This window comes from uncultured Merdimonas sp., from assembly GCF_963929015.1.
Taxonomy (GTDB): Bacteria; Bacillota; Clostridia; order Lachnospirales; family Lachnospiraceae; genus Merdimonas.
The window spans coordinates 1-56,792 of the sequence record NZ_CAWVHE010000018.1 but is presented as its reverse complement, the minus strand read 5'-3'; the positions used below and the strand labels follow the sequence as shown (position 1 = coordinate 56,792).

The window sequence follows — 56,792 nt, the reverse complement described above, 5'->3', positions numbered from 1 at the left end:
AGTTGAACAATCTTTTCCCGCATTTCTATACAACATGACCAACGCCTGCCATGTGGTTCAGTCTTCTTTCTGCTGCAGCAGCGCCTGGTAGACTTCCCTCTTGCTGACTCCCCGGTCTTTTGCCACCTGTTTCATGGCTTCCTTCCGGTCCATTCCCTTTGTCAGATACTGTTCCATGTGTGCTTCCAGAGAGATTTCTTCCCAGCTCTGCTGCTGCTCCCGGCGGATTTCTTCCGCGTCTTTCCCCCGGATCACCAGAACACATTCTCCCCTTGGTTTTTCCTCCTTATAGTAAGACACAGCGCCGGACAGCGTAGCTTCATAGACGGTTTCGTGCTTTTTGGTCAGCTCTCTGCACACCCGTACCTGCCGGTCCCCCAGCGCGTCAAGCAGAAGCTCCAGTGTCTTTAAAAGCCTGTGGGGCGCCTCATAAAGAACAATGGTCCGGGTTTCCTTTTTTAACTCTTCCAGGATCAAAGCGCGCTCCTTTTTGTCAGTGGGGAGAAAGGCCTCAAAGGCAAATCTCCGGGTGGGGAGGCCTGAGATCGTAAGAGCAGTGATGCAGGCCGCGGCTCCCGGCACTGCCGTCACACAGATCCCTGCTTCCCGGCACATCCGCACCAACTCCTCTCCGGGATCCGAGATCCCGGGTGTACCGGCATCGGTGATCAGTGCAATGTCCAGACCCTCCTGTAATTTTTCCACCAGCTTTCGCCCTTTTTCGATCTTATTGTATTCATGATAACTGGTCATGGGGGTTCTGATCTCAAAATGGTTCAGAAGCCGGATACTGTTGCGGGTGTCCTCCGCCGCGATCAGATCTGCTTCTTTCAAAACGCGCACGCACCGGAACGTCATATCCTCCAGATTCCCGATGGGCGTCGCGCACAGATATAGGGTTCCTGCCATTTCCCACTTCCTCCTGCTCTTTAGCCCGGGCGCCTTCCAGACGCCCGCCAGTTTTCTTTTCTTTGGTCTATCTGTCTATCTGCCCGTCTGTCTTCCGTACAGAGCGTTCAGCTCATCCGTATAGCTTCCATCCTTCTCATACACGATAAGCGGCGGCTCCACCTTCATTCTTGGTTTCCCGCCTTTTCGCCCCTCGATCAGCACCAGGTTCGGCTCCTTGTCCACATAGGGGCAGACCAGGCGCATCCGCTTGGGCTCCAATCCATATCTGCACATCTTGGTCAGGAGCTCCGGCAGGCGAAACGGCCGGTGGACCATATAGAAGCGGCCCCGGGATTTTAAGATCACACTGCTCTCCCGCAATACGTCGTCGATGGTGCAAAGCGCCTCATGCCGGGCAACATACAGGGCCTCCCTGTCATTTTTCAGCCCGTGTCCGCCGATCATATAAGGGGGATTGACTGTGATGACCTCAAAAGAAGCCGCCCCGAAAATGGAAGCTGCTTCTTTGATGTCTCCTGTTATAATATGGATTTTTTCCTCCAGCCCGTTCAGTTTCACGCTGCGGCGGGCCATCTGCGCGCTCTCCTCCTGGATCTCCAGGCCTGCATAAAAGTCTCCGCTGTATTTTGCCTCCAGAAGAATGGGAAGAATCCCGGTGCCTGTGCCAAGGTCCAGGGCGCGCTCTTTTTTTCCCACGCGGGCAAATGCGCTTAAGAGCACCGCGTCCATGCCAAAGCAGAATCTGCCTGGGCTCTGGAGGATCTTCCGTCCCCGGATCTCCAGATCATCCACCCGTTCTCCCGGCCTTTTAAGCTCTTCCATGATTCTTTCTTCCTGCGCTGATTTATTCATCGTCTAATTTGGACGCTCCGTTCTTTTCTTCCAGATTTTTAAGCTCTGCCATCTCTTCTCTGGAAAGTTTCATGTCTTTCTTTCTGCGGCGCGGCTTAAAGCGAAGCTCGCCGGCTTTATACTCCCGGACTTCCTTTTCATCATTGTCCAGGGTAACTACCACTTTCACCAGCTGGCGCAGCACGTTCACCGCTTGCACATCTCCTTTAAGGCCTTCCGGCGTGGTCACATGGTCGCCGTTTGCAGGGAGATGACGGTTCAGTTCCTCATAAGTCTGTTCTTCATTGGTCAGACAGCACATCAGCCTGCCGCACACCCCGGAAATCTTGGTGGGATTCAGGGACAGATTCTGCTCCTTCGCCATCTTTATGGACACCGGCGCAAATTCAGACAGATAAGTGTGGCAGCACAGCTCCCGTCCGCAGATGCCGATACCTCCGCGGATCTTCGTCTCATCCCGCACGCCGATCTGCCGAAGCTCGATCCGGGTGCGGAACACGCTGGCAAGGTCTTTGACCAGCTCACGGAAATCGATCCGCCCGTCCGCAGTAAAATAAAACAGAACTTTATTATTGTCAAAGGTATATTCCGCGTCGATCAGCTTCATCTCCAGACCATGTCTGCGGATCTTCTCCAGGCAGATCTGAAACGCCTCTTTTTCCTTTTCCCGGTTCTTCTCCTCTCTCCGGATATCGTCCGCCGTAGCGATGCGGATCACCGGCTTCAGGGGCTGCTGGATCTTTTCATCCTCCACCTCCCGGACGCCGGAAACTACCGTGCCAAACTCTACGCCTCTTGCGGTTTCCACGATCACCTTGTCCCCGGTGCGGATCTCATATTTCCCGGGAGCAAAGAAGTAGATCTTTCCCGCTCTGCGGAATCTTACGCCTATTACTTTTGTCATACTGTTAATTCTCCTTTATAGTCAGGAACAAAAGCTCCATGACAAGATCAAAATTTACATTGGCCTTCAGCCTTGCCTTGGCAGTTTCGAGGGCCTTAAGGATCGTCTCGATCCCTTCATAAGAACTCTTTCTCGCCTGCTCTTTGATGAAGGAGATCTGTTCCTTAAAAATGACCTTGTCCACTTCTTTTGTTGCTTTATATAATAAGACATCCCGATACCAGATCATAATGATATCCAGATAATCTGTAATCTCTAATTTATATGTGGTGATCCGGCTCACAGCCTGAGCGAGCTCGCTAAGCTCCATCTCATGAATGTACTTCAAAAGCTGGATCGCTTCCTCCCGGATCTCATTGAAATGTTCGGAATTTGCCAGCATGATGGCTTTTCCAAGATTGCCCTGGGCGAATGCCGTACACATATCTGCCTTGTAATCCGGCACCTGCAGCACTTCCATCAGATATTTGCGAATCAGGGTGTTCCGGATGTTGCGGAGTTTGAGCATCACACACCTGGAAGTGATGGTGGGAAGCAAAGCTTCCGCATTTTCGGTAAGCAGCAGAAAGACCGCGTAGGCCGGAGGCTCCTCCAGCGTTTTCAGAAGGGCGTTCTGGGCCTGCTGGGTCATCAGCTCCGCATGGTCGATGATATAGACTTTATAGGGTCCCTGATAAGGCCGGATCATCACCGTACCGCTCACCTGCTGCCGGATATCGTCCACGCTGATGGTTCCCGGTTTTTCATGGGTGACCCAGCAGATATCCGGATGATTGCCGCTGCCTGCCTGCTTGCAGGAATGACACTCATTGCAGGGTTCCACCCCGCCTTTTTCACACAGAAGCGTCATGGCAAACAGACTGGCCAGCATCTTCTTGCCTGCGCCTCTTTCTCCGTTCAAGATGTAGGCGTGGCCTACCTGCCCGCTTTCTACCGCGCTCTGAATGTACTTAATAATATCCTTGTGTCCTACGACGTCTTTAAAACTTCCCATGTTGTATTTCCCCTATGATTTCTTCTAAACATTTTTCCTGGTTCTGGTTGCAGAAACGCTTCCGGATCCCCGCCCGCCGGATATTTTCCTCGGAAAAATCCCTGGTGTCTGCAAGGAACCTGCGGCACATCTCTTCGTATTTTGGCTCTTCCTGGGCCCTTTCTCTAAGGAGCGCCCGGGAAAGCCTCTCCCCGTCCTCCACCTGGATATACAGAGGGATCAGGCAGTCTGCCCCGTAGAAATCCCGCATCTTTTCATAAGACTCCAGCGTGCCGATCACCAGATAATCCGAGGCGGCCAGGTCGATCTGTCCGTCATCCACGGTGGCGTACCGCCACGGGCCGCAGGCCGTATGGTAAAGGCGCTGCTCCACCACCTTTCCCTGCCGCGCATAGGCGTCCAGCTCCTCATCGGTGACGAAAAAATATTCCACGCCGTTTCTTTCTCCCTCCCGGATCGGCCGGGTGGTGTAAAGCGTCAGGGTCTCAAGAAACGGAAGCGCCTCCCTGACCTTTTTAAACAGCGTGTCCTTCCCGGAAGCGCTTTTTCCCATCATGTAATAGATCTTACCCATGTCTTACTACCTCTATCCTGGAATCTTCCGCCGTCCCTTCGATGGAAAACCCCTGTGCCTGATACCATTGTAACATATCTGCAGCCTCTTGTGATATCTTTTCTCCGGGAACGACCAAAGGACAACCCGGCGGATAGAGATAGGCATACTCCAGAGCCGTCTCTCCCACGCATTTATCCCAGGGAAGACTGCAGACCTCCTCCTCTTTCCGGCTGCGGATCTCCTCTGCATGCGCCGGCGTCAGGATCTGTTCCTGCCTGGGGAAATATCCGGTCCGGATCTGTTCCTGTCTGCGGTCCATACCCTGATTTCCCCGGCCTCCTTTTTCTGCTGCTTTCTGATCAATGGCCTTCAGAGCCTGCACCAGCCGGTCCATTCCCTCTGGCGTGTCGCCTGGCGCAGTCATCAGGAGCACATAACTCCCTGCCCGCATCTCCGGCTGAAGGCGCCAGACCTCCAGAAGCTCCCGGTAAAGGGACAGGCTGGAGATCCCGGCGTCTGCCACAGAGATGACCAGCTTGGAGGGATCCATTGCAGGCACCTCTGCCAGCCGCAGCATGTGCAGCTCTCTTAACCGCCGTCTCGTTTCCTGCAAAAGTTTCACATAAGGGTCAAAGAGCTCCCCGGGATCCTCCAGCAGACGGATGCAGGCGTCCATTCCTCCCATCAGTACATAGGAGGGGCTGCTGGTCTGCAGCATGTGAAGGTATTTCCGTATCTTCCGCCGGTCGATCCTATCCCCGTTCAGATGAAGGAGCGCGGTCTGAGTCAGGGAAGGTAAGGTCTTATGAAGGCTGTGGATCACCAGATCCGCCCCCAGCCGGACGGACGTCTCAGGAAAACAGGGGTGAAAGCCAAAATGCGCCCCATGTGCCTCATCCACGATCAGGGGGATGCCGTGCATATGGACCGCTTCTGCGATCGACTCCACATCGGACACCACCCCGTCATAGGTGGGGGATACGATCACCGCAGCCCGCACCTTCGGGTGCCGCCTTAGGGCCTCTTTGACATCCTCTGTGGAAATCCCTGTATTTAACTGTGTGTCAGGATCAAAGCCCGGATATACATACACCGGCTCCAATCCGTTCAGTTCCACCGCATGATAGACCGACTTGTGGCAGTTTCTTGCCACCAGGATCTGATCTCCCCTCCTGGTGGAACCAAGGATGGCGCTTAGGATCCCAACTGTACTCCCGTTTATCAGGAAATGGGTCTCCTGTGCATGGTACACCCTGGCCGCCCGTTCCTGCGCTTCTTTTAAAATCCCTTCCGCATGGTGAAGATCGTCAAATCCGTCGATCTCTGTGATATCGATCTGATAGGGGGAAATTCCTGCCATCAGATCCAGCTTGCGTTTATGTCCCGGCATATGGAACCCGTAATAATCCGAGGCTCCATATGCCGTAAGTTTTTCCAGCAGTGTCATCATTACAGTCTCTTTAACAGCTCTTCTCTTTCTTTTTCATATCCCGGCTTGCCAAGAAGCGCGAACATATTTTTCTTGTAGCTTTCCACGCCCGGCTGGTTAAAGGGATTGACTCCCAGGATATAGCCGCTGACGCCGCATGCAAACTCAAAGAAGTAGAACAGTTCTCCCAGGGAGAACTCGTCCTGTCTTGGGATATGGACCATCAGGTTTGGCACATTGCCGTCAGTATGTGCCAGGATGGTTCCATTCATAGCGCTCTTATTGACAAAGTCTACGTTCTTTCCTGCCAGATAATTCAGGCCGTCCAGATCCACCGGCTCCTCCTGGATCACGATTTCTTCCTGAGACTCTTCTACATTCATCACTGTCTCATACATGATCCGGCTGCCATCCTGAATAAACTGTCCCATGGAATGAAGGTCTGTGGTCAGGTCTACAGACGCCGGGAAGATGCCTTTCTGATCCTTGCCCTCGCTCTCTCCGTAGAGCTGTTTCCACCACTCGGATACATAGTGAAGACTTGGCTCATAATTTGCCAAGATTTCCACAGATTTTCCTTTTCTTAATAAGATGTTGCGGACTGCCGCATACTGCAGGGCGTCATTTTCCTCAAAGGGAGCGTTAAGCGCCCGCTCTCTGCCGGCTGCGGCTCCTTCCATCAACTGTGCGATGTCCGCGCCGCTGACTGCAATGGGCAGAAGTCCTACTGCGGTCAGCACGGAAAACCGTCCGCCCACGTCATCCGGCACGACGAAGGACTCATAACCTTCTTCTGTGGCCAGGTTCTTAAGCGCTCCTCTTGCCTTGTCCGTAGTGGCGTAGATCCGTTTTGCCGCTTCTTCTTTTCCGTATTTCTTCTCCATCATTTCCTTAAAAATGCGGAATGCGATAGCCGGCTCTGTGGTGGTGCCGGACTTGGAAATGATATTCACCGAGAAATCCCGGTCTGCGATCACGTCGATCAGATGCTTCAGATATGTACTGCTGATGCTGTTTCCTACAAAGTAGATCTCCGGCGTCTTGCGGATCTCTTTGGAAACCATATTGTAAAAGTTATGGCGTAAGAATTCGATTGCCGCTCTTGCGCCAAGGTAGGAGCCGCCGATCCCGATCACAACCAGCACTTCGGAATCGCTCTGGATCTTTGCCGCAGCCTTCTGGATCCTTGCAAATTCCTCTTTGTCATAATCCACCGGAAGATCGATCCAGCCCAGGAAATCATTTCCTGCTCCCTCTCTTCCGAGAAGCTCGTCCTTTGCGGCCTCTGCGATCTTCTTCATCGATACCATCTCATGGTCTGCGATAAATGTTTTTGCCTTTTCATAGTCAAATGTTACCTTTCTCATGATCGTGACTCCTTCCATTCTTAATCCCAAGGATCGTTGTTTTGCCGCGGCGCTTTCCAAAGGTTCCGTCCGGATCCAGGCTTTTGCGGCCCCGGCATTATTATATTAGCAAATTAGGAATGGTTTCGCAAGCGCATCGGTGCGATACAAAGCGGCAGGCCGCAGTTTTTTTACGCCATATATTCCTCCAGGATCCGCCGGATCAGCACGTCTTTATCCAGAGGCCTGTCCTCACCGGCGGTTTTGTCCTCTTTTTTCTCCTGCTCTTCTTTTTCTTCCCTGCGGATCTTTTGCACGCCGGAACTCGCAGGCCGCGCTTCCGGCGCGTCTTGCCTGTCCGCGTCAATGCTTTCCTTCTCTTGATCCGGTTCTTCCTTCTTCTTGATCATCATCACCGGCAGGCTGCCGGCTTCTTCTGCCGGATGGGCTTCCGGCGTCATGACTTTGAGTTCCTTTTGCGCTGCCTTCTCATACTTGCGGCGGCAGACATTTTGCAGGTAATCCACCATATAGTTCCTGGCTGCCTGCAGGCGATACGATTCGTCCGTCGTCAGATGGAAAAGATACACCAGGATCGCAAGAACCGCTCCGCCGGCGCCTGTCCGAAGCGCCGCGTCCCCCATGCCTTCCAGCGCGTACCATCCGGCCATTCCAAGCGCCCCCAGGATCAGGCATCCTAAGGCGCAGATCTTTTCCATCCGCCTTAGCGTATGCAGCCTAAGCCCCAGCACCCGGTACTCATACAGATATTTTTCCACAAATACTCCCACATTTTCCACCGTATCGCTGACCATACAGGCATGTTCAAACTTTGCCTTTACCAGACGCATCAGCGGGTGGCTGCTCTTGTTCATATTTCCTGCCCCCCGAAGAAGACGTCCCAGCGATACATTGACCACAATCTTGCTCCATATCCCGGCCGCCGCCATGATCCCCATCAGCACATACAGTATGCGCCCCTCCATCATTACTTTTAACATAAAAAAGCCCTCCTTTTGATTTGCATTATACTGGAAAATCAAAAGGAGCGCTTCTGAAAACGTTCGTCAGATTCTGCATGGATCCCGGCAGTTCCTGACAGCCCCTGTCGCAAAAACGCGCCGGGCCTTTTACCATCTTCTGAGCATTTCTCTTACCAGCGCCACACTGTGGGCGATCGCCTTTTGTTCAAACACCGGATAGTCTTCTACGGCGCTATTGTCGGCTTTGTCCGAAATGGCCCGAATGATGACATACGAAAGATTGTTCAGGTATGCCGTATGGGCAATCGCCGCCCCCTCCATCTCTACGCACATAGCCTGAAATGTATCCCGGATCCAGTCTTTTTTCGCCTGGTCTCCCACAAACTGGTCGCCGCTTGCGATCCGGCCGGTAAACGTGTGGATCTGCGGATTTGCCGCCTGGTTGGCCGCCGCCGCTTTCCGGATCAGCGATTCCTCCGCCGGGAAGGAAAACGTCTCCATCTGGGGTACCTGCCCGGGCGCATACCCAAAGGTTCCAGCGTCCACATCATGATACACCGCGTCTGTGGAAATCACCATATCTCCGATGTCAATCCTGGCGTCCAGAGACCCGGCAATGCCGGTGTTGATCAAAACGTCCGCCTGAAAATGATCTGCCAGCGTCTGGGCGCAGACGGCAGCGTTTACCTTCCCCACGCCGCTTCGGACAACGATGACTCCCCGGCCCTCCAGCAGCCCCTCTGTAAACTCCATCCCTGCGATCCTTTCTGTTCCGGATCCTTCCATCGCTTCCTTTAAGGCTGCCACTTCGTCTTCCATGGCGCCGATGATCCCTATCTTCATCTTCTAAACCTCCCTATTCAGTCTGTCTCTTCTACAGACTCTAGCAGAATCTCTTGAGAACCGCAACATTTTCTGCTATAATCGGAGTGCCAAAAGGCAAAATCAAAATCTGAAGATCAGTTGTAAGGAGGGATCTTACCATGGAATATATCCCACACGGCGTCTGTTCCCGCCTGATCCATGTGGATCTGGAGGGCGACACCATCCAGAATGTGCAATTTGTAGGCGGATGCAGCGGCAACACGCAGGGCATCTCCCACCTGGTAAAGGGAATGAATGTCCACGATGCCATTGAAAGACTGGAAGGCATCCGCTGCGGAAATAAGGCAACGTCCTGTCCGGATCAGCTGGCCTGGGCCTTAAAACAGGCTATCGGGCAGGCCTAAGAAGCAGGGCGGACACTGCCGCGGCATGTAAGCGGTCGCCAACAAAAAAGGATGCGGGCCATTCTGCCCGCATCCTTTTCTTTTTTACGCTGCTGCTATGTTGGGTTTGGCGTTCTGCCAATGTAAAATGAAAAAACCAATTTCCCAGATTAGATTCTCTGCCGGGAGAGCTGTGGGACGTGCTGCAGGCGACGACTTTAGCCCTCAACCCGGGCCTTACGGTTTCTCAATGTAAGGATTTTATTTTTTTAATAAAAATATAGCTGCGCCGCCAGGCAGCGCGCCCCACAGCTCTCCCGGACTTTTCATTCACCCGGTTCCCCGGGATCGCTCTTCGTTATCTTTCTCTTTTTTGGATCCTTGATCGCAACGTATCCTTTCTCCTCATGGTTGCCGTTTCCGGCAAACCTCCCTTTTTCTGTTCCCTTTGAATGGCTACGGATCTTCCACATAGACGCCGTTGGTAAAGGAACTGCTGACATCCTGGTTTGCGGAGTGAAGACATCTGGTCCGGTAGTAGTATCCTCCTTCCACCAATAAGGTCTTGTTAGATCCCACCCGGTCCGCATTCTCATTCTCTTTTCTCCAGGTGTCATAGAACTCCCATTCCGTATCCCCTTCCTGGGCGCGTTCAACAATTACCACAACCTTAATCCTGTCTACCACATCTGTCGCAATCGTGGTACCCCCGGCATAGATCTTTCCAGGGCCCAGGCGTACCACCTTGGAATACCCGGTCAGCAGGTCTACTCCGCGGGTCAGCTTGGTGTCATAACCGACAGACTCATCCTCATGGGTCAGTCTGGAGCCATCCAAAACAGGCACGTCAGCCGCCTGCACCCGCCCGGCCGGGAAAAATGGTATGCTGAAAACCAGCAGGGCGATACATAAGGCTGACAAAATTCTTTTTCTCAACTCTCACCTCCCTCTGCACCTTACTCTCTCATAAGATAGACACATCAGGCGACAAAAACTGACGAAAATATTAATAAAAAAATAAATTATCTATAATTTCTTTAAAGTTAGCTTCTGAAACCGAGCCAACCAGAAAATACTCTAGTCCCCAGTAAGAAAATCGCGCCGAATATCGTTCCTTCTGGTTTGGTTCTACCAAATATTCTTTTACTTCTATCTGATTTTCTTTGCCTTCATTTAAAATATAAGACTTCGCAATTTCCTCTTCTACGTCTATCCCCCAGGAAGAATCTTTATAAGATGCATTAATAAAATACATCAATCGTTCATCATCCAGCCGATAGAACAATTCTGCGACCTGCATAGATTTTTCAAAAGTCATTTTCTCAAATATCAACCGATTTGACTGTTCAACAATTCTAACTGGTTCCACCCCAAATTCATCCGCGATCATCTGGTAAGCCTCTTCTTCATTTTCTTCTACGATCACCAGATTCTCATCACTGGAATCTACCTGTTCCACTTCTCTTCCGCCCACAGCCTGCCTTGCCATCTGCACCACCCTCTCGGGGCCGCCCATGACGCCTACGCTGACAGCCAGAGTGGCGGCAATCACTGCGGCCACGGCAAGATAGACTTTCAGTGGCCTGCGACGGCGATGGATGCCGTTCTTTTCCTCCTGCAGCGCTCTGCGCCCCAGTTCCAGCGCCCGTCTGTCCTCTGCTGACAGCCGGATATAGCTATCCGCCTCTGTTTTCTCTTTCGCTTTCTCTTCCTGTTCTCTGATCTTTTCTATCTCATGATCCAGCCTTGCGCGGACGGACTCTTTGGTTCCTTCCGGCATGGCGTTCTTATGGTCGGATTCTTGTTTTCTTTCTTCTGTGATCTTCTGTTCTTCCGCCTCTGCCAGCCTTTGAAAGCCTTCCCGGAGGTGTTGTTCCAGATTGTCTTTGTTTTTTTCCATTTTTCTTTCCTCTTTCGTTTCCCGGACGTTCTTTCACTTGACCAAAAGCCCCGAAAACGTATAATATAGGTATAGTATATTAGCCTGGGAGGTCCTTATGAAACGTATTATCTTAACCGGTGGCGGCACTGCCGGCCACGTTACTCCTAATATTGCTCTTTTGCCAAGACTTAGAGAGCTGGGATATGACATCCACTATATCGGCTCCTACAATGGCATTGAAAAAGAACTGATCGAGCAGTTCGGGATTCCGTACCACGGAATTTCTTCCGGAAAACTGCGTCGCTATTTCAGTGTACAGAATTTTACAGACCCCTTCCGTGTCCTGAAAGGACTTGGCGAGGCAAAACGGCTCATCAAGATCCTGAAGCCGGATGTGATCTTTTCCAAAGGCGGATTCGTCTCTGTGCCAGTGGTCATGGCCGGAAAACGCCGCCATGTGCCGGTCATCATCCATGAATCGGATATGACTCCCGGCCTTGCCAACAAACTGGCGCTTCCTTCCGCCACAAAGGTCTGCTGTAACTTCCCGGAAACGCTTTCTTATCTTCCGGAAGGAAAAGCTGTGCTGACCGGTTCTCCGATCCGCCAGGAACTGCTGTCCGGAGACAAATATAAAGCCCTGGAGTTTTTGCATTTCACTTCCGATAAACCGGTGATCCTGGTCATTGGCGGAAGCCTTGGATCAGTGGCGGTAAATGAAGCTGTCCGGAGCGTTCTTCCGGAACTTTTAAAATCTTTCCAGGTGGTACATCTGTGCGGAAAAGGCAAGATTGACCACTCCTTAGACCAGCTGGAAGGGTATGCTCAGTATGAATATATCAAAGAGGAACTCAAGGACTTGTTCGCTCTGACAGATCTGGTGATCTCCCGCGCCGGAGCCAACGCCATCTGCGAGCTGCTGGCCCTTCATAAGCCGAATCTTCTGATCCCGCTTCCCGCCTCCCAGAGCCGGGGCGATCAGATCCTGAATGCCCGCTCCTTTGAAAAACAGGGGTACAGCATGGTCCTGGAAGAAGAATCTCTGACTTCGGAAGTTCTTCTGGCGGCCATCCGGAAATTGTATGACAACAGGGAGTCTTACATAGACGCAATGAAAAAGTCTCCCCAGCAGAATTCCATCGATACCATTATCGACCTGATCGAATCTGTTGTCTCCTAAGTCACAATAGCCCCCACCGGCCCTCCGGCCGGATATGGGGGCTTTCAAAATTCCCTGATCCGGTCCAGACGATATTCATAGTGATCTCTGACCCACTTTCTTGCGCGGTACAACATGCTGTGAAACGATTCCAGATCCATCCCCATCTGTTCCGCCACCTGTTTCTGCGGCTTTTCCAGCACATAGGTAATGGTAAGCGCGTCGTACCATCTTTTATTTTTCTTATAGATTGCCGCAAAGATCTCGTCGGCCAGTTCTATGTATTCTTTCTCCATCTGCTTTCCGGCAAAACACTCCTGCGGATCTTCAAAGAAACGGGACAGCCGCTCTTCTTCCTCCTCGGTAAACTCCGCTACCGGATATTCTCTCGATCCGTCCCGCTTATAATTCATCGCCGCATACTTTGCCGTCAGGATCAGCCATGGCTTTGCAGCTCTTATATTTGTATTTTCCATAACCTGGAAGAGCTTCAGAAATGTTTCCTGCATGATCTCTTCTGCCGCATGATGATTTCCCACATACCGCTTCGCTGTCTGATAAACAATTTCGGCATTTTCTTCGTATATGGCATCAAACGCATCTCTTCCATTTGACTCTGCCTTCACATCGGTATTCCTTTACTTTCACATGGGATTACATCCTGGAAAGAATGTCGTTCTTATCTTCTTCTGTCAGTTCGCCCATCTTCCAGGTCAGTCCTACGCCGTCATCCTTATACCGCGGGATCATATGCAGGTGAAAATGGAAGACTGTCTGCCCGGCGGCCTCGCCGTTGTTCTGTACGATGTTATATCCGTCGCATCCCAGGACGTCCGTAAGCTTTGTGATCATCTTCTTGGCCAGCACCAGAACCTTTGCCGCCAGCTCATCGTCCAGCTCATAGAGATTGGCATAGTGCTCCTTGGGAAGGATCAGCGCATGTCCTTTTGCTGCCGGACCTGCATCCAAGATCACGCGGAAATCATCGTCCTCATACAGTGTTGCTGTGGGAATCTCTCCGTTGGCAAGCTTACAAAAAATACAATTCTCATCCTTCATCTTTTTCATCCTTCTTTCTCTAAAATTTTGATTGAATATTAGAACCGCCGATGCTAAACTGATAAGTCAGAAAGGCGGTAATATCAATGTTAAATGCGGCAGATTACGACAAATTACAGCAGATTATGGAGGAAAGCCCCCGGCACAAAGAGGTGATCTCCCGGCTTCTGGAATCCCACCGGATGGAGATCCGGGCTATCAGCCACGAGATCCGCAATCCACTGGCCCTGGTCTACAGTTCTCTTCAGCTCATCGAATCCGGTCACCCGGAAGTACAGGACTTTCGTCACTGGAAAGAAATGCGCCGGGATGTAGAATATATGACCCGGCTTCTGGAAGAGCTGTCTGCTTTCCAGAACGGAGAAACTCTGCATCTTACAGAAACTCCCATGAGTTCTTACCTGCGCGCCCTGGCCCTGTCTTTTGCCGCCTCCCTGGCAGACACGGATATAGAATTTGTCTCCAGGATCGGACCGGAACTTCCGGTCCTTCTGGTCGATCAGATAAAGCTTCGGCAGGCGCTTTTAAATCTCCTGGCCAACGCAAGAGACGCCCTGCTTTCTTCCGCCGACATGAAAAAAAATCTGCAGCTTTCCTTTTGTGCCCAGGCGGAATCCGGGCAGCTTCTCCTTACAGTATCCGACAACGGCTGCGGCATCCGGCCGGAAGATCTTGACGCCATTTTCCGCCCCTTTGTCACCCGCAAAGCAAACGGAACCGGCCTTGGCCTTGCCATCGCAGACCGGACGGCCAAAGCCCACCGCGGGAAATTAACCGTCTCTTCAGAGCCCGGAAAAGGCGCCGTTTTTTCTCTGTCTCTTCCAATAGAGCAGGATCCCGCATAGAAAACCTGCCGCCAGACCGCCCACATGGGCGGCGTTGTCCACGCCGGTACTGGAAAATCCATAATATAAGCTGATCACCACCATAAAGAGCATTCCCCTTCCGGAAATGTCTCTAAGCCGTCCGTGATTGCGTATCACCACATAGAGCAACGCGCCCGTAATCCCAAAAACCGCTCCGGAGGCTCCCGCTGACACTGCATATTCTCCCGCCCGGATATCCAGCCAGGCAGAAAGGATATTTCCGGCCAGGCCGCTGACCAGATAGGTAATGAGGAAGCGGATCGTTCCCATCTCCAGCTCCAGGTTCCAGCCCACCATCAGCAGCATGACCATATTATTAAAAAGATGGGGAAATCCAAAATGCAGAAACAGGCTGGTAAACAGCCGGTAATACTCTCCATATTCCAAAATCCAGGGCACATACATAGCTCCGTGCTCCAGCATATATTCTCCGTCTTCTGTAGGCCCGCCCAGGGTCAGACACAAGAACACCGCCACATTAACAGCCGCGATCAACAGCGTCCCATATGCCATTTCCCTTCGTCTTCCCATACAGGCGTCCCCTTTCTCCATTGTAGCTTAGACTCATGTGCAATCATCAATTATTATACCATAGTTTTCCTCTGATTCACCACTTCATTTTCGAAAAGCTCCGCCATTTTTCGTCACAATTCGTCTTCTTCTATATGAAGGCCGTCCCAATCTCCCCAACGGTTCTTTTTATGCTTCTTCAGAAAGTGCTTAACCGGTTTCCACATCTGATCTGTCTCTCTTAGGATGGAACTTCCCAGTTCCTGCTCCGCGATCCAGTCGTGTTCCCGGGTGTCGTATGTGATATTTTCTCTTTTTTTCTTTTCTTCTGGAGGTTTTTCCTCTTCTCCTTCCATACATTCCCCTATCAGCTTCTCAATACTGTAATTTTCCTCCATGGTTCCTTTGTGCAGAAGGGATACGATCCGGACCGCCTCTTTATCCTGGTAGTCCGCCTGTTTCACAAAATATTCCGTCAGCGCATGAAATTCCTCCCAAAGTTCCTGGTCTGCCGGCGGATAATAACAAAAATAATATTTCTCGGCTTCATAAAAAATATATTCCGGCTTCAGGAGGATGCAATTTACATTCAAAAGATGCTTTTCCGTTTCTCGGAGTGCCGTCTGAAAGGAGGTCAGAAAATGCCGCAGATCCGCCTGATTCATCCCGCTCCTCTCATACATTGCTTTTACCGACACCTTTCCGCTGACGTCATATTCATAAATGCTTCTCTGGTCCGCCCCTCTTCCCTGCACAGGCAGAAGCCCTTCCGGAGCGTTGGCTTTCAGCATCCGCATCTGATAATCTTCCCGGTACCGTTCCTTTTCTTCAATCATAATCTTTCGTTCCACTGTCTGTTCAATACCTCCTGATTCTTCGGATCTCTTTCTCCGGGTCGGTGACTGCCGCCTGCCGGCTTAGGGACATCCGCATCCCTGCGCCGGACGCAGTCACATCCACCCGCACAGCCTCTTCACTGACTGTAACCCCTGCCCGGGCCTGCGCCAGCAGGATACATTTTCCCCGGACTCTGTCTCGAAACAGAGTCTCCAGTTCCCCGGCATCAGCCTCCTCTTTCTCCCTGGCTTTGGTGCCTCCCACCACCGCCGTTTCATAAGCCGCGGCCGACAAGATATTCCTGTCATGATAGTAAAAGATCACCAGGATACACCCCATGATCAAAAAGAGAGCCAGCGGCGCGATCACGGACATTTCCACTGTAAATGAGGCATTAAGTTTTCGTTTCACAGATAACCACCTCCATAGATACAGATCAGATATCCGGCCGCCAGGAAGGGATAAAAGGGCAGCGCCAGCCGCCGTCTCATTTTCTTTCGGATCAGCAGAGCCACAGAAAAAAGCGCCAAAAGGGCGAAGGCTGCCGACAAAAGACGCACAAGCCCCCACAACCCGAGAAAAACGCCAAGGATCAGAATGGCCAGGCTGTCTCCGTATCCTATTTTCTCTTTTGTCGCCCAGCTAAGAAAGAGAAACACCGCTCCCACCGCCGCGCCGCCCAGGATCATCCAAAGACTCTCCCTTCTGCAGACTGCCTGATAGACCAAAGCCGCGATCCCTGCCGCTCCCAGAATCTCCGCCGGTACTTTCCTAAACTGGAGATCTGCGATCGTAAGACTTCCCAGGATCCCCATGCCAATTGCATAACTTAATGACCACATTTGGAACACGCCCCCTTTCCTACCGCTTCCGAGAGCGGAATCGCATATACGGTACGTTTCAGGCCGCCGCAGGACGGCGAACTGTGATATCTGTCTCCATAATCAGTGATAAAAACCAGCCCGCCGCTTCCTTTACACTGCTGGCATGCCGTATATTTTCCTCCGTTTTCATTCCGAAGTCCGCCCACCTCTTCCCGGGATACCATCCGGACCGACAGATCCAGATAACTGCAGTGATAGTCTCTGTGATAGACCATACCTGTCTCTGTAATGTACACCGTCTCGTCATCCTCGTCACCAAACCCGCCTTTCTCATATCCTGTCCATGCCTTGATCCGCAGACTTTCTTCATATTCAACAGGCAGGATCTCAAAGAACGGGACCGGGATCTCTACCCGATAGACCGCTGTAACTTCTCCGATCCCGGTAACCGGAGACATACGGGAGCGGCTGCAGTCGATCCCGCTGCTACCGCCGACAATGATACTTCGGTCCAGCCGGTCTGCGCCAATGTTTTCTACCACATCTGCTTCCACTCTAGACGGAAGCAGCGCCGTCACAACGGCCGCGTCCTCCGCCGCCCGTTTCCCGGCATATTGAAGTCCTGCCCGCACAGCCGTTCCCACCGCCATCAGCTCCAGCAGATAAACCAGACATAATACAGCAAAAAAGAAAAGCGGTACGGCAACTGCCGCCTCCACCGTCACCGAGGCGGACACAGATGTCCTTCCGGACCTTTGGCCGGAATCTGAGCTGACAGCTTTTTGTATTCTGGATCTTCCGAAATATCCCACGTCTCCTCCTCCTTTCTGCCTCTTTTCTTTTAAAACTCTTGTATAAGTCTTAAGCCCGGGAGGACATCTGCATCCGCCTCTTACCGGTATCCATAATAAGTGGGGAAATCATAACGGATCCCTCTTCTTAATGTCACTTCTGAGTGAAACTCCACCCGGCTCACACAGAGATCCGCCCGAAAGCCGGACTGTCCGTGCCGGGTCCTGAGATTCTGCTCGATTATCCCAAGACTTCGGACCGCACAGGTACTCTGAGATTCCAGGAACAAAAGCATCCGAAGATACTCCCGGTAAGCAAGCCCTCCCTGGATATCCTTTCCGTCTCCCGCGTCTTCTTCTGTCCCAAGCTTCAGAAGGCCTGCAAGGCTTAACTGCCAGCTGTCTCCGGACTTCGTCAGAGGCACCTTGTTTCCTGCAAGCAGAGAACGCAGATCCATCACTGTCTCTCCAAAAGCCCAGGAAAGAAGGATCACCTGTGCCGCAGCCGCTGTGATCGCGGGCACAGCCAGAAGGGAACACAGAGTCAGCGCCATCGCTTCTGCCTCCGCCTTCATCCCGCTGTCTGTCTGAATATAGGCATAATTCGGCACAAACCGAAGCAGCATCAGCTTTTTCACCACTGCCTCCAGGTTTTCCCGGTCTGAAGCTTTTCCTTCCAGGATATATTCCAGTTCATAGTCCAGCGCTCCTGTCTTTTCTTCATCTGTAAAGGCAGAAAAATGTTCCAGAAGATAAGCTCCAAAAAGCAGCGTGGACAACGTCCCTTCTCCCGGCGCTACATCGGAAAAATCTCCAAAGCCACAGTTTTTCTCCCGGTTTTCCAGAAGGTTTTCCCCGGAAAGCGTTTTTTCCGACACAACCGCGTCCCTGGGAAGCACCAGTTTTAGAATGGGTGAATTTTTCAGTCCTCCCACATGAGCGATGGGATTCTCCTCCGCCGGCAGCTGTCCTTCATTGGCGTTCAAAAGATCATTAAGCTCCTGCTGTTTTTCCTGATCCTTCGACTGGAACGCATCCGCCTGTTCTTCCTGCTGCCCCCATATCGTGGTCATGCCCAGCCAGTCTGTTACAATGTCTATGCCGTATTTTGTCTCCATATAGCGGGCTGCCTGTTCCAAAAAGGACTGGCAGCCCTTGTCCGTCAGAAACTGGATCCGCAGGATCTGGTGGTCGATGCCCGCCGCCCCGTAATAATCCAGCCTGTCGAACAGATTCTCCTCTGCATATCTGCCGGTTTCATACCCGGCATCCAGCGCAAAAATTTCATACTCTTCAAGCAATTCCTTCTGGTATTCCGCAAACACGCTTTCACAGGCCCGGTTCATGTCCGCCCGGCGATAATTTTTAGCCATCTGGACAGACGCGCTCTCCAGCATTGCCCCCACAAAGGAGAGCAGAAGCAAAAGGATCAACGCCAGAAATGCCGTAATCTCCCCTCGCAGTTCCCGGACAGCCTTCCCTTCTCCTAGATCCTCGCGCTTTCGCTGGTGATCTTGTCGAAAATCGTCTGAACCAGGCTGGTAAGCTGCGATTTGAATATAATGACCAGCCCGATCAGCACCACCAGGATCAGTATGATCTCTACTACCCCGATCCCATCGTCTCTTCGCAATGTATAAAGTAAATAACGGATTCTCCACATAATCATTCTCCCTTCCTCTTTGTTCTCTCCCGCTGCCGCGGGGAATAGATCACAGACCCTGCATGGACAGAAACGCCGGCAGGATCACAATCACCAGCACCATAGCCAGCATAAGAAACATAGGCAGCAACAGCTTGGTGCCCGCCTCTTCCCCCAGACGTCTGGCCCTGGCTTTACGCTCCTCAAAAGCCTGGATCGATTCCATCTTCAATAATCCTGTCAGTCCTCTGGTTCCCTTCCGCAGGTTCTGCGACAGCAGCGAACCCAGTCTTAGATATGCCTGTACCTGACATCGCCGCCCGAAATTCTCATAACTCTCGGCCTCGGTATGGCCGCTCTCCATCTCACGACAGGTCTTTTGCATCTCTTCATAGGCATAGCGCACCCCTGTCTTTTCTTTTTGCCGCTCATATTCTTCCACCACCTTCCGAAAGGCACGTTTCACCGTCATCCCTGCTCCCAGATACAGCGTCAGCTTTCCTACGATCTCCGGGTAGTCACGGATCATCTGCCGGCTTCTTGCTGTCTCTATCTGTGCCTTTTGTTGTTTCTCTCTTGCCACAAGAAGGATTCCTGCAAGCACTGCCATCCCAAGCAGCGCCGCTCCCCGGATATCCATATGCCGGTAATAAGACACTTCCTGACCGGCAAGAGTTTCCGGGAGACGGAAGATCTCTTCCTCCGGCTTTTCTCCTTCGGCTTCTTCCAGCTCTTTTTGTATTTCCTGTGTGTTCTCTTTGGCCCCTTCCCATCCTCCCGGATAAAGGACGACCGTCCGCTGATACCTTGCCTGTTCGGTTGCATCTTCCCGGTAGGTCAGCACCGCGCTTACTGTGACCGGCGTCCCCTCTTCTTCTATCCTGGATCTTTCGATCTCGCCCTGGAGATTCATCACATCATAACGGCTAAGCTCCCAGGAAAGATCCACCGGCTCGTCCGGGACAGCGGTCACCAGATCCAGATCCTGCTCCACATGATCCAGGCTCTGATTACCATTTAAGATCAACGCGTCCAGCCTGCGGATCACCCGGTCAAACATATCCCGGACCTCGGAATCCGTATATTTTTGTTCCCCTACCTCAATCTCCACGGGGATCCTCTCCCCGGAATCTCCTGCCACCACGTCCACTGTCTCCCGGCTGCTGCCCTGTCCGTGCGGATTTCTCCGGAGTCCCTCCCGGATCTCTTCTCCGGCCCTGCGATAGTCGGCCGCCAGAAGAAGCGCTCCGCCCACCGCCATACACCCGGTGAGAAGAAAGATCAGACATCGATCCTTATGATCCTTAATCCAAGATAATATGCGCTCATATAAACTGCCAGACATATGGTCATCACTCCTGTTCCTGCAAGATTGCCATACAGCCCTCCCATAAACTCCGGAAAGGCAGCTGTCATATAACCGATGATCCCATAGGGGACAGCGGCCATAACCTTAAATTCATACTGCTTTGCTGCAAGGATCGTATCAATCTCTCTTCGGACGTCGATCTTGTCTCCAATCTGGGCAGAAGTATCCCGGATGATCGCGATCAGATCGCCGCCGCTTTTCCTTGCAGAAGCAAAGACTGCGGCAAAGCTCCTAAGATCCTCAAGCGCCGCTCTGTCTGCAAACTCTTCCAGCGCCTGTTCCACCGGCACCTGCATTCTTAACTGCCTTACGATCATCTGCAGCTCCCTGGAAATCCTTGCTTCTTCCGGATAGATCAGCTGCAGCTCTTTTCTGGTCTCCCGGAACGCATTCTCTACTGAATATCCGGTATTTAAAGCTGACGAAAGGGTCTGGATAGCCTCCTTAAATTGTTTTGCAAATTCTTCCTCCTTTTTCCTGCAGGCTGCTTCCGCCATCATGCGAAAATGCCAGGCCCACAGAGGGGTCAAAAAAAGTACCGCCCACGGATTCCGGTAATAAAGCCAGGCCGTGACTGCCGTGATCAGAGCCGCCTTCCCTCCGATCCAGATCCACTCTTTCCGGGTCATATCCTGCCGCCAGCAGCTTGTCCCTGCAAGCAAGTTCATGACACTTTTTCCAGCCGCCCTGAATCCTGCCATCTTTCGTTCCCTCCTCCTCAAACCGGTATAGTGTCTCCAGCCGGATCTCTCCTTTCTCATATCCCAACACCTCCGCCACTTCCAGAACCTTCCGGCTCTTGTCCCGAAGCCGCCCCAGATGTATGATAATGTCCACCCCGGAAGCGATCTGACGCTGGATGGCCGCAAGGGGCAGGTCCATCCCCATCAGGACCATGGTCTCCAGGCGGGACAGCATATCTCTGGGACTGTTGGCGTGGCCGGTGCTTAAGCTGCCGTCATGGCCGGTGTTAAACGCCTGAAGCATATCAATGGCCTCCGCAGACCGTACTTCGCCCACGATGATCCGGTTGGGCCGCATCCGAAGCGCCGCCTTGATCAGGTCCCGGATCGTCACCTGGCCGGTGCCCTCTACATTGGCGTTCCGGGCCTCCAGGCTGACCAGATTCGGAATCCCTCTGATCTTCAGTTCCGCATTGTCTTCGATGGTAATGATTCTTTCATCTCTGGGAATATACTGTGACATGGCGTTTAAGAAAGTGGTTTTCCCGGAACCGGTTCCTCCACTGATAAAGATATTGTATCCGGCCGCCACCAGGATACTTAAGAACTTTGCCATCTCCCGGCTTAGAGAACCCCAGGAGATCAGCTGCTCCATAGACGCGGCTTCCCCGGAAAACTTACGGATGGTCACGATGGGTCCGTTCAGCGCCACCGGGGCCAGCACCACATGCACCCGGGAGCCGTCGGGAAGCCTTGCGTCTACGATCGGCGAGGCCTCATTGACCCTCCGGTTGGAGCCTGAAACAATCTGCTGGATCACATCCTCAAGCTTCTCCCTGGACATAAACCTCCGGTCGGACTGCCAGATCCTTCCGGCCTTTTCATAAAAGATATAATCCGTACCATTGATCATGATTTCTGTGATCTCGTCATCCTCCAGAAATTCCTGGAGCAGATCCAGTTTGCGGAAAGCATTGAACAATTCCCGCCCAAGAGCGGTCTTTTCCTCCAGCGACAAATGCTCCTCCCTGGAAGCCTCTCCAAGTACCTGATAGATCAGCCGGATCAGATCCTCGTCTTCCATCTCCCGGCTAAGATCCAGCTCATCCATGATCCTGGCATGGAGCTGCTCCGCCCGGATCACCGGGATCCCTCCATCTTACGGATCTTAGATCTCACATCCTCATACCCCAGGATGTGAAGTTCTTCTTCAAACTGCAGGACTTTTGCAGCCGCCAGCGCGTCTCCTTCCACCGGCATATGGATCTCCGTACACATCCGGAGCAGATCGTACAGCCCCCGGATCCCTTCATCCAGATCCAGGATCAGCGTCTCATACATCCCTTCCGATATGATCTGATCCAACAGATGCCGCCAGTCTTCCGCCGGAACCGACTTTACGTCCTCTGACACCCGGGCCGGCAAAAGATAATCCAGCGGGCCCATGTGACTCACCATAGTGGCCAGCATCCAGCCAAGCTCCTTCCCTTCCATCCTGGAATAATACAGCGCGTCTGCCAAAGTGCTTCCCTCCTCCGGGAAATGCCCGCCGAGTCCGCCGTACAGTTCCATATTCAGGTACAGAACCGTGGAGGATGCCCCCAGTTCTTTGCCAAGTTTCAGAGCATAGGCCGTCTTCCCCAGCCGGTGGACCGGCGAAAAGACTCCGATTACCCGCGCATGACCATTTTTCTGCCTGAGAAACAGCTCTCCCGCCGTCCGAAATTCTCCGCCGCAGATTTGCATCATCTCCGCCAGCAGGGCTTCCCCTGACTGATAGCGGTACAGGGCAGTTTCCCCGTCCTCAAGATCAGCGTTCCCTGATTCCGTCAGCACAAACCGGTTCTCCGCCCGCACCTTTCTTCTTTCTTCCATAGGCCAGGCGTCATGGATGATCAGAATATCTGCCTCCTGTTCCTCCTGGATAGCTGCCGCCTGCTCCGGAGAAGAGCAGACCTGGATCTGGAGAGCCAGCTCCTTTTTCCGCAGAAAAAACGCGGCCAGCGCCTGGGCATATCCTTCCTCTTTGTCACAGATTATAAAACTTCTGCCCACATAATATCCCTCCTTCATATACTTTCTGCTATGCTGCTGCATTGGTTGGTTGAATCGCTGCCGAAATGGCACAGAGTTCTGAATAGTCTTAGAATCACTTGAATACTTTGTCAGAATCAATCAGATGCAAGCTCCTTTCCGGAACTTGTAGGACGATTATACCCCCGGGACGACTGCTTGTCTATCCCTGTTTTAAAAAAAGAAAATCTTTGTGCAAGTCTTACAGGAGACTATAGAATTTAATGCCGTACAGCAGGATAACCCCCGGAATCCCAAGGGTTCCGGATGTCAAAACAGTAACCGGACTGATCCCCACGCACACGGCAATCTCCTGGATAGAAAGAAATTCATTTACAAAGAAAATCATAGCTGTCCCGATCACCATCCGCACAATAAAATTCACTGCGATCCGGATTCCTTTTTCTCCCATTTCCCTTTCCTCCTTCTCTTTCCAATCGGTTCTTCCAAAGAGCGTCTGTCTCTGATTTTATCCTCTGATACATATATATCCCAGTCCCCGCCTTTTTATTCCGCTATCCGCAATCCCCGCTGGCAGACAAAAAGCCGCAGAAGAAACTCTTTGTCTCTTCTGCGGCCAGATGCCGGCATTTACAACTCGATAGTGACTTTCCTGTCTGTACGGTGGTACTGATGATAGTTCACTCCTGCGGCGTCAAACATCCGCATGGACGCCTTCACGGAAGGAGTGTCCTCATACTTGTTGCAGTCATAGATCACTTCTTTGATCCCGCTCTGGATGATGGCCTTCGCGCACTCATTGCAGGGAAAGAGGGACACATACAGCTTTGCCCCTTCCAGACTGCCTCCCCGGTAATTTAAGATGGCATTCAGCTCACTGTGAACCGTATACACATATTTGGTCTCCAGAGGATCTTCCCCTTCTCTGACCCAGGGAAATTCATCGTCGGAACATCCGCTTGGCAGTCCGTTATACCCCATGGACAAAATCTTGTTATCCTGACTTACAATACAACATCCCACCTGGGTATTGGGATCCTTGGAACGGAGTCCCGAAAGGATCGCCACCCCCATAAAATATTCATCCCAGCTGATATAATCTTTTCGCTTTGCTCCCATCTTTCGCCCTCCTATGCTTCTTCTGGTATTCTCACGACCTGATGTCCGGCCGCCTTTAACAGGCGGTTCATCACTGCAGTACCGATCCCTTCCGGGTCAAAGGCCTCGCTGTAGATCGCGTCTACGCCGTCTGCGTCAAACTCCCGTAAGATTCCGTAGAGACTGCCTGCAACCGTACTCTCATCCGCTCTGGTACCGGCCACTTTTACATCCACGTCCGGATAGGAGGCCCGGGTCTCTTCCGTGGCGATGATCCCCACCTTTTTGCCTTCCTGCCGCATCCGGACTGCCTGGCTGCTGATCCATCCGGCCACTTTTTCCGGCGGGCCTTCCACCACCACCAGGCTGGCCTTTGGCGCATAATGCCGGTACTTCATGCCCGGGGCTTTCGGCGCTTCCTTACTGTCTGCATTTCCAAGGGTACTGTCCACCGCAACTTCCCCGATCAGATCCTCCAGCATTTCTCTGGTCACCGCCCCCGGTCTTAAAATCATAGGCGGCGTCACTGTCATATCCAGGATGGTGGATTCCACGCCGATCTCCACCGGCCCCGCATCCAGGATCATCTCGATCCTGCCGCTTAAGTCTTCTGCCACATGCTCCGCTCTGGTAGGGCTTGGCCGCCCGGAAGTATTTGCGCTTGGCGCCGCGATATAGCCTCCTCCTGCATCAATCACCGCGCGGGCCGCCGGATGATCCGGCATCCGCACCGCCACCGTATCAAGCCCCCCTGTGGTTCCGTAGGGCACGATCCCGGCCTTGTCAAATATCATGGTCAGAGGCCCGGGCCAGAAAGCATCTGCCACCTTCCTGGCCTCTTCCGGGATCCCGGTTACGATCCGCTCCAGCGCGTCCATATTCGTAATGTGAATGATCAGAGGATTGTCGGAAGGCCGTCCCTTGGCCGCATAAATTTTTTCTGCCGCCTTTTCATTGAGCGCATCCGCTCCAAGACCGTACACTGTTTCAGTGGGGAAGGCCACCAGTCCCCCGTTTTTTAGGATCTCTCCTGCCTTTTCGATCACCTTCGGATCCGGCCTGTGTGGATCGATGGTTTCGATCCTGGTATGGATTCTTTTTCCCATGTTTCTCACCGCTTTCTTATCCGTTCCATTATACTACACTCTATTTTCCCACACAAGCCAGGATTCCGGCCGCCACCGCCCCGGCGATCTTTTTCTGCCAGTCTTTGTCCGTAAGTCTTTCCAGTTCTTCCGGACAACTTAAAAATCCGCACTCCACAATGAGCGCAGGTGCCTTCGTATTTTTCAAAAGATAATATCCGGAGTCTCCTTTTGATTCCCGCACCCGGATCTGGCCGGGCCCCTTCTCCCGGAATGTGTCCTCCATCTTTTGGGCAAGCGCCCTGCCTTCCCTGGATTCTTCATAATAAAACACCTGAAACCCGGAAACCTGTGGATCCGGATAGCTGTTCTGATGGATGCTGACGGCAAGCGCCGGCTGCTCCTCATTGATCCGCTCCACTCTTGCCTGCAGATCCGCAAGCTTCTGCGAAACACCTTCCTCTGCCTCTTCCCCTGCGAGCGCTTCATCTGCCGTGCGGGTATATACCACCCGGATTCCCTTCTTTTTCAGGATTTTTCCAGTTTCCTTTGCGATCGCCAGATTCAGATCTTTTTCCAGGACTCCCCCTTCTCCTACCTTGCCCGGATCGCGGCCCCCGTGTCCAGCGTCCAGTACTACCGTCTTTTTGGAGGCGCCCTCCTCTTTTTCTTCCGCCCGGACCGCTGCGGATGTTGACAGATTCCGGTCGGACCAGATCTTCTCCGTCACTGCCAGATTGATCCCCAAAAGCGCCGCCAGAAAGAGAAGCGCAGCCGCAAGTTTCCCGATTTTTCTCAAAAAAACACCTCCCCCGGTCCTTCTCTTGATTATATGACCGGGAGAGGCGTCTTATATTTAATTTACATATTTTTGTATCAGTGTCCAGATACCGGGATCTTCCTGTCCCAGCGCCCAGGCCGCCGTACCTGCAAGCTTTTGATCTTTCATAAGCTGAAGCTTTGATTCTATGGACTGTTCGTCCTCCAGCCAGATCTTATAGGTGATCCCATCCGCCTCCCAGGTGGCGTAATTCTGCCCGGCTTCTTCATCCCAGACCGGAGTTACCCCGGCCTGTGCCACCGTATTGGCGGCAGCCGACATTCCCATAGCCTCGCTGGTCACCTTGTTGGGATACTCTGCGGCTTCTGTTCCTGCTTCCTCGGAAATCTCTTCCGCTGTCTTCGGAGTTTCCTGCCAGAGTCTGGTAAAGAAGGGGATGCCGCTGATCACCTTCTCTGCCGGAACTTCCTTCAGCGTTGCCTCAATGCCATCCTTTACGAAAGGATAAGAGGACACCGGCCCCGCCTCATAAGAACCTGCATAATGCTCGTCATAGCCCATGATCACCACATAATCTGCCACGATTCCCTGCTCTTTACGGTCGTACTGTGTGTTGATCGACATCGGCACATAATTGTCCACAGACAGAACCAGTCCGTTCTGCCGGCACCGTACTGATAATTCCCGGATAAACTGGATAAAATGCTCTCCGCATTCGTCTGATATTCGCTCAAAATCGACATTGATGCCGTCAATCCCTACCCGGAGAGCCTCCGAGATCAGCTGATTGATCAGCTTCTGCCGCTTTGATGTGTGACTCAATACCTCAAAAGATTCTTCATAGGAGTCGATTCCTCCGTCAAAATCCCGGATCGCGGCCCACACCTCAATGTTAGCCTGGTGTGCGTAATTCACATAATCGGCAGATGCAATAGACGTAAGATTGGCGTCCACATCCGCCACATGGAACCATGTGGGAGCGATGGTCGTAAGCCCTTTGGTCTGCGCGATCATTTCCAGCACGCCGGAGTTGGCATCGCTGTTGGTCACATTGTGCCATGCCATATTGATCGTGTAATCTTTCGAGATACTGGTATATTCCTGCTCTTCAAAATCTCTGGAAATGACCCTTGTCTCTTCATCTTTCAGAGAGCTGTTCTTTACATAGCCGATAAATCCGTCTTTTGTGCGGACTTTCTTCCAATTGTCCTCCCGCTCAACAACGGTCACCTCATCGCCTTTTTGGATATCTGTCAGGATCGGGCTCTTGACTCCTCCCTGATACCGGACCTGTGTATCACGCCTCACCTTGGCGACTGTAGTCTCTCCCCAGTCGGTAACGATCATCACCCGGCCAGGATCGTCATACACTTCATATTCGATATCGGTATACTGCTGAATAAAATCCAGAGCGATATAGGCGGTACTTCCCTCGGTTCGTAAAATGACATAGTCCTCGCTCTGCCGCTCATTAGAAACAGAATAATCCTTACTGCCCACCTCCACAGAAACAATACTGGTGGGAAGCGTATACAACAGAGTGTTTTCATTGGGATCCCAGTAAAATCTGCTGTTGATATAATCTCTGACGGTCTCGTACTGGATATACGCCTTGCCGTCTGCGATCATTCCTCTGGGTTCTACAACCTCATTGTCAACGGTAATCGCCATCTGTCCTTCCTGCTCTATCCCAAAATAAGCATTCCTGTCATACTTTTCATCAGAAGGACTGTATCTCTTCCACAAAAAGAATCCCGCCACTGCAGCAATCACCAAAATGATCAGAAGCGCGATCTTCAGTCCGAGATTTCTCTTTCTTCTGCGCTTTGACTGACGGTTTCTTACTGGTCGTCTGCCTTCCGACACGCGATTCTCCGTTCTTCTGTTTTCCGATCTCCTGTTTGCCGTCCGTCTTCCTTCCGGCCTTTTATGTTCAACCTCTCTTTTGTCGGATCCTGCTGTCCCTGCCTTTGCGGTTCCCGGTCTTTTCGTACCTGCTGCCCGGCTCTGCGCTCGTTTTCTGGCGGCTTCGCTTCGTTGTTTGATACCCATTTTCTCGGAAGCTTCTGCGCCGGGTCTCTTTGTGCGGCTGTTTTTTTCCTTTTCTTCCATGCTGCACCTCCTGTTCGACCTTATTATAGCAAAAGCTCAGACCCGCGTCATTAATTATTTCGACATTTTCAGACCATCTTCATGATCTTTTGGGGTGCCTGCGGTCTCCTGATCTACAGTTCCACATGATTGAACCAGAGTGCCTTGATATCCCCTTTTTCATTCAGCACATAATCTCTCATATACCCTAAGTCTTCACACATGATATGAGCCTGTACGATCTGCATCGGACTTGCGGGGATCCCGTTGATCCCAAGATCGATCTTCTGCTTTTCGTACTCCTTCAGCTCCCGGAACATTTCCCGGAGCTCTTCTTTTTGAGTCGTCATTTTCTCTTTTATGTTCCTGCAAAATGTGATAACTACGGCCGCAAAAGCATATAGAGATACCAGAAAAAGATACATCTGTGATACATGAATTTCTAAATATTATTTATATGCACGGCTAAAAATATACTAAGAAGACAGCCTTTTGCATAATTCCTTTCTCTAAAAAACTGTGATAATTTGCCGGAAATGGCAGTATTCTGATTGGTTTCTGACTGATTCTGAAATTACATTGAGAAATGAAAATAAGTGATGAAAAATTCTCCCTCCTTTGTTCTAAGAACGTAGCTATCAGGGAAAACTATCTTCTAGTATTGTTAATTATAGCGAAGGATCTTCTCCGGCGCAAGACTAATTTTGATTTTATATATATTTTATTTAACATCTTAGAATCGCTGTGCTATACTAAACTAGAAGGAAGTGATGAATATGAAGATTGAGAAATTAAGCGACAATCAGATCCGCTGCACTCTCACACGCGCAGATTTAGCTGCGCGCCAGCTCAAGCTTAGTGAACTGGCCTATGGAACCGAGAAAGCAAAGTCACTTTTCCGCGATATGATGCAACAGGCAGCCTTTGAATTTGGATTTGAAGCGGATGATATCCCGCTGATGATTGAAGCCATCCCGGCTTCTTCCGACTCCATTGTGCTGATAATTACTAAAGTCGAGGATCCCGAGGAGCTCGACACCCGTTTTTCCAAATTTGCTCCGGCAGCCGCCGCAGAAGGCGATTTCCAGAAAAATCTGCCCAGCAAACTGGAAGGAGCGGATTCTCTTTTGGAGCTGCTTGACAAAGTCAAGGAAAAACTTTCCGCGGCAGAGAATGAAAAAGCCGCAGAAAAAGAAGAACAAGAAGAAAAAACAGCTCCCCGAAGACCGGTCATCCGCCTGTTCTCTTTTGCAACACTGGACAGTGTGCAAAAGGCCGCCGGACTTCTCTCGACCATGTACACCGGTTCCAACACCCTTTATAAGGATGCGGCCGAAAATATCTATATTCTGGCGCTGGCCCAGTCCGGACATTCCGATCAGGAATTTAACCGGATCTGCAACATGCTCTCCGAGTATGGTTCTCCGGAAAAGACCACCGGAGGTGTTCTGGCCTTTCTGGAAGAACACTGCAAAACCATTATTCCCGCAGCTGCAGTCCAGACCCTTGCATCTTTATAATGGAGAGGCCCGTCACAGAAGCGTGACAAAACCCCGGCAGAATTTCTGCCGGGGTTTTTTATTGCAGCAGGCGCCGCCAACATCCGGAACCTGCTTTTCATTTTCATACTGCTCTTTACGCCTCTACGCCATGTGCAGTCAGAGTCGCATTCAGCTTCGCGATCAGAAGATCCGGATCAATGCCGTGTCCCATCGCTCCCTGCTCAATGCTTTCCATCTGGGAATGCGGACAGCCAATGCAACCCATGCCGGCTTCCATCAGGTCGTCTACGATTTGCGGACATTTATCATAATACTTTACAAGCAGTTCGCCGAATGTCATATCTTTTGTTACCTGTGCCATCATGACACCTCCTTTACATTTCAGTGGTTTCATTATAATCCGTTTTCACCATTGTGTAAACATTTTATTCATATAAATCCATTAATTTGATTTCTCAAAAGTCAATATATATTTCATTTTTTTTCGACAAAACTACATTTTTATGATATCTTCACAAAACGTCCGTTCTTTTAATTACCCTCAATAATCCCCCGTTTTTCACCTGTTTTGTGTGGATAATGTGGATAAATTTTTTAAAACATTGATTTTTCCACCTTTTTTCTCTATTTTAGTGTGGATAACTTGGAAAACTCTAATCTTACTATTTTTACAAATATTTACAAATTTGTACATTTTGCACATTTCATTTTTTTACCGTTTTTTTCTCTTGATTTAACAAAATGTTTATTTCCTTTTTCTGTCAGACCAGACGGCGAACTGTCAAAATGTTCGTATAGGTGGCGGGAAGAATCCCGATGCCCCTCTGGCTGTTGATGGCGTTGACAATCTCGCCGTTCCCCATATAGATCCCCACATGACCGTCATACAGGATGATGTCTCCCGGAAGAGCCTGGTCATAGCTGACCGCCGTTCCCACAGACTCCATATCCCAGGTGGTTCTTGGAAGGCTGATCCCGAAGTGAGCAAAGACTGACTGGACAAATCCGGAGCAGTCGGCGCCATTTGTCAGGCTTGTCCCTCCCCACACATAAGGATTTCCAATGAACTGACAGGCATAATCCACGATCGCCTGACCGGTTCCCGCGCTTCTTGCGGCCGCCTCGGCGGCGGCTTCGGCTGCTTTCCTTGCCTCCTCCTGTGCAAGCCTTTCCGCTTCTTCGGCTTCCTTTTGAAGTCTCTGTGCCTCTTCTTCCCTGGATTCAGCGTATACAAAAGCGCTTTCGCCTGCTTCCTGCGCCTTTGCTTCTGCATTCTTTCCTATTATAATATATTCAGAATACACATATCCGGTCACAGATCCGGACTGGACCTTCGTCCACTCTCCCACAGGCCCCAAGATCCTGGCCGCATTGCCGGGGTAAAGCTTCCCCAGCCATTCGCTCTCTGTCGTCGGTTCGCTGCGGATGTACAGAAATGTCTGGACATCCGCAAACGCCATATCAAAATACTCGCCCTTCTCTGTTGGTACTAAATAATCCTCTACCTGGATATCTTTATCTGCCAGATAACAATCGCCAAGCACTTCCTCAATTCCCGCCTGGGGCAGCAGACTGTTTTCATTTTCCGTAATATCTGATGCCTGAACTGTATAAGGAAATGCGGCAACCGCACCTGTTATTGTAACAAGAAACAATCCTTTTTTAAGATCAGAACCCATAAACTCCCTCCTTTATGTTTTCTTATCTTTTGTAAATGTTACAGAATTGTTACATATGTTACGTTATTATTATATCATTGCACATTCATATGTCAACCTGTTTTATCAGTATTCTCTCGTCATATTATTCACATTTCCATGGAATTACATACAATTTGAATCCGATAATTGTTACAAATTGTTATTTCTTGTATCTATTTCAAAGTTATTTTTCAAAATGGTTGACATCTGTCTCTTTCTGTTTTATACTAATTATAGTAATTATTATTGTTATTGAAAGGAGGACAAAGAATGGCATCCTTAAAGTACAGTAAGCAGCGGGAATCCATTCTGAACTACCTGTCCGCCACCCGCTCCCATCCTACTGCCGACATGGTTTACATGCAGGTCAAAGAAGAGTTCCCAAATATCAGCCTGGGCACGGTTTACCGCAACCTGAATCTGTTGGCAGATATCGGCGAGATCATCAAGATCCCCACCCCTGACGGCGGCGACCGGTTTGACGGCCGGACCGACCCGCATTACCATGTGGTCTGCCAGGACTGTGGAAATGTTTTCGACCTGGAAGTGGACGCTTCCTTTGATCAGATGATCGATAAAGCCGCCGGAGAAAAATATGACGGCGTGATCAGCTCCCACAATATCTTATTTTACGGAAAATGCAAAAACTGCTGTAGTAATATGGAAGAAAAAAGTTTAAAATAAAGATTGACAGGAACTGTAAGTTGTGGTAACTTAATATTAGTAATTGTTACTAATATTAAAATAAAGATTCAAATAAAAAAGGAGAGGTAAAAAATGAAAAAATTTGTATGTACTGTATGTGGTTATGTTCACGAAGGAGAGGCTGCACCGGCAGAATGTCCGGTCTGTCATGCACCGGCTGAGAAGTTTAAAGAGCAGACCGGCGAAAGAGAATGGGCTGCAGAGCACGTTGTAGGCGTAGCTCAGGGCGTAAGCGAAGACATCCTTGCAGACCTGAGAGCAAACTTTGAAGGAGAGTGCTCTGAAGTTGGTATGTACCTGGCTATGGCAAGAGTTGCTCACAGAGAAGGATACCCGGAAATCGGCCTGTACTGGGAAAAAGCTGCTTATGAAGAAGCAGAGCACGCTGCAAAATTCGCAGAACTCCTTGGCGAAGTCGTAACCGACAGCACCAAGAAGAACCTGGAGATGCGTGTAGATGCAGAAAACGGCGCAACTGCCGGAAAATTTGACCTTGCAAAACGTGCAAAAGCTGCAAATCTTGACGCGATCCACGACACCGTACACGAAATGGCAAGAGACGAGGCCCGTCACGGAAAAGCATTTGAAGGCCTGTTAAAGAGATACTTTGGCTAAACTATAAGCCATGCATGAAGCTACATAGATGCGACTCTGCAAGCTTGCCTGCAAGGAGGCGCACTCTGTGTAGCTTCGTATTCGGCGACAGCCGACAACGAAGAAGCCTTATGGCTTGAACAAATTTAATCTTTATGGAGGTAATGATATGTCTAAATACGCTGGAACAAAAACGGAACAGAACTTAATGGAAGCATTTGCCGGTGAATCTCAGGCACGCAACAAGTACACTTACTACGCTTCCGCCGCAAAGAAAGCCGGTTATGTACAGATGGCAAATATCTTTGAAGAAACTGCCAATCAGGAAAAAGAGCATGCAAAAATGTGGTTCAAAGAGTTCCATGGCATCGGCGATGTAGCTGCAAATCTGGAAGATGCCGCTGCTGGCGAAAATTTCGAGTGGACAGACATGTATAAACGTATGGCCGAAGAGGCCAGAGAAGAAGGCTTTGAAGAGCTGGCAACTAAATTTGAGGGCGTTGCACAGGTTGAGGCTGCTCACGAAAGACGCTACCGCAAACTGCTGGAAAGCTTCAATGCCGGCAAAACCTTCAAAGATGATGCTCCTCTTGGATGGAAATGCAACAACTGCGGCTTCATTTATATGGGCGAGGAAGCTCCGGAAGTCTGCCCGGTATGTGCTCACCCAAGAGCATATTTTGAAAGAAAAGTGGAAAATTACTAAAGGAAAAAAGCTGTGGAAAAGTTTCCACAGCTTTTTTATGTCAAAAACAGGGCGGGGCTTTCAGGATCCCCGCCCTTTATGCAACTTCCGGGGGAGGGGCAGTTCCCCCGGATCTGCTGCTCCATTTTTCAGGCCGCTTTTTTGCGTCCTGCTTTCGTGATCAGTCCGGCACGCAGAAGCACCGGCCGCAGCGCAGTATACATAGCCGTAACCAACACCGTAGAGAGCACCGCGTTGACAAAAGTGGCGCCGGCGCTCCACTTTGCCAGCACCTCGGCCATCTGCTGGGGCTGGCCCAGAATATACATTTTGTAGAAATAACCCACCAGCGGATCCGCGATCACATTGAATCCAAGACCTGCCACAGACGCGATCAGACTCCATTTAAACACATATTTTTTGTCGCTGCTTTCATTGATCTTTCCAATCCTGTGCGCTACCAGCCCAACGATCAGTCCGATACATAATTTCAGAAGAAATGTCTTGGGCGCTCCGGTAATGTAGATCGGATCCATCACATCCGCAATCCCCATACCGATCGCTCCGGCCAGTCCCCCATAAAATCCTCCGAGAAGAAGCGCCGCAAGCACACAGAATGCGTTCCCGATATGAATCGATGTTGCATCGCCTCCTGGCATGGGAATTTTTATCTGAAGATAGGTAAATGAAACATAACAAAGCGCTGCAAGAAGCGCAGTCTGTGCCAGCTTGATTACCGTCTCATTTCTTTTTTCCATACAATTCCACTCCCTTCTTAAGTCACAATTATTGTATCACCCAACTGTCCTTTTACAAACAACCAGTTGTGCTATTTTTAACCATGCCAGTTTATTTCCAAACTTCTATTTTTCCATCTACCATTTCTCACTTTTCCTTCTTCCGTCTGCCATTTCTCACTCTTCTTCACTTTTTATTCTTTGCTTTATCAGCAAAACAGGATGTAAATTTTTTTATAATAATGCTTGATTTTTTTGAATATCGGATATAATATACTCATATACATATAATGTAGTTTCGAAAACTACATATCGGCATTTGCCAAATGATCCGTTTGCGGACTTGCCGGCATTCTCTGACATAATAAAATAATCAGATCATCACCAGATGACATCCGAATACATCTGTTAAGGAGGAATATCTTATGGCAAAAACAATTCAGGAACATATCAAAGATCCCGGCAGCGCGATCACGCATTTCATCGGAATGCTGATGGCAATCTTCGCGGCTGTCCCGCTACTGATCAAAGCGGCGCATGAGCCCAGCAGGATTTACATCATATCCATCGCTATCTACGCAGCCAGCCTGATCCTTCTGTATGCCGCCAGCACGACTTACCACACCTTTGACCGCTCCAAAAGGGTCAATACCATTTTGAAAAAAATAGACCATATGATGATCAGTGTTCTGATCGCCGGAAGTTATACGCCCATCTGCCTTCTTGTGCTTCCAAGGCCCATCGGCATCATTCTTCTTGCCATCGTGTGGACCATTGCCCTGGCCGGCATCCTGCTGAAGGCACTCTGGATCAACTGTCCCAAATGGGTTTCTTCCGTACTTTACATCGGCATGGGCTGGACCTGCGTCCTGGCCTTTACGCAGCTTTTAAACACTCTGTCTCCGGCAGCTTTTGGATGGCTCCTGGCCGGCGGCATAATTTACACCATCGGCGGTGTGATCTACGCTTTGAAACTGCCGCTGTTCAACACCCGGCACAAAAATTTTGGCTCCCATGAGATCTTTCATCTCTTTGTTATGGGCGGTAGCGCCTGCCACTTTATCGTCATGTACGCATTCGTATTGTAAAATGGGGAAAACTTTGTGAATAACCGATTTGGGGACGGGGGATTTTCAGAAATCCCCCGTCCCCAAATCGGTTATTTATTCATAAGCGCTTCTTTTTCTTTTCTTGTCATTTGTTTAATCTGGAACTCCCGGCTCATCGCCTCTTCTTTTGTCCGATAAGTCTCAAAATACGCCAATTTCACCGGCCTTCGACCTTTCGTATACTTTGCTCCACGTCCTTCATTATGAGCCTTCATACGACGTTCCAGATCATTGGTCCATCCAGTATAAAAACTTCCATCACTGCACTCAACAATATATGTATAATTCATTTCCACGTTATCCACCATATTTTTAAGTTATCAACACCCATTATAGAAAATTTTCCACACTTGTCAATAATGGGGACGGGGGATTTCTGGAAATCCCCCGTCCCCATTACATATAGTCGACCGGATTGATCGGCTGGCCGTCTTTTCGCATCTCGAAATATACGTTTGGTCCTTCTGTGCTGTAGTATTTTGTGGGAGCGCTGACATATCCGATGACTGAATTTGCTTCCACATAATCTCCGGTCTTCAGCTGCACATCTTTTAGCTGTCCATAAAACAGTTCATATCCATTTCCTATATCGATATTGACGGTTGTCCCGGTCTCTGCAATATTATCGATAGATTTTACGATGCCGGTTGTTCCAGCGATCACCTGGTCATTTTCTGCTGCTGATATGATTACGGCAGGATTATATTTATACTGGTCCAGTGTGGAAAAATATGTGGTCTTGTCCATACTGAAGCTCATGAGAACTGTGCCGTTGACAGGCCACAAAAGTTTGCTGTCTTCACCAAAACTGACGTTGACGCCCTGTCCGGCCGTCTGCTGCGCGCCGGCAGTCGTGTCCGCAGAGGAAATGTCGCTGTTGCTTTCTGTGCTTCTCTCGCCAGGATTGGTCTGATCCGTATTTTCCACATTTTCTCCGGAAATCCCTGTATCATCTTCATTCGTGATCACCAGGCTTCCGGCCTCTTCTGCTCCCGCAAGTTCTCCGGTGTTTCCTCCGGTACCATCTCCGGCGTCACCATCTCCGACGCCTCTGCTTTTGGTTGTCTCTTCTTTGGATTGTGTTTCTTCCGTCTTTGCAAGTTTTTCATTCTGCCGGGCTTCTCTACTATTTCCCAGTGTATATGTTCCTACAATAGCAATGGCTGCCACAAAACATAATACTGCCGCGACGGTAGCTCCCCTCTTTTTTGGCGGAGGGCTTTGCTTTTTATTCATCTTATCACCACCTCTGACTATAGCTTTGCCAGAAGTTTCGGCAGTTATTCCGGATTCTTTCATCCTTCTGTTTTTTGTAAGATTTCCGCCACTTCTTTTAGCTCACAGCCTTCAAAAAAATAGGATAAAATTTCTTCAAAAGTCTGGCCCTCCTTTGCCATGTGATCGGCGCTGTACTGGCTCATACCAAGGCCGTGTCCCGCACCACTGGTCACAATCCTCATTTTTCCGTTATAGCGCTGCAATGTAAAACAGGCCGAGGGGAGGTCATAAACTCTGCGAAATTCTTCGCCGCTCATCGTTTCCTGGCCCACCCTTACCTGCAGAACATAGCCCGCTTTGTCCGTACTGGTCACTTCCGCATCCATATCTTCTGTCACGCTGGTCTGCAATTGTTCTTCCGACTTCAGATCCGCAGGACAGTCTACTATCTTAAGATACGGATAGTTCTCATTTCCAAACACCTCTTTTCCATCCCTGGTACAGCCGCAACTAAGGCGAAAAAAAGGCGCATAAGCCGGCTCTCCGTTATAAGTCAGGATTATCCCTTGCGTCTCCTCCCAGGCTTTCTCTAATTTTTCTCTGTATGTTCGCGCCTTCCCTTCCCAGACTTTTTCCATATCTTCCCTGTCCCAGAACGCCCCCTGAACCGGCTCGCTACCTTTTCCTTCCTGAATCTGCCGGTAAATATCCGTCCGGACCAGCACTGCCTGTGCCTTCAGAGCCTCTTTCGCATATTCAGCCGGAATTTCCCGGGCCATTACGCCAACTCCATACTCCTTTAGCGGAATTTCAATAATCTGCCGGTCCTTCTCCTCTTCTTCACCGGTTTTCTCCCCGGTGTCGCCGGAAACCTCTGCCTGTATATAAATCTGGTCCACGCGGGAACTCGTCTCTGTCCCGGGCCCACTAATAAATACCGTCACCACATAAGGAAGCAATACAAGGATGAGCAGACAACTTCCCCACTTTTTTAACTTTATCCACATAAAAGAACCTCCCATACACTGTATGAGAGGTCGGATCCATTTATACCAGCAGATACCGGAATGCTTATGGAAGAGATTTCCACATATTATCCCCCGGATTTGTCAACATGTGGGGGATAAATAAAATTGGGGACGGGGGATTTTTAAAAATCCCCCGTCCCCAATTTTACCAATTTTTATTTTACTTCAATATGATCCAGATGCCAGATTTCATCCACATATTCCCGGATGGTCCGGTCGGATGAGAATTTGCCGCAGCATGCGGTATTCAGAAGCGCCATTTTTGCCCAGCGATCGCGGTCGCGGTACGCGGCCTCGACTTTTTCCTGTGCCTGTGCATACGCGCGAAAGTCTTTCAGGATGAAGTACATGTCTGCGCGGTTGCCGTCTGTTGGCTTGAGAAGCGAGTTGTACAGGTCGCGGTACATCTCGTGGTCGCCGTGGGAATAGGTACCGTCTACCAGCTGTTCTACCACCCGGCGCACGTCCGGATCGCCATTGTAGATCTCATACGGATCGTAGCCGCCGTTATTCTCGAAGTTGATGACTTCATCGGAGCTTAATCCGAAGATAAATGCGTTCTCCATGCCGACTTCTTCTACGATCTCTACGTTAGCTCCGTCCATGGTTCCAAGGGTGGGGGCTCCGTTGAGCATGAACTTCATGTTTCCGGTTCCGGACGCTTCCTTGGAAGCTGTGGAGATCTGCTCGCTGACGTCTGCTGCCGCGAAGATGATCTCCGCGTTGGATACCTTGTAATCCTCGATGAATACCACCTTCAGCTTGCCATTGATGCTGCGGTCGTTATTGACCACCTCTGCCACGGAGTTGATCAGCTTGATGATCTGTTTTGCCCGGATATATCCTGCGGACGCCTTCGCGCCGAAGATAAATGTCCTGGGGTAGAAGCTCTTCTCCGGATGTTCTTTGATCTGATTGTACAGATACATAACATGGAGAATGTTGAGCAGCTGTCTCTTATACTCGTGGAGACGTTTTACCTGCACGTCGAAAATGGATCTGGGATCTACTTCTACGCCGTTGTGCTCCAGGATATATTTTGCCAGACGCTCTTTATTTCTGTATTTGATATCCATAAATTCCTTGAGCGCCTCTTTGTCATCGGCCCATTTTTTCAGTCCGGACATCAGAGACAGGTCGGTCGCCCAGTCTTTGGTTCCGATCTTTTCGGTTACCCAGTCGGCCAGCAGCGGATTGCCGTGCATCAGGAACCGTCTCTGGGTGATTCCGTTGGTCTTGTTGTTAAATTTCTGCGGCATCATTTCGTAGAAATCACGAAGCTCCTGATGCTTCAGGATCTCGGTGTGAAGTCTTGCCACGCCGTTGACGGAGAAGCCTGCCACGATCGCCATATTGGCCATACGCACCTGTCCGTCCCGTAAAATGGCCATCTTGCGGACTTTGTTCTCATCGCCCGGATACTGCTCTCTTACCTGGATCAGGAACCGGCGGTCGATCTCCTGGATGATCTGATATACACGGGGAAGCAGGCGGGAAAACAGGTCGATGGGCCATTTCTCCAGAGCCTCTGCCATAATGGTGTGGTTGGTGTAAGCGCAGACCTTTGTGGTGATCTCCCAGGCTTCGTTCCAGCCCAGATCTTCCTCATCCAGAAGGATACGCATCAGCTCTGCCACTGCTACGGTGGGATGGGTATCGTTCATCTGGATCACCATCTTTTCCGGCAGCTTCATCAGATCGTCGTGTTTTCTCTTATACTTTGCGACTGCAGCCTGAAGGCTGGCAGACACGAAGAAATACTGCTGTTTCAGGCGCAGCTCTTTTCCTGCGTAATGATTGTCGTTGGGGTAAAGCACCTCTACGATATTTTTGGCCAGGTTCTGCTGCTCCACAGCTTTGTGGTAATCGCCCCGGTCAAAGGATTCCAGCTGAAAATCCACGATGGGTTCTGCATCCCAGATTCTCAAGGTGTTGACCACATGGTTGTTGTAGCCAACGATGGGATAATCATAGGGAACTGCCAGAACGGACTCATAGTTCTCCTGTACAAAATGTGTCTTACCGGTCTTATCATCATATTCTACCCGGATATTTCCGCCGAAACGTACCTCTTTTGCGTACTCCGGACGGCGAAGCTCGAAGGGGTTGCCATTCTTCAGCCAGTTGTCCGGCTTCTCCACCTGGTAGCCGTTCTCAATTTTCTGCTTGAACATTCCATAGCGGTAGCGGATGCCGCAGCCGTAAGCTGCGTACCCCAGCGTTGCCAGGGAATCCAGGAAGCAGGCTGCCAGACGTCCCAGGCCGCCGTTTCCAAGAGCCGGATCCGGCTCCTGGTCTTCCAGAAGATTTAAATCAATGCCCAGCTCATCCAGAGCTTCTTTCACTTCCTGATAAGCCGTCATATTAATCAGATTGTTGCCAAGAGCTCTTCCCAGCAGAAATTCCATGGACATGTAGTAGACCATCTTCGGATCTTCCCTGTCATAGGTCTTCTGTGTGGCTATCCAGTCGTCAATGATCGCCTCTTTTACGGCATAGGACACCGCCTGATACAGCTGCTGCGGGGTTGCTTCTTCAATGGTCTTACGAAACAGAGTTTTTACGTTTTCCGTTACTTCACGCTTAAACGCGCGTTTGTCAAATCTCGGACTATACATGTTCTCTCTTTTCCTTTCTTATCGTCTCTCAACGGTTATCGTCTCTCAACGCCAAGGACTACCTGCTCGCCGTTAATCTTCCACTCTTTTACGAATCCGGCAGGTTCTGCTTTTTCCACCTGCTCCGCCAGAGTCTCGGCGCCGATGGTGTCCGCGTTTTTAGTGAAAATATCCTCGGCCTTGTCCGTTCCCTGGTAAGTGATCCGGATCTTATCGGTCACTTCAAAATCCGCTTCCTTACGCATGGTCTGTACCTTGCTGATGATCTCGCGTACAAACCCTTCCTTCAGAAGCTCTTCGGTGAGATTGGTGTCCAGGACTACGGTAATGCCATTGTCCGATTCAGACACATAGCCCTCTGCCTGGCTGTTCTCAATAAGCAGGTCCTCCTTAAACAGGGTCACTTCCTGGCCGTTCACCTGAAGCTTCAGGGCGTCTGTAGCGTTCAGCTCATCCATGGCCGCATTTCCGTCAATGGATGCAAGGGCTGCCTTAATTCCCCCTAACAGTTTACCATATTTGGGCCCCACAGTCTTTAACTGTGGTTTAAATATATAGGAAGTAAAGTCGCGGACATCCTGCGTAAATTTAACAGATTTTACATTCAGCTCGTCTTTGACGATCTCCTGATAATACTCCGGCACTTCAAAATCCGCTTTCACATACATCTGGCCGATGGGCTGGCGGTTCTTGATGTTGGCCGTATTTCTGCAGGCGCGTCCCATCACAACCAGCTTCAGTACCTGTGCCATGTTGGCTTCCAGCTCTTTGTCAATGTATTCCTCATGGACAGCCGGGAAGTCGCACAGATGGATACTCTCCGGTGCAGAAGGATCAATGGATCTTACCAGGTTCTGGTAGATCTCCTCTGTCATGAAGGGGATCATGGGCGCTGCCGCCTTGCTGATCTCAACCAGAGCGGTATACAGCGTCATGTAAGCATTGATCTTATCCTGCTCCATGCCTTTTGCCCAGAACCGTTCCCTGCTTCTTCTGACATACCAGTTGCTCATGTCGTCCACAAACTCCTGCAGAGCTCTTGCAGTCTCCGGGATCTTGTAGTCCGCAAGATTCTGATCCACTTCCCGGATCACGGAATTAAGCTTGGATAACAGCCACTTATCCATCACAGGAAGTTTCTCATATTCTAAGGTATATTTTGTAGCGTCAAATTCATCGATATTCGCATACAGCACAAAAAACGCATAGGTATTCCACAGGGTTCCCATAAATTTACGCTGTCCCTCTACCACTGCTTTGCCGTGGAAACGGTTAGGCAACCAGGGCGCGCTGTTCACATAGAAGTACCAGCGGATGGCGTCTGCGCCATAGGTTTCCAGCGCTTCAAACGGATCCACCGCATTTCCCTTGGACTTGCTCATCTTCTGGCCATTCTCATCCTGTACATGGCCAAGCACAATGACGTTCTTATAAGGCGCCTTGTTGAAGATCAGGGTGGAAATCGCCAGCAGGGAGTAGAACCATCCTCTGGTCTGGTCTACCGCCTCGGAGATAAAGTCCGCCGGGAACTGCTGTTCAAAGACTTCCTGATTTTCAAATGGATAATGGTGCTGCGCAAATGGCATGGCTCCGGAGTCGAACCAGCAGTCGATCACCTCCGGCACCCGGTGCATTTCTTTGCCGCACTTGGGACATTTGATGGTCACAGCGTCGATGTAGGGACGGTGCAGTTCGATATCGTCCGGGCAGTTGTCGGACATTTCCTTTAATTCCGCGATGCTTCCAATGGAATGCTGGTGTCCGCACTCGCACTCCCAGATATTCAACGGAGTTCCCCAGTAGCGGTTCCGGCTGATGCCCCAGTCCTGGACATTTTCCAGCCAGTCGCCGAAGCGCCCTTTTCCGATGCTCTCCGGGATCCAGTTGATGGTATTGTTGTTGGCGATCAGGTCGTCCTTTACCTCGGTCATCTTGATGAACCAGGACTCCCGTGCATAGTAGATCAGCGGCGTGTCGCAGCGCCAGCAGTGGGGGTAGCTGTGCTCGAATTTGGGCGCGTCAAAGAGAAGCCCTCTCGCTTCCAGATCCTTTAACACCTCCGGGTCCGCCTTCTTTACAAATAATCCGGCAAACGGGGTGGTTTCGCCCATATTTCCCTTTTCATCTACCAGCTGTACGAAAGGCATGCCGTATTTGCGTCCCACTTTGGCGTCGTCCTCACCAAAGGCCGGGGCGATGTGTACCACGCCGGTACCGTCGGTCAGTGTGACGTAGGTGTCGCAGGTTACGAAAAATGCTTTTTTGTTCTGCCTGTCAGCACATTCCTTCGCGCACTGATACAAAGGCTCGTATTCCTTATATTCCAGGTCTTTTCCTTTGTAAGTCTCCAGCACTTCGTAAGCCGGCTTTCCTTCTTCTGAAAGCTTTCCAAGCACAGTGTCAAGAAGCGCCACTGCCATGTAGTATACATAGCCGTCCGCAGCTTTTACCTTCGCATAATCCTCCTCCGGATTGACGCAAAGACCGATGTTGGAAGGCAGGGTCCATGGCGTGGTGGTCCATGCCAGGAAATAGGCGTCCTCGCCGATCACTTTGAACCGGACGATGGCGGACCGTTCTTTGACATCCTTATAACCCTGCGCCACTTCCTGTGCAGACAGGGGCGTTCCGCAGCGGGGGCAGTAAGGTACGATCTTAAAACCTTTATACAAAAGGCCCTTGTCCCAGATCTTCTTTAATGCCCACCACTCAGATTCGATATAGTCATTGTGGTACGTAACGTATGGATTTTCCATATCCGCCCAGAAACCTACAGTGCCGGAGAAATCCTCCCACATGCCTTTGTATTTCCAGACACTTTCCTTACATTTATTGATGAAAGGCTCCAGACCGTATTCCTCGATCTGATCCTTGCCGTCCAGCCCCAGGGCCTTCTCCACTTCCAGCTCTACCGGCAGTCCGTGGGTATCCCATCCGGCCTTTCTTGGCACTTCATAGCCTTTCATGGTCCGGTATCTGGGAATCATGTCCTTGATGACACGGGTCAGCACATGGCCGATGTGAGGCTTGCCATTGGCGGTCGGCGGACCGTCGTAGAACGTATAGATCTCCCGGCCTTCCCTTTCTTCCATACTTTTTTCAAAAATGTGATGTTCTTCCCAGAATTTCTCGACTTCTTTTTCTCTGTCGACAAAATTCAGGTCTGTGGAAACCTTCTGATACATGATGACCTCCTTTATAATCTGGTTGCCTGTGAAACCGGAGCCAACGCCCCGGTCAGATGATCCGCAGACGCGTCAGGGACGCTTTCTTCGGACTGTATGCAAGGGCCGGGTCCCCGGCTGCCGGCATACAAAAAAGCTTCCGTCCTGCATAGGACGGAAGCTTAAGCTTCTCGTTTTTACACCACCTAAACATACGCTTCATATGTCTTCCCTGTAACGGGGGAACTCCGTCAGCGCTTACTAAGGACGCCCGCCCGTTTCAGCTGCTGCTGCTCGGAAGTGATATTCAGATAGATCTTACTGGTACCGGCATCCCACCGCCGCCGGCTCTCTTGGACGTTCGGATATATCCTACTGTCTTCGTCAAGGCTTTTCTTTTTATGTGCTTTCTTATTATATACAGGAAATCCCCCGGTAGTCAAGGGTTTTTTGGCTTCTCCTCTGTCTTTCTTCCCTGTCTTTTATCTCTTTCCGCGGCGTCTTCTCCTGCGGGTTTTCTGCTTTCTCTTTCTGGTGACTCTTATCAATGCGTAGATGAGGATGACAAGAAGAACCGCAAGCGCCGCCAGCACAACTCCGGACACATTCATCTTCTCTTCGGCAGGCTGTTCTTTCTTTTTCTCCCCGGAAACGTCCTGTACTTTTGCGCCGTGCTCCTCAAAATACCGGTCACTTAGAACAGCTCTTGCCTCTCCCACCGGCTGATCTTCGTAAGTATAGCGGATGGTAGCTTCCCTGCTTCCGCCGCCGTCAGGAAGGATCTCCCGGACCAGATCGTCAAAAGAAGCGTCTTTTGGCAGCAGTACATAACTGTCCTCTGGGTCGCTGCCGCTTTCCGCATCCTCCTCTGCCGGGAGGATTTCTTCTACATTTTTTGAGGTCTCCTCTTCGGCCACAGATACCTTGCGAAAGTTCTGGAACCCATACTCCAGAAGATTTCTGGTGTCCGGATAGACGTTGATGCCGTGGGTTTTTAAGACCACGCAGACCAGCTGCATGCTGCCGTTATCTGCCATGGTAACAAGCGTAGACAGGGCGTCTGAGGTGTAGCCGGTCTTCCCGCCGATGGCGTACGGGTAATAATCAGAATTATCCGGAAGCAGCATCTCGTGGTGCTGCTGGAATACATGCTCCTCCGTAGTGGCTGACGCCGGAATGGTGTACTGCGGAGTCTGGGCGATCCGGAAAAAGTCCGGATACTGAAAAAGCTCCCGGCCGATCAGCGCCATATCTCTGGCACAGGTATAGTGATTCGGGTCATGAAGGCCGTTAGTATTGACAAAATTGGAATTGGTTCCGCCCAGTTCCCGGCAGATCTCATTCATCTGCTGGATAAACCAGTTATAGTCATGGCCGGCATTCACGCCCACGCTCTCTCCCACCGCATAGGCCGCTTCATTTGCAGACGCAAGAAGGGTAGCGTAAAGGGCCTGCTCCAGGGTCAGCTGATTGCCTTCCTTCATGCCAATGGACGCCTCATCCCATTTAAGAAAAGAAACGCTGTTGTGGGAAAAGGTCACAGGATCCTGCAGATTGCCATTTTTCAGCGCCGCCAGCGTGGTCACCAGTTTTGTAATGCTGGCCGGATAGTGGTGGGCGTCAATATTTTTTGCATAAAGGATTGTCCCTGTGCCCACCTCCATAACAATGGCCGCCTCCCCGTAGGTCCCCGGGCCTGCAGGCCAGGCCTCCCAGCCGTTGCTCTGCACTTCCATGGCATACACCTGGTCCAGCTCCTGTTGCAGCTGCTCCTCCGGAGTCAGTTCTTCCCCGGAAGCTGCCGCGTCTGCCGTATCACTGGAACCATCCGGATTCGCCTCCGCATTTTCTACCGGAGACGCCTGTACGGTTACTGCAGGCGAAAAGGAACTGCCCGCCCCCGCGAGTCCCAGAAGAAGGACGCCGGATAAAACCGCAGCCGGCAATCTTCGGTATCTTTCAGGGTGTATTTTCTTTAAAATCTGTCTAAATACGGATGTCTTTTTCATTCTAATTAATCTTCTTCATATAATAAAAACCGTAGGCCGGAATATTTACGCCGATGGGCTGCAGCACTCTGCCGCTTAAAAGCTCAATATATTCCCCGTCTGTCTCGTTGATCCAGGCCGTCTTATCATGCTCGCTGAAGTTAAAGAGTCCCAGGATCTTGTCACCGTCATAATATCTGCCGATACACAACACGCTTTCATCCCAGGTCTCGATGGTCCAGGTATCCGCCTCCGTCATAAATGCTTTCTCGCTTTTGCGGATCTTCTCCAGCTGCTGCAGCCTCTGATATACCCGGCCTTCCACCGTCGTCTCATCCTCTGCATGGGCCGCCAGATCCCAGCGCATGGGGCCTCTGTGGATATAGCGGGAGTCCTCTGCCTTGTTGGGATCTTCCTTATAAGAATAATCATTGACCTGGGCAATCTCATCCCCGCTGTAGAGTACCGGAATCCCGGACTGCATAAACATATAGGCATGAAGCATCACGTCCAGCTGGATGGCCCGCTCCATGGCTTCCATATCCTGCTCAAATCCTGCTTTTTCAATCCCGCACATGGATGCGGTAGTTCCGCAGAACCGGGCGTCTCCGCTGACCGGATCGGAATTGTACAGCTCGCCTCTGCTGTTGCTGTCCCCCGCATACCCCTGGAAATAGTCGTTCAGATATTTCTTGTGGGCGCGCTCGTCAATGCCCTCTGTGCGTAAGGAGGCATAATCCAGGCCCCAGCCGATATCATCGTGACAGCGCAGATAATTCAGGAACACATAATCCTTGGGCAGCGCATTTACAATGTCCAGCTGCTGCTTTAGGAGCCGGACCTTTCTGGTGGCAACCGTATGCCAGGTGGTCGCCATGGTGGTCACATTATAAAGCATGTGGCACTCCGGCTTCTCCACGGTGCCAAAGTAGGGCACTACCTTCTCCGGCTCCATCACCACCTCGCCCAGCAAAAGGATGCCCGGGCAGACGATCTCGGCGATCATCCGCATCATGCGGACAATGGTATGCACCTGGGGAAGATTGCGGCACTGGGTGCCCAGTTCCTTCCAGATGTAAGGAACCGCGTCGATCCTGACAATATCAATGCCACGGTTAGCCAGGTAGAGGAAATTATACATCATTTCATTAAATACCCTGGGGTTCTTGTAATTCAGATCCCATTGATAAGGGTAAAAGCTGGTCATAACAAAATGGCCCGCATCCGGAAGCCAGGTGAAATTGCCCGGCGCTGTTGTCGGGAATACCTGGGGCACGGTCTTTTCATACATGGCCGGGATCGAATAATTATCAAAGAAGAAATACCGGCTCATGTATTCCCCTTCTCCGGCCCGGGCCCGCTTCGCCCACTCGTGGTCCTCCGATGTATGGTTCATGACAAAATCCATGCAGACGTTGATGCCTTTTTTGTGGCAGGCTTTGGTCAGATCCTCCAGATCCTCCATGGAGCCAAGCTTTTCCTGCACCTTGCGGAAGTCCGCCACCGCATAGCCGCCGTCCGAACGACCTTCCACCGTGTCCAGAAACGGCATCAGATGAATATAATTCACATTACTCTTCTCAATATAATCTAGCTTCGACTCCACGCCCTTCATGTTGCCGGCAAAATTATCAATATAGAACATCATGCCCAACATGTCGTTGGTCTTATACCAGCCCGGATGCTTCTCCCGCTCCGCGTCCTGCTCCTTCAGATCCAGGTCGCGTTCCTCATAGAAGCGGTGGAGATTGTCGCACAGCTCCGCAAACATGGAACTGTTATCATAAAGCTCCATGTAAAGCCATTTCAGCTCATCAAAATGACGGCCGAACCGGCGGCTGTAGCAGGCCTCCTCATCCACCGAAAGCTTCCGCTCCTGAGGAGCCGGCTTCTTTTCGATGGCTGCGGACAGAGCCGGAGACACTTGCACCTGCTTCTTAACCGCGCCAGACTGCGCCACCGCTTTATTCTTAGATCTGTTTCTCGATTTCTTCTTACCCATATTCCAAACCTCATTACCTATAAAATTTCCGGTAGACAAAAAAAGTTATCCACATACTTATCCGCCGGGTTATCCACAAGATTGGGAATATTATACACCGAAATGAAAAAGGAAGCAATTGGGGACGGGGGATTTCCAGAAATCCCCCGTCCCCAATTGCTTCCTTTCCTTTTTCATGATAAACTATCTTTACTATTTTTCCACATTTTTTGATAAGTGAGGCACAATTACTATGAATGTCAATCCTGTTGTTGTTAGAAATATTGAAATTGGTTCCGGCATGCCCAAGGTCTGTGTTCCGATTGTAGAAAAAACCCGCGAGGATATTCTTTCCACCGCAAAAGCTATCTGTTCCACAGAAGCTGATCTTGTCGAATGGCGTGCAGATTGGTATGAGGATGTTTCTGCTTTTTCTGAAGTTATAAAAACTGCTGATATGTTACGCAGCATCCTTGGGGAGACTCCTCTTCTTTTTACTTTCCGCACGGCCAGAGAAGGCGGGGAGAAGGAACTTTCTCTGGAATCTTATGCCACCTTATTAGAAAGTGTTGCTAAAACCGGCTTTGTAGATCTTATCGATGTGGAAGTTTTTTCTGGTGATGATGCCGTAAAAAATATTATTCAGACGGCTCATGCTCATGGCGTAAAAGTCATTGCATCCAATCATGACTTTACGGGAACTCCTGCACGCGAAGAGTTAATTGCGCGGCTTTGTAACATGCAGGATCTGGGCGCGGACATTCTCAAAATCGCTGTAATGCCGCAAAAAAGATCTGATGTCCTTACTCTTCTTAGTGTAACAGAAGAAATGTCCTCCCTGCATACCAGCCGTCCTGTTATTACTATGTCCATGGGCAGGGCCGGTGCGCTCAGCCGCCTGTGCGGCGAGGTCTTTGGCTCTGCTGTCACTTTCGCCTCCTTTGGTAAGGTTTCTGCCCCCGGGCAGATTGCCATCGAGGATTTAAAAGCGGGGCTGCTCCTTCTTCATAAATATCTGTAACTACCTATACGGCCCTTTTTATCTTGACATCCCCGCTCCTTCTTTTTATGATATTGAATACAGACAGCGGGCCTGTACCGGGAAACCTTCTATCCTCCGCTGCAACTTCACCTTTGCGGGATCTTCTTGTACCCCCGTGTTTTTCTATTTTCTTGTAATTCTTTCCCGTCTCGGGAAACATTCCAGAAATGTAACTTTAAATGTAACTTTTCAACAATGCTTTATTTTCCGTTGTCTGTACCCCTCTTTTTTGCTATAGTGAAGATAGAAAAGTTTCTCTGTATGGGCGGACAGAAAGGCGCCCTATGGATAAACGAAACCAGACCGAGGACAAGGTCCTCAAAAGAGCCGCAAAGTGTTTTGCCGATGAGCTGCTCCGCTACTTTAACATCACCGGTACCGTATCGGGGATCGCCCCCACGGAATCCATTCATCTGGAACTTCACCGGATGTACGAAGACTTTAATCTGATCATGGGTGACGGGTCCTGGATCCATTTTGAATTCCAGAGCAGCGACGGCGGCGTGGCTGACTTAAGACGCTTCCGCACTTACGAAGCCGTCACCAGCCAGCAGTACGGCGTGCCGGTAACTACTTACGTGCTTTACTCCGGACAGATCCGGCAGCCAAAGACCGAGCTCACCGAAGGGCTCAACACCTACCGCATCCACCCCATTCTCATGTCGGACCAGGATGCGAACGACTTATTCGAAAATCTGCAGCGTAAGAAGGACTGCGGGGAATCGCTTACAAAAGAGGATCTGGTGCCCCTGACGCTTAGTCTCCTCATGGGTGGATCGATGCCCATGACGGACCGGGTCACCCAAACATTTCGCTATCTCCAGGAAGAACCGCTGGAGAAGGAAGATCAAAGAAACTTAGAGGCACTTACTTACGCTCTGGCTACAAAGTTTCTTGACCAGAGCGCCATGAAAAAGTTGGAAGGAATGATCAAAATGACAGAATTAGGACAGATGTTGTATAACGACGGACTGGCTGATGGAATTCGCCAAGGCCTTTCTCAAGGTATTTCGCAGGGCATCCTTTCTATTGCCCGTAATCTCCTGGGCAGTGTTTCAGATGAATTTATCATCGAGAAAACCGGCATCACCCCGGAGCAGCTTCAGGAGCTTAAGGAAGAAAAGGCTTCAGCCGATAAGAGCCCGTAAAACAATTCTTCTCTAACCACCAGGAGCCAGATCATCCCAACATGATCTGGCTCCTCTTTTATGGTTCTCCATCTTTTCTTTTACTTTCTTGCCATCTCAGCCATGGCCTCTGCCACCAGCTTAATGGACTGCATCAGTTTTTCTATCTCTATCGCTTCGTTGGGCTGATGTACCACGTCAGGATCACCCGGGAAAATCGGGCCAAAGGCTACCATGTTTTTGAACATCTTGGCATAGGTTCCGCCGCCGATCGCTTTGGGCTGTGCGTCCATCTGCCCGGTTCCCTCCCTATATACCTTCATCAGTTTCTGCACCAGTTCGGAATCCTTCGGCACATAGAGCATATCCGTATGATCGATGGAAAGGATCTCAAGACCTGCTTCTCCAAACTGTTTTTCCAGCGTCGCCTGCACTTCTTCTTTCTTTCCATTTTTCGGATAGCGGATATCCAGGACGAAATGAATATCTTTCTCGGTTCCTTCGATTACGCCTAAGTTTACTGTTGTCTCGCCGGTTTCTTCATCCTGATAGCAGATGCCAAGACCCTTGCCGTTGGTCTCGTGTCCGATGTGGGTTCTGAGGAAATCAAACACTTTCTGGTAGTCGCCGCCGATCTCCAGGTCCTTTACCGCGTCCAGAAGAAGGCTGATGCCGTTGACTCCAAGCGCCGGTGTGCTTCCGTGTGCGCTGACGCCTTCCGATACCAGAACCGTATTGCCATTTTCTTTTGTTACAGTCACGCCCTTTGCTTCCGGGATCTCATGCTCGCCTTCCAGAACCAGGCGGCAGTGAAGGGGCACGATATTATGGACGGTTCCTCCCTGGAACTCCAGCACCTTGATGGCTCCCTGCGCCGGGTTTTTGCAGCCGGCTGTGACGTTGGTCATGCCTTTTTCAAAGAAGATCAGCGGAAATTCTGCGTCCGGCGTGATTCCCATTACCGGCTGCTCCTCGCCTTTTTCTACATAATACTGAATACAGCTGCTGCCTCTCTCTTCATTGGTTCCGAAAATGACGCGGATCCGGCGGTCAATGGGAAGATCCAGGTCCCGGATTGCCTTCAGCGCATAGATCGCCCCGATGGTCGGGCCTTTGTCGTCTACTACACCTCTTCCATACATGACGCCATCGTGAATCTCGCCGCCAAAGGGCGGATATTTCCAGTCATCGCCGGTGGGAACCACATCCATGTGCCCCAGAACAGCCACCATCTCTTCGCCTTCTCCATACTCCACATACCCGGCGTGGTTATCCACGTTGCCGGTACGAAAGCCCAGCTCCTCGCCCAGGTGAAGGGCAAAGTCCAGAGCCGCTTTCGGGCCTGGGCCGTAAGGCGCATTCTCCTCTGCTTCCGTTGCTACGCTGTCGATCTGCACGCTTTTCTGGATCCCTTCCAGGATCTCGTCTTTCATCTCGTCCAGTCTCTCACTTAATCTGCTTTGACTCATTTTTCTCTCTCCTTTTATGTAAATATATTAAGCGCGTAAATATTAATGTTTCTTTGCAAGCTTTATTCTCCTACTATGTCAACTATATCAACAAACGCCTGGGCATTTTCCAGATTCGGCGTATTTTTTACGATACAGATATAAACAGGCTCATATTCGATGCCGGCTTTTTCCTGCAGCCACTGATTATCTGTCACGACAGCTGCCTCTTCCAGCACGTCGCCTTCATATTGCCGGTAAAAGCTTTCCGGACAGATGACCACATCTGCTGACTCTGTTCCGATCAAAGTAGAAAATGCAGCCTCCCCCTGATATGCGCCGGAGGTAATATTTCCATTTACCCGGACGGTCTGATTGTCCTTCTTTGCTCCCAGAGATTCCCGCAGTTCTTCGGACAGTTCTTCATAATCGTTTGCGGTACTGTCGATCAGCACCAGGTTCAAAAGGATTTCCTCATTCATCCCCCGGTACATAGTCACTCCCAGATAGATTGCCGCGATCACAGCAACGGGGATCAACAGCCAGGTCTTATAGTACATCCAGAGATATTCCAGCTTTTCTTTTCCTGTCATCTGGCCCAGCTTTTCTTTTTCGAAGGCTTTCCGCTCTTCTTTTGTCATGGTTTCTTCGTAACGTCTGTCCAGCATGTCATGCTTCCCTTCCTTCACAGATTTTTCATAATCATTCCCCCGCCCGTTTCTTGATTTTAACCCTCATATTCAGTATACTGTTTTTATGACCAGACAGGCGTTTTTCACGTCTATACGATATGGAGGCATATATTTATGAGCAATTTTTTGAATCCTGAAAATTCCGTGATGCAGTTCCTCGCCAGGGTCTGCGACTATCTGATCTTAAATGTGGTATTCATTTTAAGCTGCATTCCCATTTTTACAGTGGGCGCCGCGCTTTCAGCGCTATACACGGTCAGCTTTAAGATGATCCGTAAAGAGGACGGATATGTCCTCAAGAGATATTTTAAAGCATTCTGCGCAAATTTCAAGCAGGGAACCATTCTTTGGCTCATCTGTCTCATCCTTTTCTTCTTTCTGCAGTATGACGGACTGATCATCGGTTCTATGGGCGGAAGCATGGGACAGATCCTAAGCATCCTGTTCTACACCATCATTCTGGTGCTGGCCGCTATGTTTCTCTATCTCTGGCCCATCCTGGCCTACTTTGTATGCACCACGAAGCAGGTGATGAAAAATGCGCTGTACATGTGTCTGGGTCACCTTCCCTGGACCGCGCTTCTCCTCCTGTACTTCGGACTTGTGTGGTTCATCATGACCCGCAGCACCCTGACTCTGGGAATCGTGATGGCAGTCAGCATGGCAGGCGGCTTTTCCCTGACCGCCTGGATCACGGGAAAGATCTTCCTCAAGATCTTTGCCAGATATCAGCCGGAAACCTCACAGACTGAGGAGCAACAAGAGTAGCCCCTTTTTTCGGAATCGTCGCAATCGTCGTGCGACGATTTCTTTTTTCGTTGCAAATCGTTTGCGACGAAAATCTCTAATTATCCGTCGAGACATTTCGAATATATTTCGTTCCTCTTCCGGCGCCTGTCTTCTGGATGAAACCTTTTTCTATCATTCCATTCAGTATTCGAAGCAAAGTGTCTTTCTTTATTCCTGTGTTTCTCTCTATCTGTACCCTGGTCATTTCTTTTTGCCCCTGCATCTGCCTCCAGACAACCGCTTCCATCTCTGTAAATTTGCCCAGTTCTTCCATCACCGGCAAGACCACTTTAATAGAGTTCTCAAACACTTTATAACCTGGTTTTTTGATAGAATTCCGATACAAATGGTTAATTCTCAGAATCCCTGTCCCAAATTTTTCAATATATTTTAACCGGAAGAAAACATTTCCTATGATCGGATTTCGTAAAATGGATATCTGACCATTCACGTACTCATCCGCGCTTAGTTCCGCCGGAAGACCTCCGGGTGAACTGATCTCAATCCGGTCTTCAAACATACTTACTTTGATAGATGCTTTTACATCCCATGCCCGGTGGACCAGCGCATTGGCAATTGCCTCCCTGTAGGCTTTCTCCGGAATCTTCTCGATCGTTCTTCTTTCCACGCCTTCTATTTTTTCATATTGATAATATTTCCGGTACATTCCCATACTCTTCTCAAGCTGAATCAACAGCGACACCTGTTCTACAGATTCCCTGTCCATGATCTCATCAATATCTTTTCCGAACCGGATCATATCTACGCCTTTAAAATCATTTCTGTCTGCAAGAAGCGCCGCCGCGTTATTATAACCTTTTCTTTCAGAATATAGTTCCAGCGTCTTCAAAATATCCTTATCCAGCTTCTCCACTTCCAAAACCCGGACTAACTCTTCCTCTAGTCTGGAAAATGTAAGTTCTTGCCGGAGCGCCGGCAATTCTTCAAAAGACTGCCCCTGCCCTTCTAAGATTAATCTGCTGTATTCCAGCCTGTCGACTTCTATCGTTGCCATATCATTTCTTTTATAGGCTTTTCCCTTATACATATAAGGCTTATACATTCCTTCAAAAACTGTTAAAGAAATGATATCCCCTTCCTGGATTTCCAGGGCATATTCCGGTACCGGCCTGATACTGTCGTTGATTTTATTTTCCAGATTTAATTTTGCTTCCACCGGATCCTGGATTCCCAGAATCTCGCCATCATCTGAAATTCCAAAAAGAATTTTTCCTCCTCCATAATTTGCATACGCACTAACCGTTTTCAAAAATGTATTGGAATTAATCGTTTCTTTATATTCTAACCGTTTGTTTTCCCCCATTTTATTCACCTCCTGCTTCCAGTATAAAATCATCGCAAACAATTTGCAACGATTTCTTTTTTTCGTTGCTGATTATTTGCGACGATTCTTTTTTCGTTGCAGATTTGTTTACATCGAAAAATACCGTGTTATCTTTTCACCATCCTGGAAAATAAAATAGGGTCTGTCTCCAATCATTTCTGCGGAAATACTATCCGATTGGCCAACTTCTCCGCAAACCAGAAGAATATCTTCTTCCGGCAATGCAAAAATCGTACGCTTCCATATATTATCGGTAAAAATTTTTTAAGATAATGGAAACGGCTAAATCCACATTTTCCTCTTATCCCCTCTCCGTCACAATCTCCCTTATGATCGACTCGATATCCTGTCCCTGGATACTGATATCCAAAATCTGGCAGGCCCGGCTTACCTGGTCCACCACCGCCATTGCGTCTACTTTTTGGATCTCACACTCCAGCACCAGGCTGTAAGGCGTCTTGTCCAGGATTGTAACCCCGTCCATGGTAAACTGATCTGTTTCCATCCACGGATTCTGATCCATCTCAAAACGGATCTGTTTCTTGCTCTGATAATTTTTCTGGATTTTCTGGATCCCGTCATCCACCACCACTTCCCCGTGATTGATCAGAATGATCCTCTTACAAAGGGATTCGATATCCTGGAAATCATGGGAGGTCACGATAAAGGTGGTATGCCGTTCCTCATTCATCTGGCGGATGAATTCCCGGATCCGGAGTTTAGACTCGCTGTCCAGGCCGATGGTCGGCTCATCCAGATAGACGATCTCCGGGTCGTGCAGAAAGGCCGCCGCAATGTTGCAGCGCATCTTCTGTCCCAGAGACAGCTGCCGTTCCGGCACTCCCAGAAGCTGCCGGATCCCGATGATATCTGCAAATTCTTCCAGATTCTCCTGAAAACGCTTCTCCGGGATCTCGTAGAGTTTCTGCAGCACTTTATAGGACTCGATGATCGGCACGTCCCACCAGAGCACCGACCGGTTGCCAAAGACGATGCCCGTCTTTTTATTGATCTTCTGCCGGTTCTTCGTAGGCTCCAGCCCACCCACCAGCACCTTCCCGGAGGTCGGCGTCAGCACTCCGGACAGCATCTTGATGGTCGTGGACTTGCCACAGCCGTTGGGCCCCACATATCCCACAGCCTCTCCTTTTTCAATGCCGAAATTAATGTCATTGACCGCCCGAAGGATCTCATACTTTGGCCGGAACATCTGGCCTACTGCAGCCAGCATATTCTCCGGATTCTTTTTTCTCTTATATTCTTTTACCAGATGTGAAACTTCAATCTGCATGATCTTCTCCTCTCTTACGTCCCTGTACTGTTGTATCCTTTTAGCCCCGCTCTCCACACCAGAAATGCAAGGAAGACCACGAACACTCCCACTGCCGGAAGCATCAGTTCCACCGGCAGAGTCGTCTTCCCGAGCAGGGCCATGGCCGGATAGTAAGCCACGAACCCCAGCGGCAGCAGAAAGGTAAAAAGCCCCTGGATCGCCGCCGGAAAGACGTTCAAAGGATATTTCACAAACTCCCGGCAGGTCTGCACCAGCACTGCAATATCCTCCCCCTGGACGATCCAGAAATTCAGGAAATTAAAGATAGCATAAATGCCGGAATTTACCATAGTTCCAAAGATTATATATTCCACCAGGATCAGCGCCTCATACAGACCCACCTGGAGATGCAGCTGCAGGGCCGCCCACACAAAGATCCCCACATAAATGATCAGGGATAAAACCGCCTGAAAATGGGTGACCTGTCCCAGCACCTGCAAAAACACCGGCGCCGGACGGGTCAGAAATACATCCAGCTCTCCGCGCCGCATCATGTGATCCATGCCCCACACATTGTCAAAAAATGCCTGGCCAATAGCCTCGATCACTGCACACATGGAAAACAAAATGCAGACTTCGTAAACATTCCAGTTTCCCATGCCGCCTGTCACTCCTACGATCGCCAGGATTCCCACAAACCCGGAAGCCTCCCGCACCAACATGGAGATCAGCAGGATCACCGTATCCGCCGGATACTGAGTCATCGTAAGAAATCCGACCCGCAGGTAGGCCCGCCACAGCTGCAGGCAATAACTCACTCTCTTCATCTTCGTTATCCTCCCTGCACCACGACTTTTTTAATCGCTTTCTGGTAAAAGGCCATTACCAGCACGCCCAGCAGTACGCACCATACCACCTGCAGGCCGATAAAGGACACCGCCTCCTGGATGGAATATTTTCCAAGATAGGTGTAGACCGGCACGGTCACCATCCCCGCAAAGGGCAGGTAGTCCAGGACTCTCGCCACACTCTCCGGAAAAAGGAAGAGAGGCACCACGCCGCCCGACAGGATGGATAAAAGGGCGCTCTTGGTAAATGCAAGGCCATAGGTATTCAGGGTGAAGAAGGACACTATTCCCACCGCCACCTCGATCCAGAAGAGAATCCCGATGGATACCAGCACGCTGACAAAAAACAGCAGAAATTCCACTACTCCCGCCGGTCCGCAGCCGCCCAAGAGCAGCGTTCCCAGGATCCCGATGGGGATGCCCTTAAACAACAGGAAGAAGAAAAATTCTCCCAGCCGTTTCCCGAACAGATTAAACGCCAGATGGATCGGACGCAGAAGCTCCACCACAATATTTCCCTTATAGACCCATTCCGCGAACTCTTTGTTGATTCCGCCCGAAAACTGGGAGGAAAGCGTCCGGGAAAGAACCACATAAGTGGTCATCTGCACCGCGGTAAATCCATGCAGCTCCTCTCTGGACATAAACACATATTTCCAGAGGAAGTAGTAGATCAAAATTGACACCGCCGTACCGAATATATTAAACCAGAATGCCTTAATATAGGCGAATTTCGTCTGAAACGCCACGCGGATCAGACAGTAAAGTTTCTCCATTGCCTTACCCCCTTCAAGTTGTCATTTCATAGTCATAGCAGGCAGAGACCCGTTATAAAAACAGCCCCAGAGATTTGATCCTCTGGGGCCATACCTTCATATTGGTTTATTTTAACCTTTAATACCGGATTGTGCAACACCTTCGATAAACTGTTTCTGGAAGATGAAGAACAGTACGATCAGCGGCAGCACCGCCATAACGGCGCCGGCCATCTGCATCGGATACTGGGTCGTGTACTGTCCGCGCAGTGTGGAAAGTGCAGGACCAAGTGTCATCTTGTCTGTAGAAGTGTTGACGATCAGTGGCCACATAAAGTCATTCCATGCGAACTTCGCAGTGAAGATCACCAGGGCCACGATACCCGGTTTTACCAGCGGCAGCATGATCCGTCCAAAGATCTGATAGCGGCTGCATCCGTCCAGAACCGCCGCCTCTTCCAGTTCTTTGGAAGCGACATAAAGAACTGGCGCAGCAGGAAGGTTCCGAATGCACTGAACAGGTTTGGAAGGAACAGCGCCGGGATGGTA

At 50.3% G+C, this 56,792-nt stretch carries 58 protein-coding genes and 1 pseudogene; 11 read left to right on the top strand and 48 right to left on the bottom strand.

The window, feature by feature from the left end; translation table 11 throughout:
• Window positions 1–57: 57 nt before the first annotated feature.
• The 9 genes from rsmI to ABGT54_RS11230 all read right to left on the bottom strand — a co-directional run bounded on the left by rsmI (window position 58) and on the right by ABGT54_RS11230 (window position 8,819).
• Window positions 58–909, bottom strand: coding sequence for a 16S rRNA (cytidine(1402)-2'-O)-methyltransferase (rsmI, locus tag ABGT54_RS11270; protein WP_346664174.1), 852 nt, complete (start codon window positions 907–909; stop codon window positions 58–60).
• Between the two features lie 75 nt (window positions 910–984).
• A complete protein-coding gene (locus tag ABGT54_RS11265) occupies window positions 985–1,734 on the bottom strand; it encodes a tRNA1(Val) (adenine(37)-N6)-methyltransferase (protein WP_346664173.1) in 750 nt (249 codons plus the stop codon).
• A gap of 22 nt (window positions 1,735–1,756) precedes the next feature.
• Window positions 1,757–2,668 (bottom strand): stage 0 sporulation family protein, encoded by a 912-nt coding sequence (locus tag ABGT54_RS11260; RefSeq protein ID WP_346664172.1) that lies wholly within the window; start codon window positions 2,666–2,668, stop codon window positions 1,757–1,759.
• 4 nt (window positions 2,669–2,672) lie between these two features.
• On the bottom strand, window positions 2,673–3,662 hold the full coding sequence (holB, locus tag ABGT54_RS11255) for a DNA polymerase III subunit delta' (protein ID WP_346664171.1): 990 nt from the start codon (window positions 3,660–3,662) through the stop codon (window positions 2,673–2,675).
• On the bottom strand, window positions 3,649–4,236 hold the full coding sequence (locus ABGT54_RS11250) for a guanylate kinase (RefSeq protein WP_346664170.1): 588 nt from the start codon (window positions 4,234–4,236) through the stop codon (window positions 3,649–3,651). Before ABGT54_RS11250 ends, holB begins: the two co-directional genes overlap by 14 nt.
• A complete protein-coding gene (locus ABGT54_RS11245) occupies window positions 4,229–5,668 on the bottom strand; it encodes an aminotransferase class I/II-fold pyridoxal phosphate-dependent enzyme (protein ID WP_346664169.1) in 1,440 nt (479 codons plus the stop codon). The genes ABGT54_RS11250 and ABGT54_RS11245 overlap by 8 nt, the downstream gene beginning before the upstream one ends.
• Window positions 5,668–7,017 carry a glucose-6-phosphate isomerase gene (locus ABGT54_RS11240; RefSeq protein ID WP_346664332.1) on the bottom strand — a complete coding sequence of 450 codons (1,350 nt, stop codon included), beginning with the start codon at window positions 7,015–7,017 and terminating at the stop codon, window positions 5,668–5,670. Before ABGT54_RS11240 ends, ABGT54_RS11245 begins: the two co-directional genes overlap by 1 nt.
• Before the next feature lie 167 nt (window positions 7,018–7,184).
• Window positions 7,185–7,994 (bottom strand): hypothetical protein, encoded by an 810-nt coding sequence (locus ABGT54_RS11235; RefSeq protein WP_346664168.1) that lies wholly within the window; start codon window positions 7,992–7,994, stop codon window positions 7,185–7,187.
• A 129-nt stretch (window positions 7,995–8,123) separates the two neighbouring features.
• A complete protein-coding gene (locus tag ABGT54_RS11230) occupies window positions 8,124–8,819 on the bottom strand; it encodes a 5'-methylthioadenosine/adenosylhomocysteine nucleosidase (protein WP_346664167.1) in 696 nt (231 codons plus the stop codon).
• A 140-nt stretch (window positions 8,820–8,959) separates the two neighbouring features.
• Here ABGT54_RS11230 and ABGT54_RS11225 point away from each other — a divergent pair, with 140 nt between their 5' ends.
• Window positions 8,960–9,205 carry a TIGR03905 family TSCPD domain-containing protein gene (locus ABGT54_RS11225; RefSeq protein ID WP_346664166.1) on the top strand — a complete coding sequence of 82 codons (246 nt, stop codon included), beginning with the start codon at window positions 8,960–8,962 and terminating at the stop codon, window positions 9,203–9,205.
• Window positions 9,206–9,640: 435 nt separating this feature from the next.
• On the opposite strand, the gene ABGT54_RS11220 is transcribed toward ABGT54_RS11225, so the two are convergent.
• Together ABGT54_RS11220 and ABGT54_RS11215 are read right to left on the bottom strand one after the other, a co-directional pair.
• The gene (locus ABGT54_RS11220; protein WP_346664165.1) at window positions 9,641–10,120 is read right to left on the bottom strand and encodes a DUF6147 family protein; all 480 of its coding nucleotides are present in this window, start codon (window positions 10,118–10,120) and stop codon (window positions 9,641–9,643) included.
• Between the two features lie 70 nt (window positions 10,121–10,190).
• Window positions 10,191–11,084, bottom strand: a complete 894-nt coding sequence (locus ABGT54_RS11215; RefSeq protein ID WP_346664164.1) for a hypothetical protein — start codon at window positions 11,082–11,084, stop codon at window positions 10,191–10,193.
• A 97-nt stretch (window positions 11,085–11,181) separates the two neighbouring features.
• Here ABGT54_RS11215 and ABGT54_RS11210 point away from each other — a divergent pair, with 97 nt between their 5' ends.
• On the top strand, window positions 11,182–12,246 hold the full coding sequence (locus ABGT54_RS11210) for an undecaprenyldiphospho-muramoylpentapeptide beta-N-acetylglucosaminyltransferase (RefSeq protein WP_346664163.1): 1,065 nt from the start codon (window positions 11,182–11,184) through the stop codon (window positions 12,244–12,246).
• Window positions 12,247–12,290: 44 nt separating this feature from the next.
• On the opposite strand, the gene ABGT54_RS11205 is transcribed toward ABGT54_RS11210, so the two are convergent.
• Window positions 12,291–12,851, bottom strand: coding sequence for a sigma-70 family RNA polymerase sigma factor (locus ABGT54_RS11205; RefSeq protein ID WP_346664162.1), 561 nt, complete (start codon window positions 12,849–12,851; stop codon window positions 12,291–12,293).
• Window positions 12,852–12,879: 28 nt separating this feature from the next.
• The gene (locus ABGT54_RS11200) at window positions 12,880–13,284 is read right to left on the bottom strand and encodes an HIT family protein (protein WP_346664331.1); all 405 of its coding nucleotides are present in this window, start codon (window positions 13,282–13,284) and stop codon (window positions 12,880–12,882) included.
• Between the two features lie 86 nt (window positions 13,285–13,370).
• Between ABGT54_RS11200 and ABGT54_RS11195 the strand changes: the two genes are divergently transcribed.
• On the top strand, window positions 13,371–14,129 hold the full coding sequence (locus ABGT54_RS11195) for a HAMP domain-containing sensor histidine kinase (protein WP_346664161.1): 759 nt from the start codon (window positions 13,371–13,373) through the stop codon (window positions 14,127–14,129).
• On the opposite strand, the gene ABGT54_RS11190 is transcribed toward ABGT54_RS11195, so the two are convergent.
• The 17 genes from ABGT54_RS11190 to ABGT54_RS11110 form a co-directional block, all read right to left on the bottom strand.
• Window positions 14,067–14,681, bottom strand: coding sequence for a rhomboid family intramembrane serine protease (locus ABGT54_RS11190; protein ID WP_346664160.1), 615 nt, complete (start codon window positions 14,679–14,681; stop codon window positions 14,067–14,069). The genes ABGT54_RS11195 and ABGT54_RS11190 overlap by 63 nt on opposite strands.
• A gap of 113 nt (window positions 14,682–14,794) precedes the next feature.
• On the bottom strand, window positions 14,795–15,511 hold the full coding sequence (locus ABGT54_RS11185; RefSeq protein WP_346664159.1) for a DUF6382 domain-containing protein: 717 nt from the start codon (window positions 15,509–15,511) through the stop codon (window positions 14,795–14,797).
• Between the two features lie 7 nt (window positions 15,512–15,518).
• On the bottom strand, window positions 15,519–15,908 hold the full coding sequence (locus ABGT54_RS11180) for a TadE family protein (RefSeq protein ID WP_346664158.1): 390 nt from the start codon (window positions 15,906–15,908) through the stop codon (window positions 15,519–15,521).
• Window positions 15,905–16,339, bottom strand: a complete 435-nt coding sequence (locus ABGT54_RS11175; protein ID WP_346664157.1) for a prepilin peptidase — start codon at window positions 16,337–16,339, stop codon at window positions 15,905–15,907. Before ABGT54_RS11175 ends, ABGT54_RS11180 begins: the two co-directional genes overlap by 4 nt.
• Window positions 16,327–17,133: a pilus assembly protein gene (locus ABGT54_RS11170; protein ID WP_346664156.1), complete on the bottom strand. Its 807-nt coding sequence runs from the start codon at window positions 17,131–17,133 to the stop codon at window positions 16,327–16,329. Before ABGT54_RS11170 ends, ABGT54_RS11175 begins: the two co-directional genes overlap by 13 nt.
• Window positions 17,134–17,213: 80 nt before the next feature.
• On the bottom strand, window positions 17,214–18,485 hold the full coding sequence (locus tag ABGT54_RS11165) for a DUF5702 domain-containing protein (RefSeq protein WP_346664155.1): 1,272 nt from the start codon (window positions 18,483–18,485) through the stop codon (window positions 17,214–17,216).
• A gap of 113 nt (window positions 18,486–18,598) precedes the next feature.
• Entirely contained in the window at window positions 18,599–18,775 is a 177-nt protein-coding gene (locus ABGT54_RS11160; protein WP_346664330.1) for a Flp1 family type IVb pilin, read from the bottom strand.
• A 49-nt stretch (window positions 18,776–18,824) separates the two neighbouring features.
• Window positions 18,825–20,099, bottom strand: a complete 1,275-nt coding sequence (locus ABGT54_RS11155) for a type II secretion system F family protein (protein ID WP_346664154.1) — start codon at window positions 20,097–20,099, stop codon at window positions 18,825–18,827.
• Entirely contained in the window at window positions 20,036–20,623 is a 588-nt protein-coding gene (locus ABGT54_RS11150; RefSeq protein WP_346664153.1) for a type II secretion system F family protein, read from the bottom strand. Before ABGT54_RS11150 ends, ABGT54_RS11155 begins: the two co-directional genes overlap by 64 nt.
• Complete coding sequence (locus tag ABGT54_RS11145) at window positions 20,568–21,950, bottom strand: CpaF family protein (protein WP_346664152.1); 1,383 nt, start codon at window positions 21,948–21,950, stop codon at window positions 20,568–20,570. Before ABGT54_RS11145 ends, ABGT54_RS11150 begins: the two co-directional genes overlap by 56 nt.
• Window positions 21,947–22,861 (bottom strand): hypothetical protein, encoded by a 915-nt coding sequence (locus ABGT54_RS11140; protein ID WP_346664151.1) that lies wholly within the window; start codon window positions 22,859–22,861, stop codon window positions 21,947–21,949. Before ABGT54_RS11140 ends, ABGT54_RS11145 begins: the two co-directional genes overlap by 4 nt.
• Window positions 22,862–23,081: 220 nt before the next feature.
• Complete coding sequence (locus ABGT54_RS11135) at window positions 23,082–23,291, bottom strand: pro-sigmaK processing inhibitor BofA family protein (RefSeq protein WP_346664150.1); 210 nt, start codon at window positions 23,289–23,291, stop codon at window positions 23,082–23,084.
• A gap of 179 nt (window positions 23,292–23,470) precedes the next feature.
• Entirely contained in the window at window positions 23,471–23,959 is a 489-nt protein-coding gene (locus ABGT54_RS11130) for a dCMP deaminase family protein (RefSeq protein WP_346664149.1), read from the bottom strand.
• Between the two features lie 11 nt (window positions 23,960–23,970).
• Window positions 23,971–25,044 (bottom strand): L-threonylcarbamoyladenylate synthase, encoded by a 1,074-nt coding sequence (locus ABGT54_RS11125; RefSeq protein WP_346664148.1) that lies wholly within the window; start codon window positions 25,042–25,044, stop codon window positions 23,971–23,973.
• Window positions 25,045–25,084: 40 nt separating this feature from the next.
• On the bottom strand, window positions 25,085–25,822 hold the full coding sequence (locus ABGT54_RS11120; protein ID WP_346664147.1) for an N-acetylmuramoyl-L-alanine amidase: 738 nt from the start codon (window positions 25,820–25,822) through the stop codon (window positions 25,085–25,087).
• A gap of 57 nt (window positions 25,823–25,879) precedes the next feature.
• The gene (locus ABGT54_RS11115) at window positions 25,880–27,916 is read right to left on the bottom strand and encodes a glycosyl hydrolase family 18 protein (protein ID WP_346664146.1); all 2,037 of its coding nucleotides are present in this window, start codon (window positions 27,914–27,916) and stop codon (window positions 25,880–25,882) included.
• A 113-nt stretch (window positions 27,917–28,029) separates the two neighbouring features.
• Window positions 28,030–28,245, bottom strand: coding sequence for a hypothetical protein (locus ABGT54_RS11110; RefSeq protein ID WP_346664145.1), 216 nt, complete (start codon window positions 28,243–28,245; stop codon window positions 28,030–28,032).
• A gap of 426 nt (window positions 28,246–28,671) precedes the next feature.
• Here ABGT54_RS11110 and ABGT54_RS11105 point away from each other — a divergent pair, with 426 nt between their 5' ends.
• The gene (locus ABGT54_RS11105; RefSeq protein WP_346664144.1) at window positions 28,672–29,415 is read left to right on the top strand and encodes an adaptor protein MecA; all 744 of its coding nucleotides are present in this window, start codon (window positions 28,672–28,674) and stop codon (window positions 29,413–29,415) included.
• A 115-nt stretch (window positions 29,416–29,530) separates the two neighbouring features.
• On the opposite strand, the gene ABGT54_RS11100 is transcribed toward ABGT54_RS11105, so the two are convergent.
• Together ABGT54_RS11100 and ABGT54_RS11095 are read right to left on the bottom strand one after the other, a co-directional pair.
• Window positions 29,531–29,758 carry a DUF1858 domain-containing protein gene (locus ABGT54_RS11100; RefSeq protein WP_346664143.1) on the bottom strand — a complete coding sequence of 76 codons (228 nt, stop codon included), beginning with the start codon at window positions 29,756–29,758 and terminating at the stop codon, window positions 29,531–29,533.
• A gap of 400 nt (window positions 29,759–30,158) precedes the next feature.
• Window positions 30,159–31,076: an NlpC/P60 family protein gene (locus ABGT54_RS11095; protein WP_346664142.1), complete on the bottom strand. Its 918-nt coding sequence runs from the start codon at window positions 31,074–31,076 to the stop codon at window positions 30,159–30,161.
• 291 nt (window positions 31,077–31,367) lie between these two features.
• Between ABGT54_RS11095 and ABGT54_RS11090 the strand changes: the two genes are divergently transcribed.
• The 3 genes from ABGT54_RS11090 to rbr all read left to right on the top strand — a co-directional run bounded on the left by ABGT54_RS11090 (window position 31,368) and on the right by rbr (window position 33,102).
• A complete protein-coding gene (locus ABGT54_RS11090; RefSeq protein ID WP_346664141.1) occupies window positions 31,368–31,781 on the top strand; it encodes a transcriptional repressor in 414 nt (137 codons plus the stop codon).
• Between the two features lie 93 nt (window positions 31,782–31,874).
• Entirely contained in the window at window positions 31,875–32,417 is a 543-nt protein-coding gene (locus tag ABGT54_RS11085) for an NADH peroxidase (RefSeq protein WP_204907852.1), read from the top strand.
• Between the two features lie 148 nt (window positions 32,418–32,565).
• On the top strand, window positions 32,566–33,102 hold the full coding sequence (gene rbr / locus ABGT54_RS11080; protein ID WP_346664140.1) for a rubrerythrin: 537 nt from the start codon (window positions 32,566–32,568) through the stop codon (window positions 33,100–33,102).
• A 128-nt stretch (window positions 33,103–33,230) separates the two neighbouring features.
• On the opposite strand, the gene ABGT54_RS11075 is transcribed toward rbr, so the two are convergent.
• Window positions 33,231–33,839 (bottom strand): ECF transporter S component, encoded by a 609-nt coding sequence (locus ABGT54_RS11075; protein ID WP_346664139.1) that lies wholly within the window; start codon window positions 33,837–33,839, stop codon window positions 33,231–33,233.
• 404 nt (window positions 33,840–34,243) lie between these two features.
• Here ABGT54_RS11075 and ABGT54_RS11070 point away from each other — a divergent pair, with 404 nt between their 5' ends.
• Window positions 34,244–34,906 carry a hemolysin III family protein gene (locus ABGT54_RS11070; protein ID WP_346664138.1) on the top strand — a complete coding sequence of 221 codons (663 nt, stop codon included), beginning with the start codon at window positions 34,244–34,246 and terminating at the stop codon, window positions 34,904–34,906.
• Between the two features lie 71 nt (window positions 34,907–34,977).
• Here ABGT54_RS11070 and ABGT54_RS11065 read toward each other — a convergent pair whose 3' ends face one another.
• The 8 genes from ABGT54_RS11065 to ABGT54_RS11030 all read right to left on the bottom strand — a co-directional run bounded on the left by ABGT54_RS11065 (window position 34,978) and on the right by ABGT54_RS11030 (window position 46,945).
• Entirely contained in the window at window positions 34,978–35,217 is a 240-nt protein-coding gene (locus ABGT54_RS11065) for a GIY-YIG nuclease family protein (protein ID WP_346664137.1), read from the bottom strand.
• A gap of 106 nt (window positions 35,218–35,323) precedes the next feature.
• Window positions 35,324–36,163: a M23 family metallopeptidase gene (locus ABGT54_RS11060; protein WP_346664136.1), complete on the bottom strand. Its 840-nt coding sequence runs from the start codon at window positions 36,161–36,163 to the stop codon at window positions 35,324–35,326.
• A gap of 59 nt (window positions 36,164–36,222) precedes the next feature.
• Window positions 36,223–37,152 (bottom strand): SpoIID/LytB domain-containing protein, encoded by a 930-nt coding sequence (locus tag ABGT54_RS11055; RefSeq protein WP_346664135.1) that lies wholly within the window; start codon window positions 37,150–37,152, stop codon window positions 36,223–36,225.
• A gap of 176 nt (window positions 37,153–37,328) precedes the next feature.
• Entirely contained in the window at window positions 37,329–39,791 is a 2,463-nt protein-coding gene (locus tag ABGT54_RS11050) for a glycogen/starch/alpha-glucan phosphorylase (protein WP_346664134.1), read from the bottom strand.
• Window positions 39,792–39,826: 35 nt separating this feature from the next.
• Window positions 39,827–42,976: an isoleucine--tRNA ligase gene (gene ileS, locus ABGT54_RS11045; RefSeq protein WP_346664133.1), complete on the bottom strand. Its 3,150-nt coding sequence runs from the start codon at window positions 42,974–42,976 to the stop codon at window positions 39,827–39,829.
• 52 nt (window positions 42,977–43,028) lie between these two features.
• On the bottom strand, window positions 43,029–43,178 hold the full coding sequence (locus ABGT54_RS11040) for a hypothetical protein (RefSeq protein ID WP_346664132.1): 150 nt from the start codon (window positions 43,176–43,178) through the stop codon (window positions 43,029–43,031).
• A 259-nt stretch (window positions 43,179–43,437) separates the two neighbouring features.
• Entirely contained in the window at window positions 43,438–44,901 is a 1,464-nt protein-coding gene (locus tag ABGT54_RS11035; RefSeq protein WP_346664131.1) for a D-alanyl-D-alanine carboxypeptidase family protein, read from the bottom strand.
• Between the two features lie 64 nt (window positions 44,902–44,965).
• The gene (locus ABGT54_RS11030) at window positions 44,966–46,945 is read right to left on the bottom strand and encodes an amylosucrase (protein ID WP_346664130.1); all 1,980 of its coding nucleotides are present in this window, start codon (window positions 46,943–46,945) and stop codon (window positions 44,966–44,968) included.
• Window positions 46,946–47,177: 232 nt separating this feature from the next.
• Here ABGT54_RS11030 and aroD point away from each other — a divergent pair, with 232 nt between their 5' ends.
• Together aroD and ABGT54_RS11020 are read left to right on the top strand one after the other, a co-directional pair.
• Complete coding sequence (aroD, locus tag ABGT54_RS11025; protein ID WP_346664129.1) at window positions 47,178–47,945, top strand: type I 3-dehydroquinate dehydratase; 768 nt, start codon at window positions 47,178–47,180, stop codon at window positions 47,943–47,945.
• Between the two features lie 305 nt (window positions 47,946–48,250).
• Window positions 48,251–49,114, top strand: coding sequence for a hypothetical protein (locus ABGT54_RS11020; protein ID WP_346664128.1), 864 nt, complete (start codon window positions 48,251–48,253; stop codon window positions 49,112–49,114).
• A gap of 80 nt (window positions 49,115–49,194) precedes the next feature.
• On the opposite strand, the gene pepV is transcribed toward ABGT54_RS11020, so the two are convergent.
• Together pepV and ABGT54_RS11010 are read right to left on the bottom strand one after the other, a co-directional pair.
• Entirely contained in the window at window positions 49,195–50,562 is a 1,368-nt protein-coding gene (gene pepV, locus ABGT54_RS11015) for a dipeptidase PepV (RefSeq protein ID WP_346664127.1), read from the bottom strand.
• A gap of 62 nt (window positions 50,563–50,624) precedes the next feature.
• Entirely contained in the window at window positions 50,625–51,209 is a 585-nt protein-coding gene (locus tag ABGT54_RS11010; RefSeq protein ID WP_346664126.1) for a hypothetical protein, read from the bottom strand.
• Between the two features lie 138 nt (window positions 51,210–51,347).
• On the opposite strand from ABGT54_RS11010, the gene ABGT54_RS11005 reads away from it, so the two are divergent.
• Window positions 51,348–52,001, top strand: coding sequence for a DUF624 domain-containing protein (locus ABGT54_RS11005; RefSeq protein ID WP_346664125.1), 654 nt, complete (start codon window positions 51,348–51,350; stop codon window positions 51,999–52,001).
• Between the two features lie 76 nt (window positions 52,002–52,077).
• On the opposite strand, the gene ABGT54_RS11000 is transcribed toward ABGT54_RS11005, so the two are convergent.
• The 5 genes and pseudogenes from ABGT54_RS11000 to ABGT54_RS10980 form a co-directional block, all read right to left on the bottom strand.
• Complete coding sequence (locus tag ABGT54_RS11000) at window positions 52,078–53,346, bottom strand: RNA-binding domain-containing protein (RefSeq protein ID WP_346664124.1); 1,269 nt, start codon at window positions 53,344–53,346, stop codon at window positions 52,078–52,080.
• Between the two features lie 322 nt (window positions 53,347–53,668).
• Window positions 53,669–54,658 (bottom strand): ATP-binding cassette domain-containing protein, encoded by a 990-nt coding sequence (locus ABGT54_RS10995; RefSeq protein ID WP_346664123.1) that lies wholly within the window; start codon window positions 54,656–54,658, stop codon window positions 53,669–53,671.
• Between the two features lie 14 nt (window positions 54,659–54,672).
• Complete coding sequence (locus tag ABGT54_RS10990) at window positions 54,673–55,467, bottom strand: ABC-2 family transporter protein (RefSeq protein ID WP_346664122.1); 795 nt, start codon at window positions 55,465–55,467, stop codon at window positions 54,673–54,675.
• Between the two features lie 5 nt (window positions 55,468–55,472).
• Complete coding sequence (locus ABGT54_RS10985) at window positions 55,473–56,264, bottom strand: ABC-2 family transporter protein (protein WP_346664121.1); 792 nt, start codon at window positions 56,262–56,264, stop codon at window positions 55,473–55,475.
• A 111-nt stretch (window positions 56,265–56,375) separates the two neighbouring features.
• Window positions 56,376–56,792, bottom strand: a pseudogene (locus ABGT54_RS10980) (carbohydrate ABC transporter permease); the annotation flags it as partial.

Excerpts from the sequence above, each read along its gene's own strand:
- ABGT54_RS11065 (WP_346664137.1), bottom strand. The coding sequence starts at position 35,217 with ATGAATTATACATATATTGTTGAGTGCAGTGATGGAAGTTTTTATACT.
- ABGT54_RS11235 (WP_346664168.1), bottom strand. The coding sequence starts at position 7,994 with ATGTTAAAAGTAATGATGGAGGGGCGCATACTGTATGTGCTGATGGGG.
- ABGT54_RS10985 (WP_346664121.1), bottom strand. The coding sequence starts at position 56,264 with ATGGAGAAACTTTACTGTCTGATCCGCGTGGCGTTTCAGACGAAATTC.
- ABGT54_RS11250 (WP_346664170.1), bottom strand. The coding sequence starts at position 4,236 with ATGGGTAAGATCTATTACATGATGGGAAAAAGCGCTTCCGGGAAGGAC.
- ABGT54_RS11135 (WP_346664150.1), bottom strand. The coding sequence starts at position 23,291 with ATGGGAGAAAAAGGAATCCGGATCGCAGTGAATTTTATTGTGCGGATG.
- ABGT54_RS11190 (WP_346664160.1), bottom strand. The coding sequence starts at position 14,681 with ATGGGAAGACGAAGGGAAATGGCATATGGGACGCTGTTGATCGCGGCT.
- ABGT54_RS11070 (WP_346664138.1), top strand. The coding sequence starts at position 34,244 with ATGGCAAAAACAATTCAGGAACATATCAAAGATCCCGGCAGCGCGATC.
- ABGT54_RS11230 (WP_346664167.1), bottom strand. The coding sequence starts at position 8,819 with ATGAAGATAGGGATCATCGGCGCCATGGAAGACGAAGTGGCAGCCTTA.
- ABGT54_RS11030 (WP_346664130.1), bottom strand. The coding sequence starts at position 46,945 with ATGGGTAAGAAGAAATCGAGAAACAGATCTAAGAATAAAGCGGTGGCG.
- ABGT54_RS11095 (WP_346664142.1), bottom strand. The coding sequence starts at position 31,076 with ATGGGTTCTGATCTTAAAAAAGGATTGTTTCTTGTTACAATAACAGGT.
- ABGT54_RS11005 (WP_346664125.1), top strand. The coding sequence starts at position 51,348 with ATGAGCAATTTTTTGAATCCTGAAAATTCCGTGATGCAGTTCCTCGCC.
- ABGT54_RS11115 (WP_346664146.1), bottom strand. The coding sequence starts at position 27,916 with ATGGAAGAAAAGGAAAAAAACAGCCGCACAAAGAGACCCGGCGCAGAA.
- ileS (WP_346664133.1), bottom strand. The coding sequence starts at position 42,976 with ATGTATCAGAAGGTTTCCACAGACCTGAATTTTGTCGACAGAGAAAAA.
- ABGT54_RS10995 (WP_346664123.1), bottom strand. The coding sequence starts at position 54,658 with ATGCAGATTGAAGTTTCACATCTGGTAAAAGAATATAAGAGAAAAAAG.
- ABGT54_RS11010 (WP_346664126.1), bottom strand. The coding sequence starts at position 51,209 with ATGCTGGACAGACGTTACGAAGAAACCATGACAAAAGAAGAGCGGAAA.
- ABGT54_RS11050 (WP_346664134.1), bottom strand. The coding sequence starts at position 39,791 with ATGTATAGTCCGAGATTTGACAAACGCGCGTTTAAGCGTGAAGTAACG.
- ABGT54_RS11090 (WP_346664141.1), top strand. The coding sequence starts at position 31,368 with ATGGCATCCTTAAAGTACAGTAAGCAGCGGGAATCCATTCTGAACTAC.
- ABGT54_RS11160 (WP_346664330.1), bottom strand. The coding sequence starts at position 18,775 with ATGTGGAGAATCCGTTATTTACTTTATACATTGCGAAGAGACGATGGG.
- ABGT54_RS11020 (WP_346664128.1), top strand. The coding sequence starts at position 48,251 with ATGGATAAACGAAACCAGACCGAGGACAAGGTCCTCAAAAGAGCCGCA.
- ABGT54_RS11225 (WP_346664166.1), top strand. The coding sequence starts at position 8,960 with ATGGAATATATCCCACACGGCGTCTGTTCCCGCCTGATCCATGTGGAT.
- ABGT54_RS11125 (WP_346664148.1), bottom strand. The coding sequence starts at position 25,044 with ATGGGAAAAAGAATCCATACCAGGATCGAAACCATCGATCCACACAGG.
- ABGT54_RS10990 (WP_346664122.1), bottom strand. The coding sequence starts at position 55,467 with ATGAAGAGAGTGAGTTATTGCCTGCAGCTGTGGCGGGCCTACCTGCGG.
- holB (WP_346664171.1), bottom strand. The coding sequence starts at position 3,662 with ATGGGAAGTTTTAAAGACGTCGTAGGACACAAGGATATTATTAAGTAC.
- ABGT54_RS11100 (WP_346664143.1), bottom strand. The coding sequence starts at position 29,758 with ATGGCACAGGTAACAAAAGATATGACATTCGGCGAACTGCTTGTAAAG.
- ABGT54_RS11265 (WP_346664173.1), bottom strand. The coding sequence starts at position 1,734 with ATGGAAGAGCTTAAAAGGCCGGGAGAACGGGTGGATGATCTGGAGATC.
- ABGT54_RS11245 (WP_346664169.1), bottom strand. The coding sequence starts at position 5,668 with ATGATGACACTGCTGGAAAAACTTACGGCATATGGAGCCTCGGATTAT.
- ABGT54_RS11165 (WP_346664155.1), bottom strand. The coding sequence starts at position 18,485 with ATGGCTAAAAATTATCGCCGGGCGGACATGAACCGGGCCTGTGAAAGC.
- ABGT54_RS11200 (WP_346664331.1), bottom strand. The coding sequence starts at position 13,284 with ATGAAGGATGAGAATTGTATTTTTTGTAAGCTTGCCAACGGAGAGATT.
- rsmI (WP_346664174.1), bottom strand. The coding sequence starts at position 909 with ATGGCAGGAACCCTATATCTGTGCGCGACGCCCATCGGGAATCTGGAG.
- ABGT54_RS11260 (WP_346664172.1), bottom strand. The coding sequence starts at position 2,668 with ATGACAAAAGTAATAGGCGTAAGATTCCGCAGAGCGGGAAAGATCTAC.
- ABGT54_RS11175 (WP_346664157.1), bottom strand. The coding sequence starts at position 16,339 with ATGTGGTCATTAAGTTATGCAATTGGCATGGGGATCCTGGGAAGTCTT.
- ABGT54_RS11155 (WP_346664154.1), bottom strand. The coding sequence starts at position 20,099 with ATGTCTGGCAGTTTATATGAGCGCATATTATCTTGGATTAAGGATCAT.
- ABGT54_RS11150 (WP_346664153.1), bottom strand. The coding sequence starts at position 20,623 with ATGATGGCGGAAGCAGCCTGCAGGAAAAAGGAGGAAGAATTTGCAAAA.
- ABGT54_RS11215 (WP_346664164.1), bottom strand. The coding sequence starts at position 11,084 with ATGGAAAAAAACAAAGACAATCTGGAACAACACCTCCGGGAAGGCTTT.
- ABGT54_RS11130 (WP_346664149.1), bottom strand. The coding sequence starts at position 23,959 with ATGGGAGCAAAGCGAAAAGATTATATCAGCTGGGATGAATATTTTATG.
- ABGT54_RS11085 (WP_204907852.1), top strand. The coding sequence starts at position 31,875 with ATGAAAAAATTTGTATGTACTGTATGTGGTTATGTTCACGAAGGAGAG.
- ABGT54_RS11060 (WP_346664136.1), bottom strand. The coding sequence starts at position 36,163 with ATGAATAAAAAGCAAAGCCCTCCGCCAAAAAAGAGGGGAGCTACCGTC.
- ABGT54_RS11000 (WP_346664124.1), bottom strand. The coding sequence starts at position 53,346 with ATGGGGGAAAACAAACGGTTAGAATATAAAGAAACGATTAATTCCAAT.
- ABGT54_RS11105 (WP_346664144.1), top strand. The coding sequence starts at position 28,672 with ATGAAGATTGAGAAATTAAGCGACAATCAGATCCGCTGCACTCTCACA.
- rbr (WP_346664140.1), top strand. The coding sequence starts at position 32,566 with ATGTCTAAATACGCTGGAACAAAAACGGAACAGAACTTAATGGAAGCA.
- ABGT54_RS11210 (WP_346664163.1), top strand. The coding sequence starts at position 11,182 with ATGAAACGTATTATCTTAACCGGTGGCGGCACTGCCGGCCACGTTACT.
- ABGT54_RS11195 (WP_346664161.1), top strand. The coding sequence starts at position 13,371 with ATGTTAAATGCGGCAGATTACGACAAATTACAGCAGATTATGGAGGAA.
- ABGT54_RS11075 (WP_346664139.1), bottom strand. The coding sequence starts at position 33,839 with ATGGAAAAAAGAAATGAGACGGTAATCAAGCTGGCACAGACTGCGCTT.
- ABGT54_RS11055 (WP_346664135.1), bottom strand. The coding sequence starts at position 37,152 with ATGTGGATAAAGTTAAAAAAGTGGGGAAGTTGTCTGCTCATCCTTGTA.
- ABGT54_RS11110 (WP_346664145.1), bottom strand. The coding sequence starts at position 28,245 with ATGACGACTCAAAAAGAAGAGCTCCGGGAAATGTTCCGGGAGCTGAAG.
- pepV (WP_346664127.1), bottom strand. The coding sequence starts at position 50,562 with ATGAGTCAAAGCAGATTAAGTGAGAGACTGGACGAGATGAAAGACGAG.
- ABGT54_RS11040 (WP_346664132.1), bottom strand. The coding sequence starts at position 43,178 with ATGAAGCGTATGTTTAGGTGGTGTAAAAACGAGAAGCTTAAGCTTCCG.
- aroD (WP_346664129.1), top strand. The coding sequence starts at position 47,178 with ATGAATGTCAATCCTGTTGTTGTTAGAAATATTGAAATTGGTTCCGGC.